This is a genomic window from Mobilicoccus sp., from assembly GCF_032060985.1.
Taxonomy (GTDB): Bacteria; Actinomycetota; Actinomycetes; order Actinomycetales; family Dermatophilaceae; genus Mobilicoccus.
The window spans coordinates 1-57,671 of the sequence record NZ_DAMBGD010000010.1; the positions used below are offsets into that span (position 1 = coordinate 1).

The window sequence follows — 57,671 nt, forward strand, 5'->3', positions numbered from 1 at the left end:
ACGATCAACAGAATTCACCGCCACAACGCCACAGAATCAGGACGGTGGATCAGGGTTCAGGTCGGACTGGCTGACGGGTATGCTGCTGGGCGAGCGGACGGACCTAACGGACCTATCGGGGGAAGCGGATGTTGGACACAGCCATCGAGCGCACCAGCATTGTGTGTGTCGCGCCTCGTCCGACGGTCTGTCGACTCGTGACGGGTCAACGGCGCACGAATCAACCGGACACCACATGGGCAGCGGTTTGCCGCCAGTTCTCCCAGCAACCAGAGCGAGGCCCGGCATGGTGAGCGCGAACACGGTTGACGAGTCATCGAAGGCCAAGGGGGAGGCGCCGACAGCAGCCCACGGCGGCCGCACCGGGCACGCCTTCGGTTGTCCGGACCGAAGCACCGATGTCGTGACTCACCCGCGCAGGTACCGCGCATCCGGCGCATCCGTCCGCGCCGTCGCGGCCCCCGAGCCACTGATGGCAAGCCTGCAAGCTCATCTGGCAGCCGGACTTCGGGGGCCACGATCTGTGACTTACGGCCTTCGCTGCGCCCGCATGGTAGCCGCTGCGTGACCCCCCGCCCTGGCCACACCCGTCGATCGGTCGTAGCCGTGTTCGTCGCCCTCCTCGGGCTCGTGTTCGTGGGAAGTTGCACGGGCGGAGGTGAGCCGGCACCGCCGTCCACGAGCTCGACCACTCACCCCTGGACGGGGGCTGGAGTACCTTCATCAAGACCCGTGGCGGGCGGCGTCGACGAATCCGTTTGCGATGCTCAGGTCTCTCTCGGTCAGGACCCTTCCCAAGTGCTGGCGCGCTACCCGAAGGGGACTGTGTGCTTCGTCCCAGGCAAGCACTTCCTCTCACAGCCGCTACGCCCCAGCAGCGGCCAGACTATTGCGGGCCTCAAGGGTGCCGTCCTGACCGGAGCGGTACCGGTGGACGGCTGGCGACCGGGGCAGCGACCAGGCACATGGGAGACGCCGATCACCGTAGCTAGCTTGCTCCCTCTCGATAACAATGCTCAGTGTGAAGACGACGTTACGAATACATGTCGCATACGTGAGCAAGTCTTTATCGCCGATCAGCAATTGCGACACGTTACTCAGGAGAAGGAGGTGCAGCCGGGCACGGTGTACATCGATCGACACCGCGGCCGCATCGTCGTTGCGGACAACCCCGTCGCACAGCCGGTCGAAATGTCGAGGGCACCTATGGCCGTGGATGCCACCGCACCCGACGTGACCGTGACTGACCTGGTCGTCGAGAGGTTCGCAAGTCCCGCGCAAATGGGCGCGATTCACCTGGGGCCCGGCGTCCGCGCTAAGCGGTTGGAGGTAAGAAACAACCATGGGGTTGGGGTGAAGTTCGAGCGAGCCGCGGGCGCTTCGCTAGTTGACAGTTTGGTGAGCAACAACGGCCAATTGGGCGTCTCGCAGTATGAATCTCCTCGCGCCACCATACAGGGAAACGAGATACGCGAGAATAACACGGACGGGTTCTGGATCGCCGATTGGGAGTCCGGAGGGATCAAGGTCACGTGGTCGGGAACCACGATTCGGCGGAATCTCATCACCGCGAACCGCGGCGTCGGCATCTGGTGCGACATCGACGTCGTAGACGCGAACATCGACGGCAACGCCGTGATCGACAACTGGACAGACGGCATCCGGTACGAGATCAGCGGCGCAGCGATTATCGCCGGAAACCTGCTTCAGGGGAATGGTCATCAGGCTGGGCGCGGGCTCGGCACGGGGATCTGGGACGGCGGGGGACTCACCATCAACACCTCCCGTGACATCCTCGTGAAGGGCAACACCCTCGTCGGCAACCTCAACGGCATCTCCGTGCAGGCCCGTCACCGGGGTGAGGGCAAGCTTGGGCGCTGGGTGATCTCCGATGTGAAAGTGGAGGGCAATGTGGTCGACATCTCGGCGGGCCAAGCAACGGGGTTCGTCGCCGAGCCTGGCCTCGAGGACGCCTCCGCGTCGGTGACGTTCTCCGGCAACACGTACATGGGGGGCGGGGGGGACGCCACCTGGGTATGGCTGGACGAAGCGCTCACGAGGGAGCAATGGAAGATCTCTCACGAAAGTGACTTGCGAACCGCGCCCCACGCGCGATCGGCGGGGCCAGATTTCGCTCGCGTGATGACGGATTCGCCGTGAAGGTCTCCGGAGTCGTGCACGGCCGGGCGGCCCGCATCGGGTTCGGCGTCATCGATCAGGCGATCTGCAGCCTAACCAACTTCTTCGTGCAGATTCTCGTGGCAAGATCCACGTCCATAGAGGCGTTCGGCGCCTTCGCGCTCGCGTTCACCGCGTATACTCTAGCGGTCACGATCTGCCGCAGTCTCTCAACCGAGCCCCTTACAGTTCGGTACCCCGTACGCGGTGTGGAAGAACAGCGGCATGCCGCTGGATCCGTCGCTGGCACCGCCGTCACCCTGGGGCTACTGATCTTGCTTGCCTGTGGGCTCGTGTCGTTCGTAGTTCCGGATCAGTATCGTCTTATGGTGTTGGCGATGGGGGCGGTCATGCCCGCGCTCCTGTTGCAGGATGCTTGGCGGTTCATCTTCTTGGCCCTGGGAGCCCCCGCGAGAGCGGTACTCAACGATGGCGTCTGGCTGGTCTCCTCGACGTTGGGCCTGCTTATCGCGTCCCGCGTGACGTCTGAGGCATACGTATTTCTCCTGGTGTGGGGTTCGGCGGCGGGTCTGGCGGCCCTGATCGGGATCGCGCAGGCCCGGGTGATCCCGGCCGCGCGGCGCACGCTCTCGTGGTTGCGCCAGCACGGCGACTTGATTTCCCGCTACCTAGGAGAGTCGATCGTGGTAAGTGGCGGCGCACAATTGCAGGTGATTCTGCTGAGCGCGGTCGCAGGGCTTGGAGCCCTCGGGCAGTTCCGACTCATCGGAGTGGCGATGGGCCCGATCAACATCCTCGTTGTGGGCCTGACGGCCGCCATGGTGCCTGAGGCGGTGAGGTCGCTCGACAAGGGCCAGCGCTTCCTCGACCGGACGGTTCTTGCCGCTTCGCTGGTGCTTGCAGCCGCCGCAGGCGTCTGGGGGCTAGCGGTCGGATCATTACCGCGAGAGTGGACGTCCTGGCTGGTGGGTGACGCCTGGGTGGCAGCTGCCTCCCTGTTGCTTCCAGCGACCGTGGCGTATGTCATCGGTGGCTTGCAGGGCGGTGCAACGATGGGACTCCGGGTTCTGCAGAGGGCGAACACGAGTTTGGTGATTCGCGCTGTCACGTCGTTGGCGTTCGGTCTCTCTGGGTTAGGCGGTTTCGTTGGTGGAGCCATGGGTGCGTCTTGGGCGAATGCGGGCGTGACCCTCCTGTCAGCGGTGCTCTGGTGGCTCGCGTATCGGTCTGCATCGATTCATGCCAGGGTGGGTTGAACTCATGCCTCAGCGTTCGACCTGTCCCCTGCTTGGAAGAACCCCATTTTGTCGATAGAGATCTACTGGCCCGGATATGTTCCGAGACTGATCGCACATCCCGTTCAGGCCATAACCATATCGAGGATGCGGGGAATGTTCAGGTCCGCATTGTAGTGGGCTTCGGCGTGCCGTCGTGAGTTCATCCCCCATGCAGCCAGGCTATGTTGGCCGCTGATGATCGTATCGAGCGCAGCCGTCAGCCCGATAGGGTCATCAGGTTCAAAGAGTAGCCCGTTCCAGCCAGGGATCACCATCTCCGGGATTGCCCCAACTCTGGAAGCGACGACGGGCAACGCCTGCGACATCGCCTCGATGATAACAAAGGCCGTAGTGTCGTACCGGGTCGGATGGACAAATAGATCGAACTGCGGAAAAGCCTGTGCCAGTAGCTCCTCACGAGGCATAAGGGGCAGGAATTCGATGTCTTGAAGTCCTGGGATATGGTACCTAGGTTCCGTGACGATTAGGAGCCGCAGTTTGCCCTTGAAGTGCTTCTGATGCTCCTCCACGAGCATCGGGCCCCCTTTGCCGGGAAAATCCCCGCCCACGAATCCCGCGACTGGCATATCCGCACGACGATGTCCGTCTCTCGCCGGCAGGCTCGGCATGTCAGTGCAGTTGCGGATTACGACAACCTTGGCCGCATCGATTCCGTAATCGTTGATGACTGATTCCGCGGCCCAGTCGCAGAACGAGATGATCAAGTCCGAGTCGCGGAAAATGCTCCTCTCAACCCGGAGGGCGGGTTCGAACAGGGGATTGCGCCTGAAGCGCACGTCCCCGAACGACAGTGACCACGTGGCATCGACCGACGCGATGCGACGCCCGCTGGTAAGTGATGCCAAGCCGTACCCAGCATTGTGAGTGTGAATATAGACGCCGTCCCATTCTCGCCCCGGATGCATCCTGTGCAGGAGATCGTCGCGCTGCATACCTCTATAGAGCATCTGCCGCAACGCCCATTGATCCAGGCCGTGGCGCTGCAGACCAGGAATCCTCGGGCGCAGAATCTCGTAGGGGCGCAACGGCCTACCTGTCCTGGGGAGCGGGAGGAACTCGTAGTCGATGCGGTTCTGCTTCTCGAGGGCCTTGCGCAGGAGGGCCGCGTGAGTGACGTGCCCCATGAAGTCCTCGTAGACGAATAGGTGGGTCACGATCTAGCTCCATTCATGGGAGAGTCCGGGGCTGAAAGGGCGGATTCGTTAGTCCGCCTCTTTCTCTCCGGGTGGCTCGGTGCGATGCACCGTGGCGATAGTGACGGCGGCGAGCAGGTGCATGGTGAGCGAAGATAGGTCGGACAGGCCGGTCTCAGTGATCGTGGCAAGGGTCGCATAAAGCAGCAGGAAGACGCTCACGGCCTTCGCACCGCTCGCGGGGCACCGCAGCACCGCCCACCAGGCCAAGGCGAGGGCACCAGCAACGATCGTGAGTCCGACGTATCCGCTCTCCCAGTACAGCGAGTACCAGGTACTGTCGATCGCCATCGGACCGAATGCTCCGTCGGAGCGTCGCATCAGGACGCTCTTGTCCCCAAGGCCGTGACCGAGCCATCGCTGCATCGAGGACAGCTCGGCGAGGCGGATGAACTGCCAGGCGCTCGTGCGACCAGTGAGGGTCGTGAGCTGTTCCGAACTCTGACCGCGACCTAGCCAGGTGAGCACCGCACCGGCGAACATGCCCGCGAGCACCATCCCGGACCCCACAATGCCCAAGCCGATGCGCGATGCGCGCTGGCGGGCGGTGAGTGTGAAGGCGAGCACGATGCATAACGTTGCCGCCAATGCCGGGGTACGGCTGTTGCTACCGATGAGCAGCCATGACCCCAGCGCAACGCAGAGCATGGCTGGCGGCCATGTGAGGTGCCGGTACAGCAGCAACAACAACGCGAGAGCAAGCACTATGGCCCCTACTTCACCCACCCTGGAGGGAGTCAGGGGAAGGATGAGTCCCTGCAGTCGCTGCCCCGCATCCGGGCTCGACGACTCGGGGTCGAGTCCGTGATAGGCACGTCCTGGTCGCACTAGGGCACCCAACGCAACGGTGGCACCAATGACGACATGCCCGACGAGGTGCCACTGCGCCAACTTGAGCGGTGATCGCACTAGATGGGGGATCAACAGGATAGGGGTGCCCACGCCGATCGCTATGCGCGCGGCGCGAGCCAGTGCCACGAACGGCGACCCGCTGGTGAACAGCGAGGCAAGCCCGCAGAACGCTGCGTAGAGGAGCAACGCTGCGATTGCCGACGGCACGATGAGGCTGGCCTTCCCGGGCAGCAGCAACAGCGCGGCGATTGCGCACAAGAGAACGAGGATGAACTTGCCGGCTACGCCGCTTCCGTCCTGGCCGGGCCACGGTTGGACTCCCAGGAGCATGAGGACCCAAACCAGGCACGGGAGCAGATCATGTCGGGAAAACCCTGGCATGGGCGTCATGGTCAGTACATGCGACGGCGTCTGGCCGAGGCGGTGGCCGCTTCGACCACGCACTGCTGAAGAGCCAAACGCTCCGGATGCGTTTGGCATATCTCAACGCCGCGCCCGACTGTCAGCCGGCCCATTCGTCGGGCCCGAGGTGGGGGAGAAGTCGGAGCGCGTGGGCGCGGGCCGCTGCGGCCCAGAGTGCAAGACCCGTTCCCCGGCGCTGCCGGCGTGCCCGCGCTGTTGTGCGCGTCGAGTACGCGGACCTGAGACCATTCTCATCAAGCCAACTGCGAGACCCACCAGCCCGCCGGCTATGAGGCCGAATACCAGTATTCGACTCCGCTCAGGGGAGACGACGACACTATTGCTGTGCGCGGGGTGGGTCACGGTCATCCCACCGGTGAAGGAATCGGCGAACGCCTGCACACCGATCGCCTCGGTCTGCACCTCTTGTGCCTGGCGAGACAGGTCTGTCAGCTGCTGCGTGAGCGCTTCGGCGCGCTTGCCAGTGGCGCCTGCAAGCTGCCGCTCCGTCGTAGCCATAGCTACCTTGACTGCTTCCGCCTGCTTGGCGAGGGCCTGCGAGCGGGTGGCGAGCGCAGCCCGGGCGCGCTCAGTGCGATAAGTCGCATACGCGTCGACAAGTGCGTCGGTACGGCGTCGGGCCTGATCGGCGTCGGCACCGCTGGCCTGGAAGGTCAGGACGTTCTCGCCGAGCGGCTCCACCAGGACCCCGTCGCTGAAATTCTCGCTATCCTCGGCCTGGAGGCGAGAATCGGAGGCCGCGATCTCCGCGACCGGCATTCCCGCAGCCAGCCTTGCCTGCACCTCAATGGGGGGTTCGATCCCCAACGGACCGAAAACTGTTCCGGTGTCCTGCAGTCCGAGGTCGCTCGGGACAGCGTAGCCGCCCACGATCACTTGCGCCGACGATGTCCAAGCCTTCGGGGCGAAGTGACTGTAGACGAGAGCGGCGAGCAAGCCGATCACGGCGCACCCCATGATCCACGGCAGACTGGCTGCGGCCCCTCTCTTGACGTCATCCATGGTCAAAGCTGGTGCAGCCATCTCCACTCCATAGCTCTTGGGTGCTTCTAGCATTCGGGGGCATGAACGCCCGTCCTCTGGCCACCTCACGAGTGGACACAGTGCCTAGGCGGGACCACCCTACCCGCATCCATCATCGAGCCCGTGGGGTCTACCGGGGTTTTCTCGCCATGGGCCTGTCGCTCAAGTGGTGTAAGTGGCCTGGTCCCCCGTGGGGGCTGGAGGATTGTCATGACCGAGACTGGAGTTCGCGGAGCCGGCACCGCAGGAGCCGCTTGAGGACGCGTCCTCGGGTGAGTCGTTCGGGCTGTCCCGGGCGCACAACGAGAGTCGCAGCTGGATGCCGGTGACATGACGGCCGCGAACGCGGCCGTCATCCTTCGAGCCGCAGCTGGCCAAGGAGCGGCAACCACGGATGACGAGCACGACCGCGACCCTATCCAGCAGCGGGGTACGTCATCTCACCCCACCAACCCCGTGACCAGCAGCAACACCGACCCCCGCCACCATGATCACCGAACGTGGCACGAGTCAGGAGGAGCGGTATCAAACCTGAGGCGCTTCATTTCGCCATGCCCCCCATTGTCCCGAACGCCCAACCGTGTAGGAACTGACGACATGCCCCACTAGCGCAACGCCCCACTACGTGTGGGAGCCAATCCGAACGATCACCTGCCGTTCGTAGCCGGCGCTCATGGCCTCGTAGGCCTCACTCGCACCGCCAGCCTCGTTGACGTACTTCCCGGGGATCGGGACCTTCGCGGTTGCCCCCATCTTCCACCACGCATACTCGACGTCAACGTGCCCGACGTCCAGTGCCTGGAAGCCCATGTCCGCCAGCTCGGGGACGAGCACCGAGGCTGTGGGACCGAGTGCCAGGAGCAGCAGGTCGCGACGATCCAGTGCGGCCGCCGCTCTCAATACTTCGCCGAAGGTGTCGAAGGCGTTCGTCGAGGGACACAGGATCCGGCGCGTGCTTCGGGCGGTGTCTAGGAGGTCATTCTCGACACCCACTCGGCTCTTCTGTCCCTCGATGAGCACCACGTCACGGTCGGTCCACAGTGATCGGAGTGCCTGCACAACCGGGCGGGCACTCCGCTTCTCTCGAACATCCATATAGAAGCGAGTGACGAGGGCATCCCCGTAGATGCGACCTGGATCGAGGTAGCGCAACCACTGCGATCGGTTGAGCGCCAGCTCCTTACGCCAATAGGCCGCAGCCGCAGGGTTGAACCTCTCCAATTTACCAAAGACGTCGGGTACGCACACCAAGACGTCCGACCTCTGGCCCCTGATCCCTCGTGAGAGGCGCTCAGAGAGTTCGCGTTCAACACGCTGGAAACCGATTGCCTGGCCCCGCATGATCATCAGCTCACCGTCGCCGAAGCGCGCGAGTGAGCAGCCCGTCCGGACCACATGCTCGACGGTCTGCAGGGAGTTGAGCACAGACGGTTGCGGAGAAACCCGGCGTCGCACTCCGTTCACGCTCCGGAAAACGACCTTCGAGATTGGTTCGCGGAACCGTGTCACCGCATCGCTCCCCCTCGTCCCCCCGGAAGTGCCATTGCCTCCGAGTACCAGCGGTCGCACGCGTCCGCGCACCGATCCATCGTGAAGATCGCCCGCGGCTCACGCCGCGGCGGGCACCGGTCGAGCGCACCGGCCAGCTTCTTCGGGATGTTGCCAAGGGGTGGCACGGCGATGCCATGATCCCGACTAATCCAGGCGGGTCCACCGATGTCGAGGCAGACCGTCGGGCAGCCGAGGGAGATTGCCTCTGCGACGGACCATCCGGCCGACTCGTGCCAGGCTGGCGCGAGGTAGGCATCGGCCACGGTGAGGGCTGCCAAGACGTCCTCATGCGGGAGGCGGCCGATGAAGTGGACGCGGTCATCCACGTGGAGCCGTATCGCCAGCTCACGAAGCCGCTCGACACGGGGCCCGTCACCAATGAGGGTGTAGCTCCAACCCGCGCCACCACGTTGGGCTAGCGCGCGGACGCCGAGCTCGATGCCCTTGTAGGCCACGAGTCGCCCAGCGAAGACCGCGTGTCGAAGCCCGTCATCACGCGTCAGGGGTTCGGGGGCGTTGCCGGCTGCAGACCCCTCGATGTCAACCACGGCGTTGCTGGCTACGTGCACGTTAGGCATATATCCAAAGCGGTCGGCTGTGTCCTTGTTCAGACCCACGACCACCGCTGCACCGCGAGCCACGCGGTCACCGAACGCTCTCCGGCACGTCTTCGTCACCACTAGGCGCAGGAGTTCCTCCGGGATGGCGCGCGCCGGCAGCCACCGCAATGCGGTGCGTAGCGGCATCCGGGTACTACCGCCGACGGGGCCCCACACGAGGGGGACGGCACCTAGGCGCGACAACCCCGTGGGCTGCCAGTCACTGGCGAAGGTCGTGTGGTGCGCGACGTCGAAGACCACGAATCGATGCAGGTAGCGTGCCCTCGCTTTGGCCTTCTGCTGCCAAAGCGGGTAATGCCAGTAAAAGTGCAGCCTCTCGGTGACCCGTGAGTCGAGCCGGGGGTCCACGCTGACGTAGACCGGATGAAGCCATCGCGCCAGCTCAGGGTCAGCCTCAAGCTCACGCATGATGTACTCACGCTCGAACGGCTGGGTGATCAGCCACACCTCGTTACGCCGTGCCGCAGCGCTGGCCATCGTCCATCCCGCTCCCGACTCCGACCCGTAACCGGGCCGGCACACGTAAGCGGCCATGACCACCTTCGGTCTCTGCCGGTCGATGCCGTTCCCCTCCCCTGTCATGCGCCACAGCACGCCTTCAACAGCTCGCCCCAGGTTTCATGTCTGCGGCTCCACCGCGCGCAAGCGCGTGGTCGACACGACCAATGTACCAGCGCCAGAACCGGGCCACGCCTGGCAGCCGCATGGTGTGGGTTCGAATCGCCAGCTTACGATTGTCGGGCCACAGCTCCAGCGCTTCGTCAAAGAGCCTTGACGCCGCTTCGTACTCCCCGCTCCTCAAGAATTCCTCCCCCCGCTCAACCAATGCCCGAGGGGACTCGCTCTTCAGTCTACGCGAGAGGTAGTCGCGCTCGTACGGCTCGAGTTTCACGTCAGCACTTTCGGCGAGGCCGAGTAGTACCTCGGCCTCGGACTCGTACACCATGTGCAGGTCTGTGGTCTTACTCTGTTGCCCTTGCCGGTACAAGGCATGCGGCTCCCATTGAGGCACCGCGACCCAGCCCGCGCAGACGGCTCGAAGCCACAGATCCCAGTCCTCCAGGTAGCAGTCAGGGCGGAATCCATTGAGCTCATCCATCATGTCGGCGGGAATAAGCGCGAAAATCGGGAAGAAGTTGGCCTGCATCATCACCCTGCGCTGTTTCCGCCCCAAGGGAAATTGGCGGCTCATGAGCTTCCGGCCGTGCGCGATACCGTTGTTCGTCATCAGATACGCGTTGCCGCCCACGAACCGGCGCCCACCCCCGGCCGCGTGGTAGGCAGAGAGCATCGTCTCGACGTGCGGCGGCAGCAGGATGTCATCTGCGTCGCATAGGGCGATGTACTCCCCTCGGGCCAGCCGCACCGCCGCATTGCGCGCGCACGCGGTTCCTCCGTTTGGTAAGGACATGAACCGGATGGCGTCGCCGAAGCCCTCGCAGATGGCACGCGTGCCATCGGTGGATCCGTCATCAATTACGATTGTCTCTATAGCGGGGTATGTCTGCGTGAGGGCCCCCGCGATAGCCCCACCAATGGTTTTCTCGGCGTTGTATGCCGGAATGATGACACTCACGAGCGAAGGCTCATGCACTGGCATTCCCCTCAACCTCCCGCCCATCATCGGCAGCGTTGCCTCGGCATGCGACGATGGCCTCCCGGTAGATACCTTCCAATAGTTCCATCACGGAATCCTCGCTGAAGAGTGCCAGGTAGCGTTCGCGCCCGGCAGCGCCAAGCCTAATTGACTCGCTCGGTTCAGAGGCGCGACGCGCCGCATCGCGAAATGACTCCCCCGAGCCGAACTCGTACGACACTCCCGCTACGTCGTCACCGATAATCTCAGGCAGAACCCCCATCCGGGGGGCGACCACCGGCACACCGGCGGCCATTGCCTCGACCGCGGACATGCCGAACGTCTCATAGAATTGTGACGGCATCACGACGAGCCGAGCGTCGCGCAGGTACCGGCGGGCCTCGCTGCGGGGCAATGCCCCAGTGAAGTGCACGTCAAGGCGCAACTCAAAAGCGAGACTTTCCAGCTCAGAGCGTAGGACGCCGTCCCCGATCACAAGGAGCGGACCCAACTCGGGTGACCAGTTCCGCAACATCCACTCGGGGCCCTTCTCCGGGGACAAGCGTCCCATGTACAGAGAGTAACTCCCTGGGCCATGTCGGACGGCGGCAGGATCATCCACGAAATGCGGCTTGACCACTACGGACTGAGCGGGTAACCCCCCGCGGACGGCGAGGTCGCGGGAGAAATCACTCATCGCGATGAACCGGTCTACGGACGTCGACCAGGTTCCCAGCGCGCCGTGGAGACCAATCGAGGCTGCCAGCGGCGCAGTAGCCGCGAGTGAGCCTCGGTAGCAGCGGTGCATCACGGCCGCGACCGGCGTTCGGCCCAAACAGTCCTCGCAATGGCGGCCATCGCGCAGCAGTGTTCCTGCTGCGCAAAAGAGGCGGAAGTTGTGCAGCGTGGCTACCACCGCAACCCCTGACCGATGAGCATGCACCAGGGGGGCGACGCTGAGCAGCGGGAACGTGTTGTGTGCATGCACGACATCGGGCTGGAACGATCGCAGAGTGCGACGCATTCCGTCTGCGTCGCGCCGGGACCAGACGACCCGCGCGGGCACTAGCGCCTTGTCGACGAGCGTCATGTCTGCGATGTCGTCGCTGTGCCGCTGCACAAGCAGCACGTCGTGACCGCGGCGACGCAGGGCCGCGAGGTCCTGCTCCACAACTACGTCCTCGCCGCTCGGCTGATTCGTCCGGTACCGGTTGTGCAACAACAAAATTCGCATCAACTCCACCTCGTTTAGCACTCATGGAATGAAGTGGGCCGCGCGCCTGCGACCAGCCCAGCGCCTCGCCGCCACGACGAACTCACTCGGGGTGATTGGAGTTCGAGGACTGGCGAGGCAGCCTTCGACGGAACGGCTTGCAGGAGTAGACGCTACCGATGCCTCAACCTCGAATGCTCGGGAAAGACCGAGCATCGCCGATTGGTGCTTGGACTGGCAGACCATGCCCTCGCATGGCAGCGCCGGACCCGCACCAACTACGAAATGGACCCCCGATATGCGCATCGTGACGCTCGCCCGCCCATTCTGTGTGGGGGCATTGGTCGTGACCAGCTCGATCGCCCTGAACTCGACCTATCCCGCCTCGAACCCTGCCGCCGCTTCCGAAATGGCCCCTTGCACGACGACCGCGCGGCCCGGCGACGACCTCGCTGCCACCCTCGAGGCCCTCCCGAACGGTAGCACGCTCTGCCTCGAGGACGGCATTTACCGCGTGCCCTCGCCGCTACGGCCGAAGGAGAACACAACGATCCGCGGTTCACGCCAAGCACGCTTGTCGGGTGCCATCCCCGTGGACCGGTGGCGCCCCGCAGCAGATGGGCTCTGGTATGCGGACGGCTTCCTCCCGGGCGACTACACCGACTATGCGCCCTGTGAGGACGAAACCGCCAATCTGTGCAACAAGCGTGAACGCCTCTTCGTCGGTGAGAGGAAGCTCCAGCCAGTGCGGCAACTCTCGGACGTGAAGCGCGGTGCGTACTATGCCGACTACGCGAGAAACCGCATCTGGGTCTCCGGCTACTCTAGCCGGAACGTGTATGAGATCGCTCGTGCCGAGGCGGCCATTCAGTCCAACGCCCCCCGCGTCACCCTCGAAGGATTCACCGTCGAACGGTTCGCCACAACTCCCCAGCGTGCCGCCGTCATGGCCGAGGGCAACGCATGGGTCGTTCGGGGCCTGAGGGTGCAACATAACCATGCCAAGGGCATCGGCGTCAATCGAGGCGCCGGGGTGCTTCTGGAAAGGAATGTAGTCGAGCGGAACGGACAGCTCGGCATCGGCGCATGGCTCGCCTCCGAACTGCAGGTCAAGGGAAACCAGGTCACTGGAAATAACACCGATGGCTTCTGGCGGCACGACTGGGAATCGGGCGGGATCAAACTTTTCGAGAGCTCCGGCTCGATCTCCCGAAACACCGTATCCAGCAATAACGGTATCGGCGTATGGGGCGACTACGAGGCGAATGGCGTCACTATCGCCAACAACCTCATCGATGGAAATGCAAGCGACGGAATTCGCTTTGAGATATCGCGTGGCGCCACGATTCGTGGGAATCGCATCACCAACAACGGGCACGGCATCGGTCGAGGGTTGAATAACGGCAGCCCCTGGGTCACTGCAGGATTAGTGCTGAGCACCTCCGAAAGGGTGGAGGTGACGGGAAATCACCTCGCAGGCAACAAGCACACTGTCTCGATTCAGAACCGCGACCGCGGGCAAGGCAAGAACGGCCCGTTCGTGGCGCGAGACATCCTGCTGCAAAGAAACACCTTCCAGCTCCGCACGCTCGAACACTCGATGATCGCTGTGGTGGGTGCGTGGCCCAGCCTTTCTGAGAGTACTGTCACTTTCCGAGACAATACCTACCTGTGGGCTTCGAACAACGAATACCCCTTCGAGGTTCCCGGCGGATGGATGACCAGAGCCATGTGGGCGGCAGCGGGCATGAGCTGATGTCATGAGGATTCAAGGTCGCCTGCGGTCGGCCATTCGCAGGCAGGCTCCTTGCAGCCTGCGGGCGCGAGTGGCGACGATCTGTGGTGACGTGAGCCCGGCGCGGATGTTGGGCGTTCGACGAGCACGTGTGGTATCGCCTCGACCTACGCGTCCGGGGTCCGAAGATGCTCACCGGCATGGTCGACCCGACCCGTGAACAGGACGTCGGGTCCGGGCACGGCTGCTGGACCTGGTTCCGGTCCGGTCGGGGGCCGTGTACGGCGACTGGCTCGCCGCCCACGGCGAATCCATCCGCGACTGAACAGCGCCTTCGGCGCCCACGAACAGCATGTCGAGGTCCAGATCTCCTGGCAGATCGCCCACGACGTCCGAGCCCTGCTCCCGCACCCAACTCAACCAAGGGCCGAGCAGTGACCCAGCGCCTGCTGACGATCCTCCGACCTCCCCGATCCCCGATGGCAAGCCACTGGGACGCACGTTGGGACAATGGACAGAGCGACTGCTCGCGTACTTCACCACCGACGGTGCCTCCGACGGGGGCACCGAAGCCGTCAACGGCCTCATCCAACTCCACCGCCGCATCGACCGAGGCTTCCGCAATCGCGACAATTACCGCCTACGCCGCCTGCTCATCGCCGGCGGCCTCACCCCATGACACATGCTCAAGTCGGAAGGGCCGCATGAGACAGCCTCGCCATACCTGTCTCAACAGGCGTGCCACCTCCCGCCATCACCTGGCCCACACATGCTCGAGCCCAACACGCGCTCAAGACGCGAAACGCGCCTCGACTTGTGAGCGCACACTCAACTGACGGAAGCCCCGGACCCGGCGTCACCGGATCGGGGCGCTGACTCCTCGCTGACCTGGGTCGGTGGATTACGTGCCACCTGCATCAGGAAGGTCGGGATCGCTACGGCGTAGCGCCTCCCGAGTCTGCGAGGCTCCTGACTCAAACGATATGCCCACTCGAGCCCAGCCTGCTGAAGCACCTTAGGGGCACGCTTGACGTCGCCAACGTGGAAGTTGAAAGCCGCACCGACGCCGATCAACACGGGTGCTTGGAGACGCGGACGGAACTCGGCCATCCAGCGCTCCTGCTTTGGCGCCCCCAGGCCCACCCAAACGATGTCGGGCTTCACTGAGTCAATGCGCGAAACGAGTTGGCTCTTCTCGACCTCAGAGAGCTCGCGAAACGGAGGGGACTCGGCGCCTGCGACCGGCAACCCCGGAAAACGTAGGCTCATCTGCTGAGCGAGACGCTGAGCAACTCCTTCCGCGCCGCCGAGGAAGTAGTTCCGCCAGCCTAGGCGGGACGAAGCCAACAGAACCTTCGGCAGAAGATCAGGCCCGCTGACACGTTCTATGTCTACGAACCCCGCCTTCCTGCCGGCCCACACCAAGGGCATACCGTCCGGCACGGTGAGGCCTGACCGATTATAAAAATCCCGGAGGTCTGCATCCTGACTGGCGTGCAGCAAAGCGTTGACATCGCTGACACAGACATATTGGCGCTCTTGGTGGTCTATCCAGTCGCAGATTCTCCATAGGGCGTCATCCGGATCAGTCACGGATACGTGTACGCCGAGGATATCGACGCGGCGATCATGCAAGCGCGGCGACCGCCCATCGGATCGTCCGGCCTTATCGAGGATGCGCCCTTCGGGCACCACCCTTCCGTCCGCTTCGATGCTCACGGTTCCTCCGCTGCTCGTCAACTGACACCGCACGGACGCCCACTGCGATCAGGGCGTAGGTAGTGCGGCCCCATAGTAGCGACTCGTCGCACCGGTGTGGGGCACGAGTCGACCAGCGTTCGGCGCCGCGCGTAGGTCGACTCGTCGACTCTTTGGGGGATTTACGCGTGGGTCAGCAGCGTGGGTGGAGCTGACGGTGGCGGAGCGCGCTCACTCAGGTCGGTCGTACGCCCCGCTGCTGTACTCCACTGCCAAGGCCACCAGGCCGTACACGCCGACAACCCATCAGCCACACCGCCGGGGCTCCTCCCGGGCCGATCCATCCAGCCTTGCCCTGATGACTCTGCCGCCCCCCCGGGGCGCGAACACGCCGCGTGCAACCTGGAGCGACCGGCCCCTTTCGTCCCTTCTGGAAGTGATGGGGCTGGCCGGAAGTCCCCGGGTGGGCTCGTCGAGAGCCCTCACCCTGGCGGTGTCACTGTGGCGGGCGTGGGGTGCTGGTCGCGTCGTGGCGGAGTGTGTCGTTCTTGGCGTGGGTGGTCATGGAGTCGGTAAGAGTCGCCGTCGAGGTTGAGGACGTCGGAGCGGTGGAGGAGGCGCTCGGGCATGGCGGCGACGACGGCGGTGTCGTCGAGGACCTCGCGTCCGGAGGTGACGCCACGGTCGGTGGTCGGTGGTCGGGACAATGCTGCTGTTGAGGTAGCGCTGAGAGACGACCGGGAACAGTGCCGAGGCTGCTTCGCCAGGCAGGGGGAGGTAGTCGAGTTCGTTGATGACCAGCAGGGTGGGTCCGGCGGAGAAGGCATGGTGGTGGCCCATTCGCCCTCGATCGCGGCGTGGTGGCAGCGGCCGGCGAGGGCGGCGGCGGTGGTGACGTAGGTGCGGTAGCCGGCTTCGGCGGCAGCGCGGCCGAGCCCGACCCTCAGATGCGTCTCTCCGACTCCGGGTAGCCGATGAGCAGCACGTTGGTGGCGGACTGCAGGGAGCGGCCCCGCGCGGCCGAGCTCGCCGAGAAGTTGCCCGGTGTCGCCGATCTGCTCGGCGAGGTCGGCGAGGGCATCGCCGTCGAGGGCATGGAGACCCCGCTCGACGTCGTCCCCGGCGGCTCGCACGTCGTGCTCCTCGACCCCGTCGTCGGTGTGGTCGAGGACGTGACGGACGAAGTTGGAACCGATGAAACCGGCGCCGCCGGTCACGAGGAGTCTCGTCATGTCGGCCACCCTAGGGACGCCCCGGCGCGAGGACATCCCCGAGCGGGTCGCCCGAAGATCCGTGAGGATCACGTCATGCGCGGCATCATCCTCGCCGGGGGGACCGGCTCACGACTGCACCCCATCACCCACGGGATCAGCAAGCAGCTCGTCCCTCTCTACGACAAGCCGATGATCTACTACCCGCTCACCACCCTCATCCTCGCGGGCATCCGCGAGGTGCTGGTCATCACGACCCCGCACGAGGCATGCGGGTTCGAGCGGCTGCTGGGCGACGGGTCGCGCTTCGGCATCTCCCTGGCCTACGAGCGCCAACCGTCCCCCGACGGCCTCGCGCAGGCGTTCACGATCGGTGCGGACTTCATCGGCGGCGAGGAGGTCTGCCTCGTCCTCGGTGACAACGTCTTCTACGGCCCGGGTCTCGGCACCCAGCTCGCGCGCCTGCGTGGACTGACGGGTGGGGTGATCTTCGCCTCCTGGGTCGCCGATCCGGGTGCCTACGGGGTCGTCGAGTTCGCCGCCGACGGCACTGTCGTCGGCATCGAGGAGAAGCCCGCCGACCCGAGGTCGCACTACGCGGTCCCCGGCCTGTACTTCTACGACAACGACGTCGTCGAGATCGCTCGGGGCCTCATCCCCTCCGGTCGCGGTGAGTACGAGATCACCGATGTCAACCGTGCCTACCTGGCGCGAGGCGCGCTCCGGGTCGAGGTCCTGCCGCGTGGCACGGCCTGGCTCGACACCGGCACGTTCGACGCGCTCAACGACGCGGGCAACTTCGTGCGCACCCTGCAGGCCCGTCAGGGGCTGCAGGTCGGGTGTCCCGAGGAGGCCTCCTGGCGGATGGGATTCCTCGACGACGACGGACTGCTCGCCCGCGCCGACGCCCTCACGCGGTCCGGCTACGGCGACTACCTCCGCGGACTCGTCCACGACGGTCGTTGAGGCGACCCCGCGTCACCGAATCGACCACCTCGCACGCGCGCGTCGAACGCTGCGGCCCTGCCCTCAGCCGTCCGCCAGCACGCCGAGTGAGGCGGCGAGGGTGAGGAGTTCGGACTCCGCCTCGCCACACGTCCCCGCGCCGCGTACGGCCTCGAGCCGCCGGGCGAGCGCGGCGACGTCGATGACCTCGTCGGGAGCCCGGAGCGCGAGGGACGCGAGTCGCTCGAACTGGCCCGGGTCGCGCATGACGAATCCCACGTCGACGCGGAACGCCGCCTTGGCGAACCCGAGCCCGGCGAGCGCGGGTCGACACTCCGCCAACCGGGGGAGCAGCGCGCGCACCGGCACCTTGCCCTCGGAGATCCGCACGAACTGCGACACCGGACGCGACAACGCCCAGTCCGCCACCGGCGAGGCGAGGTAGGGAGGGCGCAGTTCCACCCCCTCCTCCATCCACGCGTGATCGCCCTGCACGGTGAGCAGGTACGCCCCGAGGAGGTGCTCGACGTCGAGGCGGCGCCGGATCTCCGAGGGATCGAGCGCGTCGTCGTCCGTCGTCGGCGGCGGGGCCGGGTCGAGGATCGCCTCGCGCCAGGGTGACCGGAGGATCTCCGCGACGGGCCGCAGGATGTCGAGGCGTCGGGCGCCCGCGCCGCCGGAGAACGCGACGAGGCCACGCCAGTAGGACCTCGCCCACACCGCCCCACGCTCGGCGCCGAACTCGGGCGCCCCGAAACGCCCCCACGGCAGCCGTGTCGGATCCCCGAACGCGCCCGCCCGGGCCGCGAGCAGACGATAGGAGTCGTACCCCGCGAACAACTCGTCCGCCCCCTCGCCCGAGAGCACCCCGCGGATGCCCTCGCGCCGCGCGCGTCGCGCGAGCACCGTCATCCCCACCGGGCCGAGCCGCACGAGTGGCATCCGGCGCGTGGACACGTACTGGACGAGCCCGTCGACGACCTCGGCGGGGGTGAGTTCGTGCTGCACGACGGACATGTCCAGGGCGGCCGCGACCTCACGCTGCCGCTCCCCGACGAGGTCGTCCCCCTCCAGGCACAGGGCGAGGGCGAGGTCGGCGCCCTCCTCGCGGGCGAAGCCGCCGAGGATCGTCGAGTCGATCCCTCCCGACAGCAGCGGGGCCACTGTGCCCGTCGACCTCAGCCGGACGCGGACCGATCGCCGCACCGCGTCCTCCAGAGCGTCCATGGCGGCAACGTCGACGAGGGAGGGTCCGTCGACCGCGGCGTCCTCCATCGCGGCCCGAGGCGTGGCGTCGGTGGCGACACGGCCGTGGGCGACGCGGGCGACGGCCTCCTGGTCGGCCTCCCCGTTCACGTCCCGAGGAAGGGGGACGGAGCCCCCCGCGGCCACCTGGACCCGGGCGCCGATCGGCTCGCACCAGCGAGCCGGGACGGCGGACACGCCGGACGCCACGTCGACCGTGACGACGTGTCCCGGCCGTACCTGGTGGACGCCGGCGTAGGGGGAGAGGTCACCGGTCGGAGCCCAGTCGGTGAGGATCGCGGTGAGGCCGTCGGCGTCGATCGTGGCGTCGGTCCCCCGCAGCGCGAGGACGGCCCGGAGGTCGGAGCCCGCCGCGACTCCGCCCGGCGTCTCCGCCCAGTACAGCGGCGCGATGCCGAACCGGTCGCGGGCGAGCAGCGTGGGGGAGTCCGGTGTGCTCCGGGTGATGAGGGCGAACTGCCCGTCGACGTGCCGGAGGAACTCCGGCCCGCGCTCGCGGACGCCGGCGAGGAGGACCTCGACCTCGGAGGCACCGGGTCGTCGAAGCACGCCCTGCAGCTCGGTGAGGTTGAACAGTTCCCCGTTGAAGGCCGCCGCGCCGCCCTCGCCGTCGACGAACGGTTGCCACGGCGACCCCTCGTCCCAGTGCGCGAGCCGTGAGGCGAGCAGGAGCAGCGAGTCGTCGGACCACCGCGCCGCACCGTCGGGTCCGCGGTCGGCGATGGCCCGCAGTGCCGCGTCGGCATCGACCCCCTCGTGCGGAGTGCCGACGAGTGCCGCCACCCCGCACACGTCAGGCCCGCTCGTACAGCGCGTGGATCGTGCCGAGGTTGCGGAAGTCGGTGGCCTCCGCCGCGTCGAACGCCTCCTCGTCGCCGCTCGCGTCGATGAGGGTCTCGAGGATCGCGACGATCGACAACGAGTCCAGCACCCCGGCTCTCGCGAGATCGTCCGCGCCCCGCACCGTCTCGGCGTCGTGGGCGTAGAACACGTTGTCGAGAAGCTCCTGCTCGACCTCTCCCCAGGTGCGCTTGCTCATGTCATCTCTCTCGTGTCGTCGGTCGTGGTGCGTGAGGCGCAGCGGTCACAGGCCGGTGTCCCGGCCCGCCTCCCCCTCGTGACCGGGGCGCAGGCTGCGGGTGCGCTGGTACCGGAGCGTGGCGAGCAGGCCCGTCGCGACCTGCCGGAGGGCGTTCTCGCTCCACCCGGGGACCTCCGCCAGGAAGGGGGTGACGTCGAGCGCGTCGATGCCGTCGGCGTCGGCCGCGAGGGTCAGGCGGCGCAGGAGGTCGGCGGGGAGGGCGTAGTAGTAGTCCTCCTGCGTCTGGGCGAGGGCGTAGGTGTCGGTCGTCGGCGGCCGCGCGATGATCTCCTCGGGGACGCCGAGCTCTCGTGCGAAGGCGTAGACCTCGGTCTTGGGGAGGTCACCGATCGCGCAGATGTCGGCCGCGTCGTCGCCGTACTTGACGACGAACCCCGTGTCGAGCTCGTCGCCGTTGCTCGCCCCGACGACGGCGAGGTTGGCCTTCTCGGCCTCCGCGTACGCGAACGTCATCCGGGTGCGCTGCTTGCGGTTCTGGTAGGCGATGACCGCACGTAGGTCCTCGACCGACGTCGACAACGTCCTCGTCGGCGCACCGTGGCGGGGGCCGATCGAGAGACGGTAGACGAGCGTGCCGAGTCGCTTGGCCATCGACGGCACCGCGTTGACCGCATACGCGTCGCGGTCGGGGTCGTACTCGGGGGCGTACCTGCGGATGATCTCCGTCATCTCCGAGATCGGTTGGGAGGCCTCGATGGCCGCGCCGATCGGGCGCTCGACGAGCCGCACCCCGGCGCTCGCCACCGCGGCGTCGACGAACCCGCGGGTCTCCTCCCCGGTGCTCGCGGCGTCCGGCAGGTAGAGCGCCGTGACGTTCTCCGGTCCGAGCGCCCGGGCGCACAGGTGCACGACGACGGTGGAGTCGATGCCCCCCGACAGCTGCACGAGCGCGCCCCTCTTGCCGAGGGCGTGCACCTGGTCCGCGATCCACTCCGCACGTGCCTCGACCTCACCGGTCACGGTCATTTTCCGCTTTCCCCCACTTCGAGTCGATCGACGATTCTGATGTCGCACAGGGCCGCCACCGAACCGATCTCGGCGTGCAGCACCCGACGCACCGCCCCCCTGGCGACGGCCCCCTCGCCCGGGACGATCTGGATGACGGGAACGACGTCGCCGCCGACGCGTGCCGGGCGTGCGTCCACACGTACCACGATCGGCGCGAACGCCCCCTCGATGAGGCCACGGACGACCTGGGCGTCGATCTTCGTGCCGGCGACGTTGAGAACGTGGTCCGCTCGGCCCTCGTGCCGCAGGGTGCCGTCCGGCAGCTCGCTGCCACGGTCACGGGTCGCGACGAACCCCGTCCCGGGACCCTCGCGCAGGACTCCGTACGGGGCCGGGACGGAGGCCGCCATCGCGTACGGGGTGCGCGCGTGGAACTCGCCGTCGCGGACCTGCAGGTCGACGCCCGGCAACGGAGTCCCGACCGTGCCCTCGACGAACTCGCCGATCGGCCCCGTCCACGTGGTGAGCCGCGGGCCGAGCTCGGCCTGGCCGTACATGTTCGTGAGTTCCACGTGGGGGAAGCGCTCGGCGATCGCCCGGGCCGCCGCACCCGACAAGCGCCCTCCGGCGACGAGGACGCGCCCGAGGGCCCGCCGCGGCAGGTTCGCCGAGAGCAGCACGGGCACGTGCTGGGGCAGGAGGTACACGGCGAGGCGCTCGACGTCACGCGGGAGGTCGGGCAGCCCCCACTCGGCGTCGAGGAACGTCACCGGCACCTCGGTGATCGCGTGGCTGTGGACGATCGACAGGCCGTAGGCGAATCCCGGGGGCGGAAGCGCGACCCACGTCGCGTCGTCCTCGTCGAGGCGGAGGCGCTCGGCGATCGCTCGGGCGTGCGCGTCGACGACGCTGCGCCGGTAGACGACGCACGTCGGGCGTCCCGTCGACCCCGAGGTGTGGAAACCGAGCAGCGGCTCGTCGCAGCGCGTCTCACCCTCGCGGGGCGCGAGGGAGGCGACCGGTCGAGGTGGGCCGGTGAGGTCGGTGACGAGGAGCGGCGGCCCCGAGCGCCGCGCCAGATGGGCGACGACGACGTCGAGACCGTCGTAGACCGTCGGCGGCCGGACCAGCGTCGACCAGCCCTCCGCCACGGCCGCCCGGTAGGCCGTGAGGGCCGTCGAACGATCAGTGACGGACACGGCGCCTCCACCCGGAGGCCGGTCGCGCGGAACGGGTGGACTGCGGTCCGGGCGACGCGAGTGATCCCGGCGATGACGCGGGGGCCGGGTGAGCGGCCACGTCGGTCTCGGCCGTGCCGAGACGGTCCATGAGCAGGGCGAGGGTGAGGTCCCGTCCGGCCCGTGAGAACAGGCTGTGGTCGCAGTCGGGGTCGTGGGACACGCTGACGTCGACGCCGCGCCGCCGGGCGGCGGCCGCCGCGTGGCGCCCGCCCTTGCCGCAGAAGATGCGGTACTCCTCGGGGCCGAACAACAGCGTGACCCGGAGCGGCGCTCGCAGGGGGCGGAGCAGCATCGACACGAGATCCAGGGGCACGTCCGGACGCAGGGCCGACCGCACGCGGGGGTGGCGGATCGCGAGCTCCTTGCTGAGCCGCTGCGCCGCGTCCCGGACATGCTGTCTGGTGCCGGGCCGGTGGCTCTCGGCGGCGTCGAGCACGGCCTCGGCGAGGACCCGCGGTGAGGGACGCCGTCTCGAGCGTGGCCCGGCGGACGACGACGGCCAGCCGGCCGACGACGGCGCCTCGGCCGCCGGCGCCTCGGCCCCCGTCGGGGCGTCACCGCCGTGGTAGTGGCGGTAGAAGGCCTCGTCGTAGACCTCCTCGCGGGGGTTCCAATGGACCGGGTTGACGGCGATCACCTCGTCGAACACCCCGAGGACCGCGGCCCGCAGGAGTGACCAGCCACCAGCGCACACCCCGACCCCGACGACCGGGAGACCCTGCCGGATCAGGAAGGCGGCCGGAACGGTCACGTCCGTGACGGAGGCGTCGGTGTAGGGGCGGGGCTCGTCGGTCTGGGCGGGGCCGGTGTCGTCCCCGATGAGCGACCTGTCGGCGCGCACCGAGACCACGCCGTGCGGGGCGAGGCGGCGCGCCGCGTCCACCCACAGCCGTCCTGGACCGGCCTTGATCTCCGAACCCATGGACGTGAACGTCGCGCCGAGTCGGGGCGTGACGCCGGGGCACGTCGTGACGACGACCGGCAGGGTGCCGAAGGTCTCGCGGCGCTCCGAGACGTGGGTGCCGTCCTCCAGGACGATCTCCGCGGTGTGCGCACCACGCCACGGGACGGAGGGCGTGGGGACACCCCGAGCGAGGCCGTCGACGAGGCGTCGGATCGACGCCATCGGGACGTGCGCGAAGTACGGTGCGCCGAGCGCGATGCGCAGAGCCGATCGTCGGTCGTCCTCGAGGAGGACACCGGGACCGCGCCGTGGCGCACGGAGTCGGGCGAGGCTCGCGGCCTGGGCGGAGGTGTACCACACGCCCTCGAGCTCGGTGCCGTCCGCGACCTCGGGGACCTCGACCGACTCGCGGCGGATGATCCCGTGGGTCCGCAGGTAGGTGCGACCCGAGATCGGCTCCCAGGCGATCCGGGCGCCGGGCCCGGTGTCCTCGAGGTCGTCGAGCAGGCACGCGCCGGTTCGCAGTCCCACGACGTGGACCGGCGCCTGTGGTCCGACGTGGGCGCGAGCGGCGGCCACGACGGCGGCGAGATCGCCCGACCACGCCTCGGCGAGGTCGTCCTCGGGGCGGAGGTCGGCCGAGTCCCCTTCTCCCGAGGGTGAGTACGAGAACGAGACGAATCCGGCGCCGGCGGCCGCCAGGGCGAGCGCGCTCGTCGTGCGGATGGCGACGACGGCCTCCCGGCCGACCGGCGGGCAGACGACGAGGGCGCCGACGGTCGGCCCCTCGGGGAGGTCGACACGGACGGCGAGCGCACGTCCGTCGGAGGTGATCCATCCCAGACGTCGGCGGGCGCGCCAGCCTCGAGCGGAGGCATCGGCGTCGCGGCCGCGTGCGACGGCGTCGAGGTCGCGTGCGACGACGGGGCGGGGCGAGGGGGAGGACGACCTCGCGTCCACCCGCGTCACGGCACGCCCGAGGCGTTGCCACGCCTCGTGGTTCCCCAGCTTGCGCGCCGACGTCGTCGGCGAGAAGTGCACACTCATCCCCGGTCCCTCCCTCGACGGAGCCTGCGGGGGCACGTCCGCCATCGTCGTGATCAGCTCCCCTGTGGCCCCCCGGCCCGGTGATCACGCGGGTTCCGGGATCATAGCAACGGAACTGGACGACCGTCCGGTTCGAGGCCGGATCGTTGTCGACAAGACGCCGAGCCGATGGCGACACCCGGCCTCCGGGAGGTCGAACGGCCTTGTCGCGGCATGGGTCTCGCGGTGTCGTCGGGCCGAACCGCCCCGGTGGTCGCGGTCGCCTCGCCCGGGAAGGAATCCGGGCGGCGACGGGTTGTCGGAGGTGGGTCCTACGCTGGAGGACACCGGTCGAGAGGTGCCCCATGCACGTTCTCGTCGGTTCGTCGCGCCCGTTTCGTGTCCGCCGACCCGTCCCACCTCCCGTCTCGCCCTCCCTCTGGTGGGCGAGACGCCCGTTCCGCCCAGGAGAACCGCCTCATGAGCCTTGCCCGTCTCGTCGACGTGGTGCGCACCGATCCCGCCGTCAGCCGCGCCGTGGACCTCGCGGCGACGAAGGGGCCGGACTCGGCGCTGGTGGACGTGACGGTCGCCCCAGGGCTGCGCCCGTTGCTCGTCGCCGCGCTCGCCCAGGGGCAGCGTGAGGCGTCGGGCGCGGGGGAGGCGGGCCGCGCGGGCGGCACGCTCCTCGCGGTCACGGCGACGGGCCGGGAGGCCGAGGACCTCGTCGACGCCCTCGGGTGCTTCCTGCCGCCGGAGCGCGTCGCCGACTTCCCCAGCTGGGAGACGCTGCCGCACGAACGACTCAGCCCGCGCAGTGACACCGTCGGGCGTCGCCTCGCCGTGTTGCGCCGGCTCGCACACCCCGACGACGCGGAGCACGGCCCGCTCGACGTCGTCGTCGCCCCCGTCCGGGCTCTCGTTCAGCCGCTCGCAGCGGGGCTCGGCGACCTTGCTCCGGTGTCGGCCCGGGCGGGGCAGGAGTACCCCCTCGAGGACCTCGTCGCCGACCTCGTCGGGGCCGCCTACACCCGGACCGATCTCGTCGAACGGCGCGGCGAGTTCGCCGTGCGGGGTGGGGTGCTCGACGTGTTCCCGCCCACCGAGCAGCACCCGCTGCGGCTCGAGTTCTTCGGCGACGAGATCGAGGAGATCCGCAGTTTCGCCGTCGCCGACCAGCGCAGCCTCGACGTCGTCGACGCCGGCCTGTGGGCACCGCCGTGCCGCGAACTGCTGCTCACCGAGACCGTGCGGGCCCGCGCGGCCGAGCTCGCCGAGAAGTTGCCCGGTGTCGCCGATCTGCTCGGCAAGGTCGCCGAGGGCATCGCCGTCGAGGGCATGGAGTCCTTCACCCCGGCACTCGTCGACGGCATGGAGACCCTGCTCGACGTCGTCCCCGGCGGCTCGCACGTCGTGCTCCTCGACCCCGAACGCATCCGCTCGCGCGCGCACGACCTCGTCGCCACGAGCGAGGAGTTCCTCGAGGCGAGCTGGGCGAACGCCGCGGCCGGCAACCACGTGCCCGTCGACCTGCGCACCATCCTCGACCAGGCCAGTTACCTCACCCTCGCGCAGACCCGCGCCCACGCCCTCACCCACGATCTGCCCTGGTGGACCCTGTCGAGCTTCGCCGCGGCTCCCGAGGTCGCCGAGGGGGCCCTCGCCGACGCCGCGGCCGCCCAGCCCGCCGGGGGAGCCGACGTCGACGACGCCGTGCTCACCCTGCGGGTGGAGAGCGGCGACGTGGACGGGTACCGCGGAAACTCCGAGAAGGCCCTGGCGGACCTGCGCGAATGGGTGGTCGAGAAGCGGCGGATCGTGGTCGTCACCGAGGGCAAGGGGTTCGGCCGCCGCCTCGCCGAGCACCTTCTCGAGGCCGAGGTACCGCACCGGCTCCGTGTGAACGGCGAGGTCGACGACGAGGCCGGAGTCGTGCAGATCGTCGCCGGCCGCCTCGCCCGCGGCGCCGTCGCGCCCGGTGCCGACCTCGTGCTCCTCACCGAGGCGGACCTCGTCGGCAACACCGCCGCGGGGGCCGGCGGCTCCACCCGCGACATGCGTCGCATGCCCTCCAAGCGCCGCAATCAGGTCGACCCGCTCTCCCTGCGCCCCGGCGACCACGTCGTCCACGAACAGCACGGCGTCGGCCGGTTCGTCGAGATGATGCAGCGCACCGTCCAGGACGCCACCCGCGAATACGTCGTCATCGAGTACGCGAGCTCCAAGCGCGGCCAGCCGGGCGACCGCCTGTACGTCCCCACCGACCAGCTCGACCAGATCACCCGGTACGTCGGCGGCGAGGCCCCCACCCTCAACAAGCTCGGCGGCTCCGACTGGAGCAAGACCAAGTCCCGCGCCCGCAAGCACGTACGCCAGATCGCGGGCGAACTCATCCGCCTGTACAGCGCACGTATGGCCTCCACCGGTCACGCGTTCTCGCCGGACACCCCCTGGCAGCGCGAACTCGAGGACGCCTTCGCCTACGTCGAGACCCCCGACCAGCTCAGCAGCATCGACGAGGTCAAGGAGGACATGGAGAAGACCGTCCCCATGGACCGCCTCATCTGCGGCGACGTCGGCTACGGCAAGACCGAGATCGCCGTGCGCGCCGCGTTCAAGGCCATCCAGGACGGCAAGCAGGTCGCCGTGCTCGTCCCCACGACGCTGCTCGTCCAGCAGCACTTCCAGACCTTCTCCGAGCGCTACGCCCAGTTCCCCGTGCGGGTCAAGGCGCTCTCGCGCTTCCAGGGCGCCAAGGAGACCGAGGCCGTCGTCGACGGGCTGCGCGACGGCAGCGTCGACCTCGTCATCGGCACCCATGCCCTGCTCACCTCCAAGGTGCGGTTCAAGGACCTCGGGCTCGTCATCATCGACGAGGAGCAGCGGTTCGGCGTCGAGCACAAGGAGCAGCTCAAGGCGCTGCGCACCAACGTCGACGTCCTCGCCATGTCGGCCACGCCCATCCCGCGCACCCTCGAGATGGCGGTCACCGGCATCCGCGAGATGAGCACCCTCGCCACCCCGCCCGAGGAACGTCACCCCGTGCTCACGTTCGTCGGCGCCTACGACGAGAAGCAGATCGCCGCCGCCATCCGCCGCGAACTCCTCCGCGAAGGTCAGCTGTTCTTCGTCCACAACAAGGTGAGCGACATCGAGAAGGTCGCCGGGCGCCTGCGTGATCTCGTCCCAGAGGCCCGCGTCGCCGTCGCCCACGGCCAGATGGGGGAGCACCGCCTCGAGCAGGTCGTCGTCGACTTCTGGGAGAAGCGGTTCGACGTGCTCGTGTGCACGACGATCATCGAGACCGGCCTCGACATCTCGAACGCCAACACGCTCATCCTCGACCGCGCCGACACCTTCGGTCTCTCCCAGCTCCACCAGCTGCGCGGGCGCGTCGGCCGTGGCCGCGAACGGGCCTACGCCTACTTCCTCTACCCCGGCGACAAGCCCCTCACCGACACCGCGCACGATCGCCTCGCCACCATCGCGAGTCACACCGACCTCGGTGCCGGGATGCAGGTGGCGATGAAGGACCTCGAGATCCGGGGCGCGGGCAACCTGCTCGGCGGTGAGCAGTCCGGGCACATCGAGGGCGTCGGGTTCGACCTCTACGTCCGGCTCGTCGGGGAGGCCGTCGCCGACTTCCGCGACGGCGGCGGTGAGCAGCGGCCCACCGAGATCAAGATCGAGCTCCCCGTCGACGCCCACCTCCCGCACGACTACGTGCCCGGCGAACGGCTGCGCCTCGAGGCGTACAAGAAGCTGGCCGCCGTCGAGGACGCCGAGGCGCTCGCCGCCATCGAGGCCGAACTCCGTGACCGGTACGGGGATTTCCCCCGGGCCGTCACCAACCTCATCGAGGTGGCGCGGCTGCGGACCGTCGCGCGCCGGGCCGGCGTCGGGGACATCGGCGTCCAGGGCAACCACGTCCGCTTCGCCCCGCTCGAACTCAGCGAGAGCCAGACCCTGCGCCTGCAGCGGCTCTACAAGGGTTCGCTCGTCAAACCGGCCACCCGCACCGTGCTCGTCCCGCGCCCCAAGACCCGTCCCGTCGGTGGACAGCCGCTCCGTGACCAAGAGGTCCTCGCCTGGGCCGCACAGGTCCTCGAGAACGTCGTCCTCGACGCACCGGGGGCTCCGGTGCACCGCCACTCCGCCTGACGGGTGACAATGGGCCCGTCCGTCCGATCGTCGCTTCCAGGGCCACGTCTCCCACGCTCCGCCCGAAAGGACCTCTCGTGAAGCTCCACCGCAGCCGCCGTCTCGCGGCAGGCACCGCCCTCCTGGTCGCCCTGCCCCTCACCGGATGCACGACGCCGGGCGCCGAGCCCGGAGTCGCGGCCCGCGTCGGCGACCGTACCGTCGCGGAGCGGGACGTCGACGCGGCCACGACCGAGCTCGCCCAGCTCGGCCTGGGGCAGCAGTTCGACACCGCGCGGGTCACGGAGTACCTCGCGCTCGGCCCGCTGCTGCTCGAGGAGCTCCAGAAGCGCGACGTCGCCGTCGGGCCGGCCGACGCGCAGCGACTCGTCAAGACCCAGGGCAACGAGCTCTCGCCCGCGACGACCGAGGTCCTCATGACCCAGTACGCCGCAGGCAGGGTCCAAGAGGCACAGCAGGTCATGCAGCAGTTCGGACCCACCAGCGCCCAGGGCAAGCAGTACCGGCCCATCGCCGAGGCCAATCAGGCGTTCACCACCCGCATGCAGGACTACGCCCGCGGGGGCGAGGTCGATTTCAACCCCAAGTACATGAAGCAGCCGGCCAACTGGGTGCTGCAGGACGGGATGGCGGGTCAGCCGCAGCAGGCTCCGCCGCAGTGACCTCGTCCGAGCGACGCGCCACCGAGGCGGCGTCGTCCCCCTCGCCGACGGGGGTCGCCGGGGCGGCAGGTCCCGGGCACGGTGCGCCCGAGGTCCCGGCATCGGCGCGGCGCGGGGAGGCCGTCCTCGACCTCGTCGAGGTGATGGATCGGCTTCGCTCGCCCGGCGGCTGCCCGTGGGACGCCGAGCAGACGCACGCCTCCCTGGCGCCCTACGCCGTCGAGGAGGCCTACGAACTGGCCGACGCGATCGAGGGTGGGATCCGGTCCGACGTCATCGACGAACTCGGCGACGTGTTGCTCCAGGTCGTCTTCCATGCGCGCGTCGGGCAGGACGGGCCCAGCCCGTTCGACATCGACGACGTCGCCCGCGGCATCGTCACCAAGCTCCGTCGGCGGCACCCGCACGTCTTCGACGGCGTCGACGTCAGTGGTGCCGCCGAGGTCGAGACCAACTGGGATGCGATCAAGGCCGCCGAGAAGCCGGACCGCACCGGCCCGCTCGACGGCATCCCGGCGGGCATGCCTCCCCTCGAACGGGCCGTCAAGGTCGCCGCCCGTCTCGACCGCGCGGGTCTGCTCCCGGCGGCTCCGGGGGGCGAGGTGGCCGTGACGGCCGGGGGCGAGGTCCGCGATCATGACGCGGGCCGTGTCGACGGAGGGGGTGACGGGCGCCGTGGCGGTGCTCTCCGCGGCGGTCTCGGGAACGGCGTCGAGGACCGCGACGAGGGCCCCGGGACCGAGGCCGGCGTCGGTGAGGAGATGCTCGCGCTCGTGCTGCGGGCGCGCCGGGAGGGACGTGACGCCGCCGCCGAACTCCGCACGGCGTTGGGTCGTCTGGAGGCGGCGATCCCGGCGACCCGGGACCCTGGTCCCGACCTTCGTGGGTGACCTCGACGAATCCCGGGACCTCCCAGGTCCGCTTCTGCGGGTTGCCGAGGCCACGCACTAGGCTGTGGACGTACCGCGTCCCCGCACTCCGTACCTACAGCAAGGAGAGATTCGTGGCTAGCATCGAGCACATCGAGGCCCGAGAGATCCTGGACTCGCGCGGCAACCCCACCGTCGAGGTCGAGGTCCTCCTCGAAGACGGCACCGTCTCCCGCGCGGCCGTCCCCAGCGGCGCCTCCACCGGCGCGTTCGAGGCCGTGGAACGCCGGGACGGCGACAACGGTCGCTACCTGGGCAAGGGTGTCGAGCAGGCCGTCGACGCGGTGATCGACGAGATCACCCCCCGCCTGGTCGGCTATGACGCGAGCGACCAGCGCACCATCGACCAGGAGATGCTGGCCCTCGACGGCACCGACAACAAGGCCAAGCTCGGCGCCAACGCGATCCTCGGCGTGTCCCTCGCCGTCGCCCGCGCGGCCGCGGACTCCGCAGGCCTGCCGCTGTTCCGCTACGTCGGCGGCCCCAACGCGCACGTCCTGCCCGTGCCGATGATGAACATCCTCAACGGTGGCTCCCACGCCGACACCAACGTCGACATCCAGGAGTTCATGATCGCGCCGATCGGCGCCCCCACCTTCCGTGAGGCGCTGCGCATGGGCGCCGAGGTCTACCACCAGCTCAAGAAGGTCCTCAAGGACAAGGGCCTCGCCACCGGGCTCGGTGACGAGGGCGGCTTCGCCCCCAACCTCGGCAGCAACCGCGAGGCCCTCGACGTCATCATGGACGCCATCCGCGCCGCCGGCTACGAGCCCGGCACGGACGTCGCCCTCGCCCTCGACGTCGCCGCGAGCGAGTTCTACGAGAACGGCCAGTACAACTGGGAAGGCGGCACCAAGACCGCCGAGGACATGGTCGCCTTCTACGCCGGCCTCGTCGAGGACTACCCGCTCGTGTCCATCGAGGACCCGCTGAACGAGGACGACTGGGACGGCTGGAAGTCCATGACCGAGCGCCTCGGCGACAAGGTCCAGCTCGTCGGCGACGACCTGTTCGTCACCAACCCCGAGCGTCTCGCCCGCGGCATCGAGTCCGACACGGCCAACGCGCTGCTCGTCAAGGTCAACCAGATCGGCACGCTCACCGAGACCCTCGACGCCGTCACCCTCGCGCAGACGAACGGCTACCGCTGCATGATGAGCCACCGCAGCGGTGAGACCGAGGACACCACGATCGCCGACCTCGCCGTCGCCACCAACTGCGGCCAGATCAAGACCGGTGCCCCGGCCCGCTCCGAGCGCGTCGCCAAGTACAACCAGCTGCTGCGCATCGAGGAGCTCCTCGACGACGCCGCCGAGTACGCCGGCGCCTCCGCCTTCCCGCGGTTCCGCGCCTGATCGTGGCGCCCACCGGACCCCGCCGACGCGCACCCCAGGGACCCTCGGGCACACCCCCGAGGTCCCCGGGGACGCGGGGCGCGACCACCGGACGCGGTGCGTCCGGCGATCGGTCGCGCCCGGCGGGGTCCGCCCCACGCCCCGCTGCGCGCCGGGGTCGCACGGGGTCGAGCCGTGTCACCCTGCCGGGGGCGTTCGCCCGCCGGTCCACGCGCCGTCTCGCGATGCTCGGCGGCGTGTTCGTCCTGCTGGCCGTCATGCTCGTGCCGACGCTGCGCGCCTACCTCGTCCAGCAGCAGCAGTACCGCGACCTGCAGGCCTCGGTCGCCCGGTCGGAGACCACGGTCGCCGAGCTGCGGCAACGCAAGGAGGACTGGAAGGACCCCGCGTTCGTCGAGCAGCAGAGCCGGACACGGCTGCGCTACGTGCGCCCCGGGGAGACGAGTTACGTCGTCGTCGGCGCCGACGCGCTGCGCGACCGTCCGCGCCACGACGCCCTGTCGGTCATCGATCCCGGTCACGGCAGCGCTCCCCGCGCCTGGTACGCCACCGTGTGGGACTCCATCGCCACGGGTGACACGATGGGCGAGGACCCCCGAAACGGGCCGGTGAGCCGCCTCGACGGCACCACCGAGACCGGCACCGATCCCACGAGCGGCCTCCCGACGACCTGGGGCACCGTTCCGGCACCGTGAGGCCGTCGTGCCACCCCGTCGTCGTCCGTCCATCACCCTCCTGCCGAGCGAGCGAGATCCATGAGTCCGACCCCCGACACCCCCGGCGCCTCCGAGCAGGAGGCGCCGTCGTCATCCTCCCCCGCCTCCGGGGTCTCCACCGCGTCGACGTCGGGGGTGCCGAGCGGGTCCGGCGACCCCGTGTCGGACGCGCACGGTGCCGCCGGCGCGCGGGAGACGTCGAGTGCGGAGTCCTCGCATGCCCCTCGGGTGGCGGCCGCCGACCTCGCCGCGGTCGCCCGCCAGCTCGGGCGGGAGCCGCGTGGTGTCGTCGCGGTCGCCCACCGCTGTGACTGCGGAGACCCCGACGTCCTCGCCACCGCCCCCCGCTTGCCCGACGGCACGCCGTTTCCCACGACGTTCTATGCGACGTGCCCACGGCTCACCGGCGCCGTCAGCACCCTCGAGTCCTCGGGGCTGATGAAGGACATGAGCGAGCGTCTCGCGCGGGACCTCGACCTCGCCGAGCACTACCGCGCCGCGCACGAGGACTACCTTCGCCGTCGTGCCGAGCTGGGAGACGTCCCCGAGATCGACGGCATCTCCGCCGGCGGGATGCCCGAGCGGGTCAAGTGCCTCCACGTGCTCGCGGGCCACGCCCTCGCCGCCGGTCCTGGTGTCAATCCGCTCGGCGACGAGACCCTCGCCGCGCTACCCGAGTGGTGGGCGAACGGACCGTGCACCCAGCCGCCGCCCGCAGTGACCGGCGAGGTGACGGGCGAGGTGGAAGCGGTCGACTCGCCCGGCGCAGACGGCGAGCGGTCGTGATGCGCGTCGGGGTCGTCGATTGCGGCACCAACTCGCTGCGATTGCTCGTCGCCGACGTCGAGGGCGCCCGGCTGCGGGAGGTCACGCGCCTCAACGAGATCGTCCGTCTCGGTGAGGGGGTTGACGCGGCCGGCCGTCTTGCGCCCGCCGCGATGGACCGTGCCTTCGCCGTGCTCCGCCGCTACGCCGCGATCTGCCGCGAGGCCGGTGTCGAGCGAACCCGATTCGCCGCCACCTCCGCCTCCCGCGACGCCGCGAACGCCGACGAGTTCGTCGCCGGCGTCACGGCGGCCTTCCCCGGCCTCGACCCCGAGGTCGTCACGGGGGAGGAGGAGGCGGACCTCTCGTTCGTCGGGGCGACCTCCGCCCTGCGCGAGCACGGTGAGGATCTCGGCCGCACGCTCGTCGTCGACCTCGGCGGCGGGTCCACGGAGTTCATCCTCGGGAGGGCCACAGCCCAGGCGGCCGAGGCCGAGGCGTCGGTGAGCGTCAAGCTCGGGTCGGTGCGGCTCACCGAGCGCCTGCTCCACCCCGGCGGTGGGTTCGCCTCGCTCGGCGCCGCCGACGACAACGGCGCCGCCGGCCGTGACGACGCTCCTCGCGTTCACGACGACGGTGTGCCCACGGCCCGGGCCGTCGGCGCCGCCACCCGTGAGATCACGGCGCGGCTGGAGGAGGTCGAGGCCGTCGTGCCGTTCGCGGACGTCGACACCGTCGTGGGTGTCGCGGGTACGGTGACGACCCTCACCGCCCACGCCCTGCACCTGGAGTCCTACGACCGCAGCCGCATCCATGGCGCCCATGTCGACCCGGCGTCGATGCTCGAGGCCTGCGACGACATGCTCGCCAGTTCGCGGGAACGCCGTGCCGCGATGCCGTTCCTCCACCCCGGGCGGGTGGACGTCATCGCCGCGGGAGCGCTGATCTGGGCGGAGATCCTGCGTCGTGTGCAGGCACGCTCCCCGGGGTTGTCCCTGCGCACGAGCGAGAGCGACATCCTCGACGGCATGGCGCTGCGGCTGCGATGAGACACCCGATCACCGGCCAGGAGTTCAGCTCCCCGGTCCCGCCCGGCACCGGCTGGCCGGAGGATCCGGCCGCACCCGACACCCCTGTCGCCCACGACGCCCTCGACGTCGAGCGCCTCGCCGGGGCCGCGCTGTCGTCCGAGATCGACGCCAGGAGCTCGGTGTGCCGGGCCTGCCCGCGCCTCGTCACGTGGCGGGAGACCGTGGCCCTGGAGAAACGGGCGGCGTTCGCCGAGCAGCCCTACTGGGGGCGGCCGATCGCCTCATTGGGGGACGACGCGCCGAGGCTGCTCGTCGTCGGTCTCGCGCCGGCGGCGCACGGGGCGAACCGCACCGGGAGGATGTTCACCGGCGACCGCAGCGGCGACTGGATCCACGCGGCGTTGTACCGTGCCGGGTTCTCCACCCAACCGGAGAGCGTCCACGCCGGAGACGGACTGGTGCTGCACGGCGCGCGGATCATGGCGCCGGTGCGATGTGCGCCGCCCGCCAACAGGCCGACTCCCGAGGAGCGCCACACGTGCGCGCCGTGGTTCGATCGCGAGCTGCAGCTCATCGCCCCGTCGCTGCAGGGGATCCTCGTCCTCGGTGGGTTCGGGTGGCAGGCCATGCTCGCCGCCGCTCGCCGCGTGGGGTGGCACGTGCCGCGGCCCACCCCGAGGTTCACCCACGGGGCCGAGACCGAACTGGGCACGCCGCATGGGCCGGTGCGCCTCGTCGGCTGCTATCACGTGAGCCAGCAGAACACCTTCACCGGCCGACTCACCGAGGCCATGCTCGACGCCGCCCTCGCCCGCGCGGCCGGGCTCGGCGAGCAGCGCTGACGGTCCGGCCGCTGCCCGCTTCCTCGTGTTCCCGGGCTCGGCGTCCGCCCTCGGCGGGATGCGCCGAGAAGATCGTCGGGAGACGCCGCCCGGGGACGACGCTCTGGACCTACTGGCATTCACCTGCATTGATGCGCCGCCGGAGGTCGGCGAGGCGATCCCCGGCGACCTCGTCCGGGGTGCCGGCGCGGGCGGCCTCGTAGACGGCGACGCGCAACTGGTCGAGGGCGGCCGCGGGGCCGAGGTCCTCGACCTCCGCGCCCAGCCACTCGCCGGCGAGCGAGCGGGCCGGCACGGCGGCAGAACGCGCCTGGCCCACCGGCAGCGTGTGCCACCGGTGGGCCAGGCGGTCGAGTTCGGTGCGCGCCGAGATCCCGACGGGGTCGTGCATGGTCAGTCGCGACTCTGGAGGTTCGCGAACAGACGCAGGAGCTCGATGTAGAGCCACACGACCGTGACGAGGAGGCCGAAGGCGAGCATCCACGAGTACTTCTCGGGGGCACCGGCCTGGATGGCCTTCTCGATCGAGTCGAAGTCCATCGCGAGGGAGTACGACGCGAGGCCGACCGCGAACACCGAGACGAGGATGCTCATGCCCGAGCCGAGGCCGAAGACGCCCCAGCCCTGGTTCATCCCGAACAGGGCGGCGACGAAGTTGACGAGCATGAACAGCATGTAGCCGACGATCGCCATGCCGACGATCCGGCGGCTGCGCTCGGTGACGCGGATGAGCTTCGTCTTCCACCCGAGGAACATCGTGGCGAACACGCAGAGGGTGGCGATCACGGCCGTGGTGACGACGCCGTCGAAGCGGACCATGAACGTCGCCGAGATGCCACCGACCATGAGGCCTTCGAACACGGTGAACAGAAGGATGAGCGGGGGGCTCACCGTCTTCTTGAACGAGATGACCATGCCGAGGACCAGCGTGACGATGGCGCCCGTGATCGAGGCGAGGCCCGCGATGCCGAGGTTGATCGTGAGTCCGGCCGTCCACGTGATGCCTGCGACGACGAGCATGAGGCCGAACAGCAGCCCGGACTTCATCATCACGTCGTCGAGGGTGAGGCGGCGGCTCTGCGTCGGGCTCGCCGACGGGGAGTTGTAGAGGTCGTCCAGCTGACCCGCGCTCATGTTCGTGCGGCCTGCGCTCTGGTGGTCCTGCGGGTAGCCCTGGGAGGTCTGCGGGGATCCGTAGTACTGGGTCGACCGGTTGTCGCCGAAGCCGGCGTAGCCGCGACGCGACTGCTCGTCGATCCGGTTGAAGACCGGGTTGCTCATGTCTGGGATGCCCTTTCGAAGCAGAGACGTGTCACGTGGATCAACGATCGGGAAGACGCCCCTGTTCCCGTTCATCCGTCTTTCTGCCCGCGGGGCCGCCAAGGGGGCCCGAGGTCGTCACGCTCGGTGTTCGGGCCGGGTCGAGGGGCCGCCGCGACGCGCGGCGTCCAGGGCGTCAGCAGTCGATGACCTGATATTCGACGCCTTCCACGTCCAGCAGATCGAGGAGGTCCGCTGTCGCGATGAAGATCGTCGCCCGGTTGTCGCCAGGGTGGAACGTGAGCACCCGCTCGCTCAGCATGTCGCGGTCGAAGGAGAGGAGGGCGCCTCGATGGGCGGGGGAGAGCAACCCCAAGGGGGAGACGACGCCAGGCTCGAGGTCGAGCGCGTCGCGCAGCCGGTCGGCGGAGCCGAAGGAGAGGCGACCCTCGCCCAGCACCTGCGCCAGCGCCGACAGGTCGAGCGCCTTCCGGTCGTCCATGACCACGAGATATGACCGGGTCCGCTTGCGGTTGACGAGGAACAGACTCTTGGTGCGGACGCCTTCGTGGCCTTCGATGAAGGCGTCCGCCTCCAGGGTCGTCTGAGCCGGCGGGTGTTCGACAAGCCCGTACGTCACGCCACGCCGGTCCAGAATCGACACGATCGCTGCCCGATCCATCCTCGTGACTCCCTCTCCCCCGGTTGGGGATGCCGCGACCCTCCCGCGAGGCGGTGTCGGTACCCCCGACGGGACTCGAACCCGCACTCCGGCCATTTTAAGTGGCCTGCCTCTGCCGGTTGGGCTACGGGGGCGCCACCAGCGTAGACGCCGACGCCTCAGGGCGTGGCCGTCCCCAGGCTGCCGCTGACCTCCCCGTCGACGTGGTCGTCGACGGCGTCCAGGTCGTCATCGAGGTCGTCGTGCTCAGGGGGGCCGTCGGGTCGGCGGCGACGCAGGAGGACGGCGAGGCCCCGCCGACGTCGGGCGCCGGTGTCTCCGACGCCCCCGATGCCCTGGACGCCATCGACGCCCTTGACCTCGGTGCCCGGGCGCCGGGCGGCCTGCGCAGCGGTCTGCTCGACGGTGCCGACGCGCTCGCCTCGCAGCCGGTCCGGGCCGCGCTGTGCCTCCCCGGCCCAGAGCCCGAGCGCTGCACACACCGCCGGGAGCAGTGCCGCCGCCGCCCGGGCGTACCCGGCGGGCGAGGGGTGGAAGCGGTCGACGCTGAACATGTGCTCGGGCGCCGAGATGAAATCGGGTCGCAGCAGGTCACCGAGGGAGACGGTGCGTCCGCCGGCCTCGACGACGGCGACGGTCTGCGCCGTGGCGAGTTCGCGACTCCAGTGCTTGGTGAGGGTGCGCAGGGGTTGGGCGAGGGGCTCGATCGTGCCGAGGTCGGGGCACGTGCCGACGACGACCTCCGCCCCGGTCGCCCGCAACGCCGTCACGGCATGGCGCAGATGACTCACCGACACCGACGTGGGGATGCGGTGGGTGACGTCGTTGCCGCCGACGCTGATGAGGGCCACGTCCGGCCTCGGTACCGCCTCGATCGCGCGCCTCACCTGGCCGTCGAGCCACGGCGACTCCGCCCCCACCTCGGCCACGTTCGTCAGCTGCACCGGACGCCCCGCGAGCGCTGAGATGCCCGTCGCCAGGACCCCGCCCATCGTCTGGAATCGGGTGTCCGCGCCGAGACCGGCGGCGAGGCTGTCGCCGAGGACGACGAGTTCGATCGGCGCCCCGAGTCCGGCGCCGTAGAGGCTCGTGTCGTCGGGGGAGGCGTCGAACGGCTTGCCGATGGTGCGGCGAGCGAGTCGCGCCTCGACCTTGAGGAGCCCGTAGCTCACGAGCCCGGCCGTGCCCAGACCCGCCAGCCCGGCGCCCCCGCCGATCGCGGCGCTGGTGAGCATCAAGCGAGCGCGGCTCATGCGTCCCCTCCGTCTCTGCACGTCTGCACGTCGGCACGTCGACCCCGCCGTCCACGGTAGGGGGCGGATGTGGCCGTCGTGCATCTGCATGTGATGAACGGCCCCGAACGAGGCCGCAGTTCCAGTGCGAGGCGTCGAACCGCCGACCGGCCGGTGAACGTCCGGTGACCGGGTGCGCCAGGCCGTCGTCTGCCGCCCGTCCCACTCACCGGCCGGCCCCTGCACCGGCCGGCCCATTCACCGCCCGTCGTGTCCGCTCGTTCCCTCGTGCCCCGGGGTGTCGTCGCCCAGCTGTCGACCCCGTCCGCCGCGGTCGCGTCGGGTCTCAGGTCGGGGGGACGTCGGTCGATGAGGAAGCGGGAGTCTCGCCGGCTCCAGCGGCCAGGACGGCCGCTCGCAACTCACGGATGAGTGGACCCGATGACCCTGATGCCCGATCTGCCGACCGCCGGCCGGGGCCGGCCCCTGCCGGCCCTCGGCGTGCCCGGGGGGCCTGGTCCCGCCCCCGCGCGGGAGAGGGGCGAACAGGTCAGGCCCACCGAGCCGGCCGCGGTCGAGGAGTCGGCGGCCGGACGTGCCGAGACCCGGCGCCTCATGGCCGACCGTTACGCCCTGGAGACGCAGACGCGTACCGCGGAGGGGCTCCGCGCGGCGCTCGCGGAGACCTCCCGTCGGGTGCAACCCCAGGTGGCCGACGTGCGCGAGCTCTCCGCACGCCCGCGCCCCTCGGACGAGGCCTCAGCCCGTGCGCTCGAGGACGCCAGGCTGGCCGCCGCCGATGAGGTCGCCCAACGCACCCGGGTCGCGGCGGCACGCCTGGCCACGCTGCGGATCACGAATCAGGAGAAGGCCGCCCGCCTCGCCGAGGAGGTGCGCGACGACGCGCGCCGCCTCGCCGACCTGAACGGGGAACTGACCGCGGACGAGCCCCCCACGGTCGAGCGGCGCGCCGAGATCCGGCAACGCCAACGCGAGATCGCCGACGGTCTCGCCGAGAAGATCGGCGCGATCATCCGCGAGAACGCCGACGGCACCGTCGATGCGGCCCTCGACGGCCAGAGCCTCGTGGACGGTAGCCGGGTCGGGCAACCCGTGGATGTCGCCCGCCCCGTCTCCACCGGGGACCGCTCGCGCGCCGACTCGAACGCGGACGCCACGCGTGTCGCGCCACCCCCGGGCCGTGAGCCACCTCGACCGTCACGAGAACCCGAGGCGCGCGAAGTCCCACGCCCCGAAACTCGACCTCCACACGAGGTCGAGGGGACCACCCCGGCTGGTGGAGCGCCACCGCGCATCGAGGGCGCGACCGTGGTTCGCTCCGTCGAACCCGGCGCTCGCTTGGTCGGGGGCGGCGTGCCCGAGGCCGCACCGCCGCGCGCTCGGGCCGGTGTCGACGCCGGTGCCGACACCATGACCCCGCACCCGGGGCCTCCCGGTGAGGCCGGACCACTCGAGCCGTCGGGGGCCACCGGCCCACCGGAACGGACTCGTGGGGCCGGCGGCCCGCCTGAGCCGGACGTCGATTCCCCGACGGCGCGGGAGGTGACAGGCTCACCCACCACGCCGGGGGGCGACGTCGACGTCACGACGCCGACGAGGCGCCCGGGCCCCGCCCCTGCACGGCCGGTGCCGGACGCGGTGAAGGACGTCGACGACCCGGCGGTTCCCGCCCCGGCGCCGACCGACCCCACCGCTCCGGTGGCGCCTGCCGCCGCCGCCACCGCCCGGACCCATCTGTCCGTGCGGTGGGCGGACGGATCGCCGGTGTCCGTCGGCGGGCGATTGGGCGGCTACGTGACCGCGGACCGGACACTGTTGCGCCCGGCCGTCGAGGCGCTCGACGAGGTGGCCCGTTCGATCGTCGGAGCCGTGACCGACGCACAGGCCCGGGGGACGACCCCGGCCGGAGACGTCGGTCGTCCCCTCCTCGTCGGGGACTCCGCCTGGACGATTCGCCTGGCCGAGGGCCTGACCGGCGCGGACATCGCCTGGGACACCCCCGTCGTCGGAGAGTCGGCGGGCAGCCCGCGGACTCCCGCCGGGGCCGAGGTCGAGGGATCCGGACCCGGCGGCGCGCCCGTCGACGGCACGGCGGTGACCGACGGGGCGGCCAGGCCGGGGTCCGGCGGCGCCCCCGTGTCGACGCTGGATGCGCTGGAGGCGCAGACCGCGGCGACCGCCGCCGTCCTGGCGCGGCGCGCCGGTCTCGCCGGAGCGTTCGACGCGGCCGTCACGACCGCCTCGGCGCGGCTCGGGCGACACGTCTCGGAGGCCCTCGGTGCGATCGGCGAGGTGTCGACCTCGGCCCTCGTGTCGGCGTTGCACCAGGCGAACGCGGCGATGGCGTCGGCGGGAACGGCGGCGCACCAGGCGGTCGCCTCCGGCGTCCCGGTGCTCGTGGGGTCGAGCGATCCGACCGTCGCGACGGCATCGGGTGCCATCCCGCTGACGGGAACGGGCGCAGGACGCATCTCCGAGACGCTCACCGTCGACGTGCGCGCGGTCGCCGCATCAGCCCGCGCGGCGAGCGGGCTCGGTGAGCCGGGACCCGGTACGGCCGCGGTCGGGTTCGGGGCCGCGGGCGCGCCGGTCGAGGAAACCGACGGCGTGACCGTCGGGTCCGCGGGCGTGGTCGGGCCACGGGGCGGGAGCCGCGGCGAGGTGGGGACGGCGACGGTCGCCACCGTGTCGGGAGTCGAGATCGTCACCGCGGGAAGGGTGCTCGCCGGGGTTCGGCCGGGAATCGACGTCGCCGTGGCGGGCACGGGCTCGGCGACGCTCGCGATCACCCCCGACCCGGGCCCGGCGCTCGGGCGCGTCCAGGCGCTGGTCGACGCCGGCGACAAGGTCGCCGCGGCGGTCGGCGGGGATCTCGGCACGGCGCCGAGCGCCCCTGCGGCCAAGGGCGGCTTCGCGTCGGCATGGTCGGCGATGACGGCGGCCGCCACCTCGTTCGCGTCGTCCTTCGACGGGCAGCGCACGCGCGACGCGTCGGCGGGAGAGTCGGTCGCCGGGGTCCTCGGCGCCGTCGCGGTGCCGCTCGCCTCGGCCGTGGGGGAGGCGTTCGTCGATGCCGACGGTCGACCCCTCATCCCGGGGACGTCGGTGCAGCGCGGTCGCGTCGCCCTCGACCGCGAGGCGTTCGCCCGCGAGTACGTCAAGGACGCCGTCGGCGTCGAGACCGTGATCGCCTCGGTCGCGCGATCGGTGTCGGCGACGTCGGACGCGGCCTCGGACCCCCGCGTGGGGGTGCTCGCGGTCCGTCTTCAGGCCGAGCTGGCGCCGCAGGGCGAGTACACGATCGACAAGTCCGGCGGGGAGCATCGCCTCGACGCCCGCCGCGTCGAACTCGACAGGCGCGCAGGCGCGTTGCAGTCGCTGCTCGAGCATCTCGAAGACCAGTCGACCTGGCTCAGCGGGCACACCTCCTGACCCCCGGCCACCTCACCCGCCCGCCCGATGACGTCATCGTGGGCTTGGTGGGTGAGGGGCAGCGGGCGTGCGTGAGGAGGTGCGCGCAGGCTCCTTACCGAGGCGCAGCGACCGGAGCAGCAGCACGACCGCGACGGCCTGCGAGGCCGCGACGAGACCGATGAGGAGCGGGACGGAGCGGTCGAGGAGGAACCCCGCCGCCGTGCCACCCACGAGCGCGAAGACCCCTTGCACGGCGGCGAAGACGCCGTACGCGGTGGCGAGGGAGGACGAGGGCACGAGGTCGGCGACCAGGGCCTTGATCGTCGAGTCCTGGACGCCCGTCGCAGCGCCCCACACCGCGACCCCCGTGAGGGCGAGCGCCGGGGCGGCCCCGAAGACGAGCGGGGGGACCACGGCCACGGCGACGGGCACGGCGAGCAACGTCTCCGGTCCGTAGACGTCGAAGCACCGCCCGGCGAGGAGGGCGGCGACGGCCTCGACGGCCATCGCCCCCGCGTAGACCAGCGGGATCGTGGCCGTGGGCAGTCCGAGATCGCGGGTGAGGTGCACGGAGATCACGGCGAAGGTCACGAGTCCCGCCGTCGTCGTCCCCGCCGCGAGGGCGTAGGTGAGAAACGCGGGTGGGAGGTCGGTGCCGAGTCGCGTGCGCCACCGGGCCCGCGAGCGTGCCATCGGCCCGGTCGACGAGACCGGCGGGACCGGCGCCGTCGACCCGGTCGGTGAGGCGGCCTCGGACGGCGACCCCGAGGACGCGGCGTCGACGTTCGCGGCCGCGACGGGTGCCGCGGGGGACCCGCTCGGTCGTGGTGACGGGTCGGCCGGCGCACCGTCGCCACCGGCGGGGGCCCGCAGTGCGCGGCGCAGGAGGAGGAGGACGGCCATCGCGGCTGCGCCGGGCACGGCGAGCCAGGCGAATCCGAGCCAGGTCGACGACGTCAGGGCGACGACCCCGGCGACGAGCAGCGGTCCGGAGAAGGCCCCGATCTGGTCCAGCGCCTTGTGGACGCCGAATCCGGTCCCGCGCCCGAGAGAGCGGGCGGCGGTCGCGAGCAGCGCGGATTTCGACGGCGAGCGGACCGCCTTGCCGGCGCGCTCGAGGAGGATCATTGCCGCGCCGAACACCAGGCCGGCCGCCCCCAACCGCGGCGACACCGCGAGCAGCGGGACGCACACGGCGGTGAGTCCGTACCCGGCGATCGTGAACGCCCAGTGGGCGCCGCGCCGATCGGCCGTCGGACCGGCGACGAGCCGCAGGACGAGGGCCATCGCCTCGCCGGCTCCGGTGACGAGTCCGACGACGGTCGCGGTGGCGCCCAGCGCGAGGAGCGCCGGGCCGTACAGGGATCGGGCGCCTTCGTACACCATGTCGGCGAACAGGCTGACGACCCCGAACGTGAGGACGACGTGCCAGGCCGTGTGCCTGGTCACGGCGGGTGGGGTGGTCACGGTGGGACCCTAACCCCGCCCGCGGAGGGACCTCGCTGCCGTGACGCGCCGCCGCCGTGGCAGGGACCCCGCCGGACGCGATTCCGGTGATCGTGCGTGCCGCGTGCTGCAGACCGGCCGACCCCCGCCATGACCGGGACACCACCGTGACGTGAACCCCCCGTGGCAGGAACACCCCTCACCGCTGGAGACCGTCTGGGTACGGCGGTGGAGGCGCGCGGAGGTCAGTCGGCCTCGCCCCTGCGTGCTGCCGCATCGGGCAGGCGGGCAGGCGCCTGCGTGGTCGGGCGGGTCGGGCGTGTGCGGAAGGCCGGCGGGACCGCGTCAGCCGGCGTCGAGGAAGGCGGCGAGTCGACCGGTCGGCGTGATCTGGACGCGCCCGTCCTCGCCGGGGGCGGTGAGGGCGTCGATACGTCCGTCCTGCCAGACGTACAGCTCCGGGCTGAGCGCACCCGCCCCCTCATCGTAGGCGGTGCCGGCGAAGCGCAGCATCACCGGGAGGACGGAGCGCACGGCCTCGGGGTCGCTGGGCACGTGGTAGACGATCTGCTGGCGGGTGGGGACGGCGAAGACGATCCCGTGGGACGGATCGACCCGGCCCTCGAGCCGTTCGACGACACGGGGCAGGTCGAGGGCGAGAGTCGCGACGTGCGAAGAGGTCGAGAAGACGACCGTCGCGACGGCGGCGTCCTGCCCGAATGTCTGCGACTCCAGCTCGACTCCCTCGACGAGAGCGAGCGTCGCGCGCTGGGCGGCCTCGACGGCCTCGGCCGACGGGATCACGCCGGCGAGAACCGATTCCGGCACGGGCAGGATCGATTCGGTCGTCTCGAGGACGAGGTGTCGCACGAGCCCGGGGGCGATGGTCTCGCAGGCCGCCGGCTGCTCGGGCATACCACGCACGTAGGACTCCTCCGCGAGGCGGACTCGCAGCGCGGCGCGGAGCTGCTCGCGGTCCATGTCCTCCGGGGCGACGGGCTCCACGGCCGTGACCAGCTCGCGGATGTGTTCCTCGACGATCCCGGGCCATTCGTTGCGCTCGCGCGCGGCACCGCAGATCGTCGCCACGTTCCACAGACCGATGCTGCCGCCGTCGACGGTGTGGACGTCACCCCCGTCGACGTGCGCCTCGATCCCGAGATCGTCGAGCGCGGCCAGGGTGAGTCGGCGCACCTCGTCGGCCTCCGCGACGGTCATGAACGTGAGAGCCGGGTCCATCGACTCCTGGCGGGGGCGGCGCGAGAACAATCCCATGAGGGCATCCTGCCAACCGACTCCCGACGTCACTCGGGCAGGCCGCCCCGGGGTCGCGCCGTCGCCACCGTCGGTCGGCCCCCAGGGGGCCGGCGTCACCGTCAGGCGCGCGGGGGCTCGACGTCGGTCTGGGCCGGGACGTTGACCAGACCCACCGGACAGCTGTAGCCGTTGGGTCCGTGGTTGCAGTACCCGCCCGGATTCGCGTCGAGATACTGCTGGTGGTAGGCCTCGGCGTAGTAGAACGGGCCGGCCTCGTCGGCGGGGCGGATCTCGGTGGAGATCGTGCCGTGGCCCGCGGCGGTGAGGACGTCCTGGAACGCGTCGCGGGCCGCGAGAGCGACCTCGAACTGCTCCGGCGTGGTGGTGTAAATCGCCGACCGGTACTGCGTGCCGACGTCGTTGCCCTGACGGTTGGGCGTCGTGGGGTCGTGGTTCTCGAACAGGGTCGCCACGAGCCGGTCGGCCCCGATGCGCTCGGGGTCGTAGGCGACGAGCACGGCCTCGGTGTGGCCGGTGCGCCCGGTGCAGGTCTCCTCGTACGTCGGGTTGGGCGTGTAGCCACCCATGTACCCGGCCGCCGTGGACACGACGCCCTCCAGCCGCCAGAAGATGCGCTCGATCCCCCAGAAGCAGCCGCCGGCGACGTACAACACCTCGACGCCGTCGCCGAACGGCGGCTTCAGCGGGGCATCCAGCACCCGATGGCGCGCAGGCACCCCCGCCATGGGGGTGGCGCGGCCGGGGAGCGCCTCCTGCGGGCTCACCATCGTGGGCGTCTGACGGAAGAACATCAGGCCTCGTACGGCTTGGCGTTCGTGATCTTGACGGTGATGGTCTTGCCGTTGGGGGCCGTGTAGGACGCCTCGTCGCCGACCTTCTTGCCGTTGATCGCCTCGCCGAGCGGGGACTTGTCGGAGTACACGTCGATGTCGTCGTCGTCGCCCCGGATCTCGCGGTTGCCGAGCAGGAACGTCAGGTCGTCGCCGAACATGTCGACGGTGACGACCATGCCGGGCTCGACGACACCGTCGTCGGGCGGGGTCTCGCCCACGGTGGCCGTCCGCAGCAGCTGCGTGAGCTGGCGGATGCGGGCCTCCATCTTGCCCTGCTCCTCCTTGGCGGCGTGGTAGCCGCCGTTCTCGCGGAGGTCGCCCTCGTCGCGGGCCGCCTCGATGCGCTTGCTGATCTCGCTGCGCCCCTCGGTGGAGAGGTGCTGGAGTTCGGCCTCGAGGCGGTCGTACGCCTCCTGCGTGAGGTAGCTGGCCTGCGCGGTGGTGTCGGACACGTCACTGCTCCTTGGTCGTGGGGGATCCCCCGTGGCGCACACGGATTCGTGATCCGCGGCGAATGCCGCGAACGGGGGGAGTCCCCGGGTAGATCGAACGGCCCGCCGCGGGGCGGGCCGTGGATAAGTCCTCCATCATACGGGCAGGGCGGTGACCGCGACGATTCGATGGGTCACACGAGGGCGGGATGACCAGGCTGTCGGGAGGGGTGGTCCCGGTGCGCCGACGTCCGGTGGTGGGGGGCCCTCACCTCCGTGCGGGGATGGTCAGGCCGCACGTCCCTGGTCGGCGTGGCGCCCGCGCGGGCCCGACGTCACTGCGTCCGGCACTGCGTGACCTCGCCGGCCACCGCGCGTGCCGAGGTGCGGACCTCGACGTGGCGCACGAGGCGAGGCTCGCCGCCGGGTTCGACGACGTCCTCGACGCGCCCGACGATCGCGTGGCTCAGCTCGCGGGCCTCGACGGCGCAGACCACGGTGCGGTCGACGGGGCGAGAGAGCTGGTAGATGACGACGATGTGGCGATCGTCGCGGACGTCGTAGCCGAGATTTCCCCACAGCGGTTTGCCGACGCTCGCCGCGAGCCCGAACCAGATCGCCAGCCCGATCCCCACGAGGATGCCGACCGGTCCCACCACCCACATCGCGCGCTGGGAGCGGGGAAGGGCACGGTAGCGAGCGAGGACGGACACGCCGCCAGGGTACGTGGTCAGCCGGGCCCGGGTGCCGGGTCCCGGAGAGGACCGGGCGCACCCGCGGCGCCGTCCTGGAACCGGGATCGCAGCCGAGGATGTCGCCAGGTGGCTGTCAGGGCAGCCTCGTCGCCGCATCCTCGCCTTCATCCTCGTCGGCGCGAGGCGGGTGCGGGATCGGGCGGTCGGTGGGCGGTGCCACAATGGCGGGCGTACTCCACGGCGCGCAGAGCGTCCCCTGCCATTCCTCCGAGGAACCCCGTGACCGAATCCTTCCGGCTGCTGGCCGTCCACGCCCACCCCGACGACGAGTCGAGCAAAGGTGCCGCGACGATGGCGCACTACCGCTCCCAGGGCGTGCGTGTGCACGTGGTCTCGTGCACCGGGGGAGAGCGCGGCGACGTCCTCAACCCCAAGCTCGCCCACGACCCCGACGTGCTGCGTGACCTTCCCGGCTTCCGTCGCCACGAGATGGAGAAGGCGGCCGGGATCCTCGACATCGAGCACACGTGGCTCGGGTTCGTCGACTCGGGGCTGCCCCAGGGCGACCCCCCCCCGCCGCTGCCCGCGGGGTGCTTCGCGCTGGAGCCGATCGACGTGACGACGGAGGCGCTCGTCCGCGTGATCCGGGAGTTCCGTCCGCACGTCGTGACGACGTACGACGAGAAGGGCGGCTACCCGCACCCGGACCACATCATGACCCACGTGGTCTCGGTCGCCGCGTTCCGCGCGGCGGGGGACGCGGACGCCTACCCGCATGCCGGCGCACCCTGGCAGCCTCTGAAGCTCTACTACAACCAGACGATCGCGGTCGACCGCATCCGTGCCTTTCACACCACGCTGACCGAGCGAGGCCTCGAGTCCCCGTTCGCCGAGTGGATCGAACGGTTCGCCGACCGCCCGTCCCGCACGGTGACGACCCGGGTGCAGGTCGCGGATCACTTCGAGACCCGCAACGAGGCGCTGCGGGCGCACGCCACGCAGATCGACCCCGACTCCTGGTGGTTCGGCGTCCCGGTCGAGACCGAGCGTGAGGTCTGGCCCACGGAGGACTTCGAACTCGCCGCCTCCTACGTCCCCTACGAGGCGGTGGAGGACGACCTCTTTGCCGGATTGGGAACGGTCGAGCAGGCCGACGCGTTGGAACGCGAGGCGGTCGCCGGCTCGGCGTCGCTGGTCCTCGACGACATCACCGTCGACGAGGAGATCCTCGCAACCCTGAAGGGGGAGTGATGGGCGGAGCCAACCAGACGATCTCTGCCGGTCTCGGTGGATTCTTCGCGCTGTTCCTCCTTGCGCTCGTCCTGTGGCTGCTCATGCGCAACATGAGCGGTCGCCTGCGCAACGTGCGCTTCGAGGAGGAGGTCGAGGACGAGCGTCGCGTCGCGGAAGCGGGCGAGGACGTCTCGGTGCGTCCCTCACGGCGCCAGATCTTCCTGCCGGTCGACCCCGACTACCGACCCACGTTCGCCGAGGAGGGGCCACGCTCGGCCTACGGCCCCGCCACGTGGCGGGACGCGGAGACGGGCGAACTCGTCCACGAGGACGCTCCCGGTGCGGACGCCCCCGACTCGCCTGCGCCGCACGAGGATCCGCGGCCCTGATCCATCGGGCGACCACGCTCGCGAGTCGTCGCCCCGTTCGGGTCGAGCACGGTCGCGACCCAGACCGCACGCATCCAGGAGCGTTACCGTTGTGGCGGTGTCCCCCTGCCTGACTGGAGCCGCGTTGTGGACGTGAGTGACCTGCTCTACGGGGCGTACGAGCGCAAACTCGTCGCCCAGCTCCCCCCGGAGCGCCTTCCGCGGCACGTCGCGGTGATGCTCGACGGCAACCGTCGCTGGGCGAGGGAGAAGGGCGCGGCGATGGCCGACGGTCATCGCGCCGGGGCCGACAACATCATCCCGTTCCTCGAGTGGAGCGAGGAGGTCGGCATCGAGATCGTCACCCTGTGGATGCTCTCGACCGACAACCTCAAGCGCGCTCCCGAGGAGCTCGCGCCGTTGCTGCAGATCATCGCCGACGTCGTCCGCGAGGTCGCGGAGATACGTCGTTGGCGGGTCAACCCCGTGGGGGCCCTGGACCTGCTCCCCGAGTCCACGCGCGCCGAGCTGCGGGCCGCCGCCGAGGCCACGGCCGACGTCGAGGGCATGGTCGTCAACGTCGCGGTCTCCTACGGCGGGCGTCAGGAGATCGCCGACGCCGTCCGCGCCCTGCTCCAGGAGGCCGCGGCGCAGGGCCGCACGCTCCAGGACGTCATCGACACCATCGACACCGAGACCATCGCCGACCACCTCTACACCCGCGGGCAGCCCGATCCCGACCTCGTCATCCGCACGTCCGGGGAGCAGCGCATCGGCGGGTTCCTCCTCTGGCAGAGCACTCACAGTGAGTTCTACTTCTGCGAGGCCTACTGGCCCGACTTCCGCCGCGTCGACTTCCTTCGTGCGCTGCGCGCCTTCGCCGACCGCGAGCGCCGGTTCGGCTCCTGAGATCGCCGACGGAGCCGACCCCCCGGACCGGTACCCGCCACGTCGGAGGGCGCATGGTCGCGGGTCGCGGGTCGCAGGCCTGCGCCGGCCGGGGGAATGGCCCTTCGTCCGGGGGCGTTGCCGGATGACGGGGCATGTCGCCCTGGGATCACCGCCGGTCCGCGCCCGCTCCCAGCAGACGCTCAGACGAGCCTGACAAGCTCGAAGGGGTGTGCCGCGGCGTGTCGGGCCGCCCGGCTCTTGGCATTTTCCGGGACAATCGTCCTGGAGGACGGGCGCGCCCAGACTCGTCGCCGGTCACGCAGGGTGACTGCCGGCCGGCGAGCACACGAAACCACGTCGACGGGCAAGGGGAACCGATGACGACCGCGCACGACGGGCACGACGCAGGAGTGCTGGCGAGCTCCTCGTCGACCGCGCCGACCTCGTCGACCCACCCACCCGCCTCGACCCGCTCCACCCGAGCCCTCGTCGCCGAGGCCGTCCGGCGCGCGCGCGTCGACCTCGCCGAGGCCTGGGCCGCGCCGCTCGTGCGTCAGGGCTTCGTCGCGATGGTCCTCATCGCGCTGGGGGCGTTCTCCCCGGCGTTCGTCGCCGAGGACGCCCCGCTCTACCAGCAGCCGTTCTTCGCTCACCTGCTCAGCGAGCCGGCGCGGTTCGCGGCCACGGCCATCCTCCTCGTCGGGTTGCTCCGGCTCTTCGACGTGTGGCTCCGGCTGCGCCCCACGCCCGGTCGTCCGACGGCGCCCGTCGCCGCCTGGGCCTGGTGGAGCCTGCCGATCGCCTGCGTCCCTCCGTTGTTCAGCCGCGACGCCTACAGCTACGCGGCGCAGGGCCTCGTCGTCAGTCGGGGCATGGATCCCTACCGCACCGGCCCGATCGCCGTGCCCGGCCCGTTCGCCGACCAGGTCGACCCCATCTGGCTCTACACGCCGGCCCCCTACGGTCCGCTCGCGTTGCAGGTCCAGCGCCTGGTCGTCGACCTCACCGGTGGTGATGCGCTCCTGTCCGCGATCGCGATGCGCGTTCCCGCGCTCCTCGCGGTCGGCGTGATCGCCTACGCCCTGCCCCGGCTCGCCGAGCGCATGGGTGTCTCGCGCGACCAGGCCGTGTGGCTCGGCGTCCTCAACCCGCTCGTGCTCATGCACCTCGTCGGCGGCATGCACAACGACGCCGTGATGATCGCCCTCGTCGTCGTCGGTCTGCTGCTCGCCTCGGACGGCCGCTGGGTCGCCGGTTCGATCGCCGTGGCGGCCGGCGCCGGGTTCAAGCAGACCGCCGTGCTCGCGCTCGTCGGCGTCGCCGGGCTGGCCTACCGCCACGCCAGAGGTCTGCGAGGCGAGGCGCCGCTCCTCTCCCGCGTCGATCAGTGGTCCTACGTGCGTCAGGCCGCCAAGGTCGGGCTCGTCGCCTTCGCGGCGTTCACCGGGCTGACCGTGCTCACCGGCATGGGCTGGGGCTGGATCGCCAACCTCGGCGTCCCGGGGTCGATCCTGTCGCTGCTCGCCCCGTTCTCGATGCTCGGTGCGGGGATCGCGGCACTGCTCGCCCAGGTCGGCGTGCCCGCGGGCTACGCCGACGGTGCCATCCAGATCTCCCAGACCGTCGGGCTCGTCGGCGTCCTCGTCGGCCTCGCCTGGATCACGTGGGTGCTCGCGCCCCGCCGCCCCGTCGCGGCCGCCGCCTGGGCGCTGCTCGTGTTCACCTTCGGCGGCCCCACCGTGTACCCCTGGTACGTGCTCTGGGGGCTCATCCTCCTCGGCGCGACGTCCACGCACCGACGCGTCGTGCAGGTGATGTGCGTCGTCGTCGGGTGGCTCATCGCGTACTCGATGCTCGACCTCTCGGTCGTCAACGGCGCCGGGATGCTCGGCATCGCCGCGGTCGCGTGGGGGGCCGTCAACCTCCTGCGTCGCCGCGGTGAGCTGGGCACGCCGATGCCGCCGGTCATCGCCGGTGACGCCGACTCCGGGGCGCCCGACGAGCACGAGTCGGACCAGGCGGACGATGGCGCCGACGCCGCACGGGCGCGCGTCGGGGTCGTCTCGCGGTTCCTCGTCCGGATCTGAGATCCCTCCCGTCGCCCATCCCCGCACCCTCACGCCCTGTGCGGCCGCCTCGACGCGACCGTGCGGAGTCGCCGCGACACCGCTGCGGTGACGCACGCCGTGACGCCTCGGTGAACTCCCGACGGACACGCCCCCGCCGCGGTGAACTCTGATCGACCGGCGCGGCGTGGCGGAGGCGCTCACGGCGCCCCGGTCGTACCGTCGGTGGAAGCAGGCGGCAGCCGGCCGCCCCGACCCCGGGAGTGGCACTCGTGAGCGATACACGCCGGACGTACGTGCTCGACACCTCCGTGCTCCTCTCCGACCCGGGGGCGCTGCATCGTTACGGCGGACACGACATCGTCCTGCCGGTCATCGTCATCACGGAACTCGAGGCCAAGCGGCACCACCCCGAACTCGGCCACTTCGCGCGGCAGGTCCTGCGCTCGCTCGACGACGTGCGCGTCCGCCACGGCCGCCTCGACGTCCCCGTCCCCATCGGCAACGACGGTGGCACCGTCCACGTCGAGCTCAACCACGTCGACCACGGGGCGCTGCCGCCGGTGTTCCGCCTGGGCGACAACGACACCCGCATCCTGTCGGTGGCCAAGAACCTCGCCGACGAGGGCCGCGACGTCACCGTCGTGAGCAAGGACCTCCCGATGCGCATCAAGGCGAGCGCGATGGGGTTGCACGCCGAGGAGTCCCGCCCCGAGGTGGGGCCGTTCGACCAGGGGTGGACCGGGCTCGCCGAGCTCGACGTGAGCACGGAGCAGATGGACGAGCTCTTCGACAGCGGCCGCACCACGCACGAGGGGGCGGCCGCCCTGCCGTGTCACACGGGTCTCGTGCTCCACTCGCCGCGTGGATCGGGGCTCGGACGGGTCGGCGTCGACGGGGGGATCCGTCTCGTGCGCGGGGATCGCGAGGCGTTCGGCGTCCGCGGCCGCAGCGCCGAACAGCGCATCGCCCTCGACCTGCTCCTCGATCCCGACATCGGCATCGTCAGCCTGGGTGGGCGTGCGGGCACCGGCAAGAGCGCCCTCGCGATGTGCGCCGGGCTCGAGACCGTCCTCGAACGACGCCAGCACCGCAAGGTCGTCATCTTCCGTCCCCTGTACGCCGTCGGCGGTCAGGACCTCGGCTATCTTCCCGGCACGGAGGCCGAGAAGATGGGGCCCTGGGGGCAGGCGGTGTTCGACACCCTGGGCGCGCTGGTGGCGAACGAGGTCGTCGAGGAGATCGTCGACCGCGGCATCCTCGAGGTCCTGCCGCTCACCCACATTCGTGGTCGCTCGTTGCACGACGCGTTCGTCATCGTCGACGAGGCGCAGTCGCTCGAGCGCAATGTGCTCCTCACCGTGCTCTCGCGTATCGGTCAGAACTCCCGCGTCGTCCTCACCCATGACGTCGCCCAGCGCGACAACCTCCGCGTCGGGCGATACGACGGGGTCGCCGCCGTCATCGAGGTGCTCAAGGGCAACCCGCTGTTCGCCCATGTGACGCTCACGCGCAGCGAGCGCAGCCCCATCGCCGCCCTCGTCACCGAACTCCTCGAGGGCTCCGGGGTCTGACGCAGGGCCACGGGATGCCTCTCCCGAAGGGCGGACATCGGGGACTCGGTCGTGGCCGGCCCCGCACGGCACCCCTCGAGACCCGCCGACGGACGGTCGCGAGGTATCGGTGATGTCGATGAGTGTCAAGACGACTCGCCACGCCGCGCGCGGATCGTGGTGATCGATTTGGCCGAGGGTCAGCGTTATGCCATCGTTAGGTCACGAAATCGTCAAGAAGCGGTGTCCTGCTGGCATCGGAACGGACTGAATCGTGCCCCCTCTTTCTCGCCGCGCCGCGACCCCTGTCGCCGCGCTCATCGCCGCTGCGACCATGACCGCTGGCGTCGCCATCCCCTCGTCCGCGACCTCGCCGCAGGACCACGTGTCGAGCGCCGCCTCGGGTGTCGCCCTCGTGAGGGCCGGTGAGCCGCACCTCGTGTCGTTCACCTCGAGCGCCTCCGCACCCGTGCTCGCCGGTGTGTCCCTCTCGGCGTTCGCCGCCGCCCCGGAGGTCGTCGCCGACGCCAAGGCCAAGCACGCCGCCGAGGTCAAGGCCGCCAAGGCGGCGAAGGCCAAGGCCGAGAAGGCGAAGGCGGACAAGGCCAAGGCCGCGAAGGTCAAGGCCGCGAAGGCCGCCAAGGCCAAGCGGGCGGCGAAGGCGAAGGCCGAGAAGAGCGCCGACGCCCGCAGCACGAACGCCCGCGCCTCGCGCGGTCACGCGCGCACGTCGGGCTCCCCGCGCGAGATCGGCCGCTCCCTCGCCTCGGCGCGCGGCTGGGGTGGTCGGCAGTTCGCCTGCCTCGACAAGCTGTGGAACAAGGAGTCGAACTGGGTGCCGACGGCGGACAACCCCACCTCGAGTGCCTATGGCATCCCCCAGGCCCTGCCGGGCCGCAAGATGGCCTCCGCCGGCGCCGACTGGCGCACCAACCCCGCGACGCAGATCCGCTGGGGTCTCGACTACATCGCCGACGTCTACGGCAGCCCTTGTGCCGCGTGGTCCCACTCCCAGCGCGTGAACTGGTACTGAGCAGATCAGTGCCGCGAGCCTGTTCGGGCGTGAGCTCGGACCGATGACGGCTCAGGACGACGAGGACACCCACGACGACGCGGCCCGGCGGGATCATCCCGCCGGGCCGCGTCGTCGTGTCTGGGATGGGCCGCGTGGCCCTCACCACGTCGCCCGCCCGTGGACGGTCCCGGCGTGAGTCCGCACGCCACCGCCTCGTGAGCCGTCGCCCCGGATGGACGTCGCTCCCTCACAGCTTGCGCAATCGCACGTGGTGGACGGCGTGGTCGGGGCCCTTGGTGAGGACGAGGGTGGCGCGGCCGAGGGTGGTCTCGACGTTCGCGCGGAGGTTGGGCTCGTTGATCGTGCGCCAGATGGTCATGGCGGTCTCGCGGGCCTGCTCGTCCGAGAGGGACGCGTAGCGGTGGAAGTAGGAGTCGGGGTCGGTGAACGCCGTCTGCCGGAGGCGGAGGAACCGTTCGACGTACCAGGTGCGGATGAGGGGAAGCGGGGCGTCGACGTAGACGGAGAAGTCGAAGAAGTCACTGAGGGCGAGGCTGAGCCGGCCGTCGGCGCGCACCCGCGGAGGTTGGAGGACGTTGAGCCCCTCGACGATGAGCACGTCGGGGCGGTGCACGACCGTCTCCTCGCCCGGCAGGATGTCGTAGGTGAGGTGGCTGTAGACGGGGGCGCGGACCTCGTCGGCGCCGCCCTTGACGTCGGCGACGAAGCGGAGCAGGGCGCGTTGGTCGTAGGACTCCGGAAACCCCTTGCGGTGGAGGATCCCGCGGCGTTCGAGTTCGGCGTTGGAGTAGAGGAACCCGTCGGTCGTCACGAGTTCGACGCGGGGGGTGTGCGGCCACCGGGCGAGGAGTTCGCGCAGGATACGTGCCGTCGTCGACTTGCCCACCGCGACCGAGCCGGCGATGCCGATGACGAACGGCGTGCGGTCGGGGCGCTCCCCGAGGAAGCCCGAGGTGAGGCGGTGCAGGTGTGAGGCGCCCTCGACGTAGTAACTGAGGAGCCGCGACATCGGCAGGTAGACCTCTTCGATCTCGGCGAGGTCGAGACGCTCACCGACGCCGCGGAGGCGGGTGAGGTCGTCGTCGTCGAGGCTGAGGGGGTGGGCCTTGCGCAGCCGCGCCCAGTCCTCGCGATCGAGGTGGACGTACGGCGTGGTGTGTACGCGCGACGATGAGGACACCGCGCCATTGTTCCCCACGGCCGTGCGGGGTTCGGGGCGAGGGCGGGGCGGGTCGGGACGAGTGTCACCCGAATCGATGAATTCCCACGTCGAAGGGGTGGTCGGCCAGGTCGAGTAGCCTGGATCTCATGTGCGGAATCGTGGGATACGTGGGTCCGGAGTGCAGCGAGCGTGCTCTCGACGTCATCGTGGAGGGGCTCGCTCGCCTGGAGTACCGGGGGTATGACTCGGCGGGGGTCGCGCTCGTCGCGGACGGTGAGATCGCCTGGCGCAAGAAGGCCGGAAAGCTCGCCAACCTGAGAGCCGAGATCGCCGAACACCCGGAGCCGTTCTCGACCACCGGCATCGGTCACACGCGGTGGGCCACCCACGGCGGCCCGACCGACGAGAACGCCCACCCCCATCTCGGCGGCGCGGACGACAAGGTCGCCCTCATCCACAACGGCATCGTCGAGAACTTCCACGTCCTCAAGCAGGAGCTGCTCGCCGAGGGCGTCACGTTCCGCTCGGAGACCGACACCGAGGTCGCCGCGCAGCTCCTCGCGCGCGCCTACGCCGAGGTCGGAGACCTCACCGAGGCGATGCGCATCGTCGTCAACCGGCTCGAGGGCGCGTTCACCCTCCTCGCGGTCCACGCCGACCTGCCGGGCACGGTCGTCGCCGCGCGGCGCAACTCCCCCCTCGTCATCGGCCTGGGCGAGGGCGAGAACTTCCTCGGCTCCGACGTCGCCGCGTTCATCGGCCACACCAAGCAGGCGATGGAGGTCGACCAGGACCAGATCGTCACGATCACCAAGGACGCCGTCGAGGTCATCGGCTTCGACGGCACCCCCGCACAGGGCAAGCGTTTCGAGGTCACGTGGGACGCCGCGCAGGCCGAGAAGGGCGGCCACAGCTCCTTCATGGTCAAGGAGATCCTCGAGCAGCCCGCGGCGATCAGCGACACGTTGCTCGGCCGCACCGACTCCACCGGCGCCCTCGTCCTCGACGAGATGCGCATCGACGCCGAGCGCCTCGCGGCGGTCGACAAGATCGTCATCGTCGCCTGCGGCACGGCGTTCTACTCCGGCCTCACCGCCAAGTACGGCATCGAGCACTGGACCCGCATCCCGTGCGCCGTCGAACTCGCCCACGAGTTCCGGTACTGCGACCCGGTCGTCGACGAGAAGACCCTCGTGGTCTCGATCAGCCAGTCCGGCGAGACGATGGACACGCTCATGGCCGTCAAGCACGCCCGCGAGCTCGGCGCCCTCACGATCTCGATCTGCAACACCCACGGCGCGACGATCCCCCGCGAGTCCGACGCGGCGCTCTACACCCACGCCGGTCCCGAGATCGCCGTCGCCTCCACCAAGGCGTTCACCGCGCAGATCACCGCCTGCTACGTCCTCGGCCTCTACCTCGCGCAGCTGAGGGGCGGCCCGCACGCGCAGGAGGCCCAGGAGGTCATGCGCGAACTGCACGAGGTCCCGGCCAAGGTCGAGACCCTCCTGCAGCAGATGGACCGCGTGCGCGAGATCGCCCGGTTCATGGCCGACACCCGCTCGGTGCTGTTCCTCGGGCGCCACGTCGGGTACCCGATCGCGCTCGAGGGCGCGCTCAAGCTCAAGGAGATCGCCTACATCCACGCCGAGGGGTTCGCCGCCGGCGAGCTCAAGCACGGCCCGATCGCGCTCATCGAACCCGGCCAGCCGGTGTTCATCGTCGTGCCGTCGCCGTCCACGCCCTACCACCTGCACGACAAGGTCGTCTCCAACATCCAGGAGATCCGCGCCCGCGGCGCGCGCACCCTCGTCATCACGGAGGAGGGCGACGAGGCGGTGCTCCCGTTCGCGGACGAGGTCATCAGCGTGCCCGCCACGAGCACGTTGCTCGCGCCGCTGCTCACGATCGTCCCGTTGCAGGTCTTCGCGGCCGAGCTCGCCGCCGCCAAGGGCCTCGACGTCGACCAGCCCCGCAACCTCGCCAAGTCCGTCACGGTGGAGTGACCGAGATCGCGACCGCCCGTGCGACCCGGCGGGTGGTGGGGTGTGGGGGCGCGGCGGTGTTCCCGACGTCGTCGTCGACCCAGGGGCCGGGGGCGCGGTCGGGTGTGTCCACCGGGGCGCGGGTGTGGTCGCCGGTGCGTTCGCAGCGGCAGGTGCGGACGAGGACCGAGGTGCGGTCGTGATCGTCGGCCTGGGGATCGACGTCGTCGACGTCGCGAGGTTCGCCCGCACGTTGGAACGGACGCCGTCGTTGCGGGAGCGCCTGTTCACCGAGGCGGAGCGGGACCTCTCCGTCGAGTCGCTCGCCGGGCGGTTCGCGGTCAAGGAGGCCCTCGCCAAGGCCCTCGGCGCTCCGGGGGACCTCAGGTGGACCGACGCCGAGGTGCAGCGCGGGGAGCATGGGGCCCCTCGCCTGCTCGTGCGCGGTAGTGTCGCAGCGTGCGCGGCCCGTCGCGGCGCGGCCGAGTTCCTCGTGTCGATCTCCCATGACGGGGGCATCGCGACGGCGGTCGTCCTCGCGCAGGGCGGGCCGGGCGCGACGACCTCGCACGAGGCGCCCTGAGCCGGGAGCCGCACGACGACCCGATGACATCGAGGCACCCAGACGTCCTCCGGGGGACGTCCCGACCCGAACGGGCGGCGCGTGCGCCGCATCGACCGACGAGGAGCATCCGTGATCGCAGCGTGGAGCGTCGAGGACGTCAGGGCCGCCGAGGAGGCGGCGATGGCGAACCTGCCCGACGGCGAGTTGATGCAGCGGGCCGCGAAGGGCCTGGCCAAGGTCCTCGCGGTGCGCGTCGAGGACATCCCGGGGGCGCGGGTCGTCGGGTTCGTCGGCTCCGGTGGCAACGGCGGCGACACCCTGTTCGCGCTCGCACGCCTCGCCCGCACGGACGCCCGCCGGGAGTTGCTCGCCGGGGTGGCGGCGGTGCTCGTCTCCGATCGAGGTGCTCACGAGGCCGGCCTCGACGCCGCCCGGGCGGCGGGAGTGGACGTCGTCGACTGCGCGGGGCGCGACGGGGAGGACCCGAGTGAGGCCCTGGACGTCGCCTGCGACCTCGTCGCCCAGGCCGACGTGCTCGTCGACGGCATCACGGGCATCGGCGGGACGCTCGGGTGGAGCGGCTCGACCGCGGACCGGTGCCGCACGCTGATCGACTGCACCGACGACGACGCCTACGTCGTCGCGGTCGACCTGCCGAGCGGCGCCGACCCCGCCGGCCTCGTCCTGGACTCCGAGGGCGTGTGGGCGGACGAGACCGTGACGTTCGGGTGTGCCAAGCCGGTCCACCTCCTCGGCACCGCCGCACGGTGTGGGCTGCTCACCCTCGTCGACATCGGTCTGGAGATGGTGACGACCCCCGTCGCCGTGCGCCTCGACCACGACGACGTCGCCGACCTGTGGCCGTTGCCCGGGCCGGACGACGACAAGTACTCCCGCGGCGTGCTCGGCGTCGTCGCCGGTGGCGAGAACTACACGGGCGCGGCCCTTCTCGCCGTCACCGCGGCGGTGTGTGCCGGGGCCGGGATGGTGCGCTACCTCGGCCCGCCGACCCCGTCCTCGCTCGTGCGGGCCGCCGTGCCCGAGGCCGTGCACGGCGTGGGCCGCGTCCAGGCGTGGACGGTGGGCCCCGGTCTC

At 70.3% G+C, this 57,671-nt stretch carries 48 protein-coding genes, 1 tRNA gene and 2 pseudogenes (1 of these 51 running past the window's edge); 24 read left to right on the forward strand and 27 right to left on the reverse strand.

All coding sequences use genetic code 11. The features are described from left to right. The first annotated feature begins 798 nt into the window (after positions 1–798). Both RT054_RS09235 and RT054_RS09240 read left to right on the forward strand, forming a co-directional pair. On the forward strand, positions 799–2,160 hold the full coding sequence (locus RT054_RS09235) for a right-handed parallel beta-helix repeat-containing protein (RefSeq protein ID WP_313023244.1): 1,362 nt from the start codon (positions 799–801) through the stop codon (positions 2,158–2,160). Next, a complete protein-coding gene (locus RT054_RS09240) occupies positions 2,157–3,395 on the forward strand; it encodes a hypothetical protein (RefSeq protein WP_313023245.1) in 1,239 nt (412 codons plus the stop codon). The genes RT054_RS09235 and RT054_RS09240 overlap by 4 nt, the downstream gene beginning before the upstream one ends. Positions 3,396–3,499: 104 nt before the next feature. Here the strand turns inward: RT054_RS09240 and RT054_RS09245 are convergent, their stop codons facing one another. The 7 genes from RT054_RS09245 to RT054_RS09275 form a co-directional block, all read right to left on the reverse strand. Continuing rightward, positions 3,500–4,591: a glycosyltransferase family 4 protein gene (locus RT054_RS09245; RefSeq protein WP_313023247.1), complete on the reverse strand. Its 1,092-nt coding sequence runs from the start codon at positions 4,589–4,591 to the stop codon at positions 3,500–3,502. Positions 4,592–4,639: 48 nt separating this feature from the next. Beyond that, positions 4,640–5,863, reverse strand: coding sequence for an O-antigen ligase family protein (locus tag RT054_RS09250; RefSeq protein WP_313023249.1), 1,224 nt, complete (start codon positions 5,861–5,863; stop codon positions 4,640–4,642). A 102-nt stretch (positions 5,864–5,965) separates the two neighbouring features. After that, positions 5,966–6,928, reverse strand: coding sequence for a Wzz/FepE/Etk N-terminal domain-containing protein (locus RT054_RS09255; protein WP_313023250.1), 963 nt, complete (start codon positions 6,926–6,928; stop codon positions 5,966–5,968). A gap of 621 nt (positions 6,929–7,549) precedes the next feature. Beyond that, positions 7,550–8,353 carry a GT-D fold domain-containing glycosyltransferase gene (locus RT054_RS09260; RefSeq protein WP_313023251.1) on the reverse strand — a complete coding sequence of 268 codons (804 nt, stop codon included), beginning with the start codon at positions 8,351–8,353 and terminating at the stop codon, positions 7,550–7,552. 80 nt (positions 8,354–8,433) lie between these two features. Continuing rightward, positions 8,434–9,576 (reverse strand): glycosyltransferase, encoded by a 1,143-nt coding sequence (locus tag RT054_RS09265; protein WP_313023253.1) that lies wholly within the window; start codon positions 9,574–9,576, stop codon positions 8,434–8,436. Between the two features lie 121 nt (positions 9,577–9,697). Further along, complete coding sequence (locus tag RT054_RS09270; RefSeq protein WP_313023254.1) at positions 9,698–10,675, reverse strand: glycosyltransferase; 978 nt, start codon at positions 10,673–10,675, stop codon at positions 9,698–9,700. A 10-nt stretch (positions 10,676–10,685) separates the two neighbouring features. Continuing rightward, positions 10,686–11,909 (reverse strand): glycosyltransferase family 4 protein, encoded by a 1,224-nt coding sequence (locus RT054_RS09275; RefSeq protein ID WP_313023255.1) that lies wholly within the window; start codon positions 11,907–11,909, stop codon positions 10,686–10,688. Positions 11,910–12,186: 277 nt separating this feature from the next. Between RT054_RS09275 and RT054_RS09280 the strand changes: the two genes are divergently transcribed. Together RT054_RS09280 and RT054_RS09285 are read left to right on the forward strand one after the other, a co-directional pair. Then, positions 12,187–13,644: a right-handed parallel beta-helix repeat-containing protein gene (locus RT054_RS09280; protein WP_313023257.1), complete on the forward strand. Its 1,458-nt coding sequence runs from the start codon at positions 12,187–12,189 to the stop codon at positions 13,642–13,644. A gap of 331 nt (positions 13,645–13,975) precedes the next feature. Continuing rightward, positions 13,976–14,302 carry a transposase gene (locus tag RT054_RS09285; protein WP_396837253.1) on the forward strand — a complete coding sequence of 109 codons (327 nt, stop codon included), beginning with the start codon at positions 13,976–13,978 and terminating at the stop codon, positions 14,300–14,302. 149 nt (positions 14,303–14,451) lie between these two features. On the opposite strand, the gene RT054_RS09290 is transcribed toward RT054_RS09285, so the two are convergent. The 4 genes and pseudogenes from RT054_RS09290 to RT054_RS09305 form a co-directional block, all read right to left on the reverse strand. Continuing rightward, the gene (locus tag RT054_RS09290) at positions 14,452–15,342 is read right to left on the reverse strand and encodes a WecB/TagA/CpsF family glycosyltransferase (RefSeq protein WP_313023258.1); all 891 of its coding nucleotides are present in this window, start codon (positions 15,340–15,342) and stop codon (positions 14,452–14,454) included. A 461-nt stretch (positions 15,343–15,803) separates the two neighbouring features. Next, a complete protein-coding gene (locus RT054_RS09295; protein ID WP_313023350.1) occupies positions 15,804–15,950 on the reverse strand; it encodes a hypothetical protein in 147 nt (48 codons plus the stop codon). After that, the gene (locus tag RT054_RS09300) at positions 15,883–16,161 is read right to left on the reverse strand and encodes an ATP-binding protein (RefSeq protein ID WP_313023351.1); all 279 of its coding nucleotides are present in this window, start codon (positions 16,159–16,161) and stop codon (positions 15,883–15,885) included. Before RT054_RS09300 ends, RT054_RS09295 begins: the two co-directional genes overlap by 68 nt. 305 nt (positions 16,162–16,466) lie before the next feature. Then, a pseudogene (locus tag RT054_RS09305) lies at positions 16,467–16,553 on the reverse strand (NAD-dependent epimerase/dehydratase family protein); the annotation flags it as partial. A 75-nt stretch (positions 16,554–16,628) separates the two neighbouring features. Between RT054_RS09305 and rfbA the strand changes: the two are divergent. Beyond that, positions 16,629–17,498 carry a glucose-1-phosphate thymidylyltransferase RfbA gene (gene rfbA, locus RT054_RS09310; protein ID WP_313023259.1) on the forward strand — a complete coding sequence of 290 codons (870 nt, stop codon included), beginning with the start codon at positions 16,629–16,631 and terminating at the stop codon, positions 17,496–17,498. Between the two features lie 63 nt (positions 17,499–17,561). Here the strand turns inward: rfbA and RT054_RS09315 are convergent, their stop codons facing one another. Genes RT054_RS09315 through RT054_RS09335 form a run of 5 tightly spaced genes read right to left on the reverse strand, consistent with a single transcriptional unit; the run spans position 17,562 to position 23,985 of the window. Then, positions 17,562–19,526: an asparagine synthase-related protein gene (locus tag RT054_RS09315; protein ID WP_313023261.1), complete on the reverse strand. Its 1,965-nt coding sequence runs from the start codon at positions 19,524–19,526 to the stop codon at positions 17,562–17,564. Between the two features lie 10 nt (positions 19,527–19,536). Continuing rightward, complete coding sequence (locus RT054_RS09320) at positions 19,537–19,782, reverse strand: hypothetical protein (RefSeq protein WP_312722018.1); 246 nt, start codon at positions 19,780–19,782, stop codon at positions 19,537–19,539. A 45-nt stretch (positions 19,783–19,827) separates the two neighbouring features. Further along, positions 19,828–20,811 (reverse strand): NAD(+) synthase, encoded by a 984-nt coding sequence (gene nadE, locus RT054_RS09325; protein WP_312722015.1) that lies wholly within the window; start codon positions 20,809–20,811, stop codon positions 19,828–19,830. Next, positions 20,808–21,992, reverse strand: a complete 1,185-nt coding sequence (locus tag RT054_RS09330) for an AMP-binding protein (RefSeq protein WP_313023262.1) — start codon at positions 21,990–21,992, stop codon at positions 20,808–20,810. The genes nadE and RT054_RS09330 overlap by 4 nt, the downstream gene beginning before the upstream one ends. Next, positions 21,979–23,985, reverse strand: a complete 2,007-nt coding sequence (locus tag RT054_RS09335) for a hypothetical protein (RefSeq protein WP_313023263.1) — start codon at positions 23,983–23,985, stop codon at positions 21,979–21,981. The genes RT054_RS09330 and RT054_RS09335 overlap by 14 nt, the downstream gene beginning before the upstream one ends. Positions 23,986–24,444: 459 nt before the next feature. On the opposite strand from RT054_RS09335, the gene mfd reads away from it, so the two are divergent. The 8 genes from mfd to RT054_RS09375 all read left to right on the forward strand — a co-directional run bounded on the left by mfd (position 24,445) and on the right by RT054_RS09375 (position 34,425). Next, on the forward strand, positions 24,445–28,125 hold the full coding sequence (gene mfd / locus RT054_RS09340) for a transcription-repair coupling factor (RefSeq protein WP_313023265.1): 3,681 nt from the start codon (positions 24,445–24,447) through the stop codon (positions 28,123–28,125). Positions 28,126–28,202: 77 nt separating this feature from the next. Continuing rightward, positions 28,203–28,787, forward strand: coding sequence for a hypothetical protein (locus RT054_RS09345; protein WP_313023267.1), 585 nt, complete (start codon positions 28,203–28,205; stop codon positions 28,785–28,787). Then, positions 28,784–29,677: a MazG family protein gene (locus RT054_RS09350; RefSeq protein ID WP_313023268.1), complete on the forward strand. Its 894-nt coding sequence runs from the start codon at positions 28,784–28,786 to the stop codon at positions 29,675–29,677. The genes RT054_RS09345 and RT054_RS09350 overlap by 4 nt, the downstream gene beginning before the upstream one ends. Before the next feature lie 113 nt (positions 29,678–29,790). After that, the gene (gene eno / locus RT054_RS09355; protein WP_312719254.1) at positions 29,791–31,071 is read left to right on the forward strand and encodes a phosphopyruvate hydratase; all 1,281 of its coding nucleotides are present in this window, start codon (positions 29,791–29,793) and stop codon (positions 31,069–31,071) included. A gap of 236 nt (positions 31,072–31,307) precedes the next feature. Further along, entirely contained in the window at positions 31,308–31,766 is a 459-nt protein-coding gene (locus RT054_RS09360; protein WP_313023270.1) for a septum formation initiator family protein, read from the forward strand. A 249-nt stretch (positions 31,767–32,015) separates the two neighbouring features. After that, positions 32,016–32,573: a DUF501 domain-containing protein gene (locus RT054_RS09365; protein ID WP_313023352.1), complete on the forward strand. Its 558-nt coding sequence runs from the start codon at positions 32,016–32,018 to the stop codon at positions 32,571–32,573. Continuing rightward, complete coding sequence (locus RT054_RS09370) at positions 32,573–33,601, forward strand: Ppx/GppA phosphatase family protein (RefSeq protein ID WP_313023353.1); 1,029 nt, start codon at positions 32,573–32,575, stop codon at positions 33,599–33,601. The genes RT054_RS09365 and RT054_RS09370 overlap by 1 nt, the downstream gene beginning before the upstream one ends. Further along, positions 33,598–34,425 (forward strand): uracil-DNA glycosylase, encoded by an 828-nt coding sequence (locus RT054_RS09375; protein WP_313023271.1) that lies wholly within the window; start codon positions 33,598–33,600, stop codon positions 34,423–34,425. The genes RT054_RS09370 and RT054_RS09375 overlap by 4 nt, the downstream gene beginning before the upstream one ends. A gap of 109 nt (positions 34,426–34,534) precedes the next feature. Here the strand turns inward: RT054_RS09375 and RT054_RS09380 are convergent, their stop codons facing one another. The 5 genes from RT054_RS09380 to RT054_RS09400 all read right to left on the reverse strand — a co-directional run bounded on the left by RT054_RS09380 (position 34,535) and on the right by RT054_RS09400 (position 37,620). Continuing rightward, the gene (locus RT054_RS09380; RefSeq protein ID WP_313023272.1) at positions 34,535–34,816 is read right to left on the reverse strand and encodes a hypothetical protein; all 282 of its coding nucleotides are present in this window, start codon (positions 34,814–34,816) and stop codon (positions 34,535–34,537) included. Positions 34,817–34,818: 2 nt separating this feature from the next. After that, complete coding sequence (locus RT054_RS09385; RefSeq protein WP_312719261.1) at positions 34,819–35,706, reverse strand: Bax inhibitor-1/YccA family protein; 888 nt, start codon at positions 35,704–35,706, stop codon at positions 34,819–34,821. Positions 35,707–35,881: 175 nt separating this feature from the next. Then, positions 35,882–36,367: a YbaK/EbsC family protein gene (locus RT054_RS09390; protein WP_313023273.1), complete on the reverse strand. Its 486-nt coding sequence runs from the start codon at positions 36,365–36,367 to the stop codon at positions 35,882–35,884. A gap of 60 nt (positions 36,368–36,427) precedes the next feature. Continuing rightward, positions 36,428–36,501 (reverse strand) — tRNA-Leu (locus RT054_RS09395). 24 nt (positions 36,502–36,525) lie between these two features. Further along, positions 36,526–37,620: an SGNH/GDSL hydrolase family protein gene (locus RT054_RS09400; protein ID WP_312719265.1), complete on the reverse strand. Its 1,095-nt coding sequence runs from the start codon at positions 37,618–37,620 to the stop codon at positions 36,526–36,528. Between the two features lie 594 nt (positions 37,621–38,214). On the opposite strand from RT054_RS09400, the pseudogene RT054_RS16510 reads away from it, so the two are divergent. Next, a pseudogene (locus RT054_RS16510) lies at positions 38,215–38,649 on the forward strand (hypothetical protein); the annotation flags it as partial. An 840-nt stretch (positions 38,650–39,489) separates the two neighbouring features. Next, on the forward strand, positions 39,490–41,052 hold the full coding sequence (locus RT054_RS09410; RefSeq protein ID WP_313023277.1) for a hypothetical protein: 1,563 nt from the start codon (positions 39,490–39,492) through the stop codon (positions 41,050–41,052). A 33-nt stretch (positions 41,053–41,085) separates the two neighbouring features. Here the strand turns inward: RT054_RS09410 and RT054_RS09415 are convergent, their stop codons facing one another. The 5 genes from RT054_RS09415 to RT054_RS09435 form a co-directional block, all read right to left on the reverse strand. Continuing rightward, a complete protein-coding gene (locus RT054_RS09415) occupies positions 41,086–42,501 on the reverse strand; it encodes an MFS transporter (RefSeq protein WP_313023278.1) in 1,416 nt (471 codons plus the stop codon). Between the two features lie 324 nt (positions 42,502–42,825). Next, complete coding sequence (locus tag RT054_RS09420; RefSeq protein WP_313023280.1) at positions 42,826–43,755, reverse strand: hypothetical protein; 930 nt, start codon at positions 43,753–43,755, stop codon at positions 42,826–42,828. Positions 43,756–43,856: 101 nt separating this feature from the next. Then, complete coding sequence (msrA, locus tag RT054_RS09425) at positions 43,857–44,549, reverse strand: peptide-methionine (S)-S-oxide reductase MsrA (protein WP_313023282.1); 693 nt, start codon at positions 44,547–44,549, stop codon at positions 43,857–43,859. After that, on the reverse strand, positions 44,549–45,043 hold the full coding sequence (gene greA, locus RT054_RS09430; RefSeq protein WP_312719273.1) for a transcription elongation factor GreA: 495 nt from the start codon (positions 45,041–45,043) through the stop codon (positions 44,549–44,551). The genes msrA and greA overlap by 1 nt, the downstream gene beginning before the upstream one ends. Positions 45,044–45,357: 314 nt before the next feature. After that, on the reverse strand, positions 45,358–45,735 hold the full coding sequence (locus RT054_RS09435) for a DUF4307 domain-containing protein (protein ID WP_312719275.1): 378 nt from the start codon (positions 45,733–45,735) through the stop codon (positions 45,358–45,360). Positions 45,736–45,996: 261 nt separating this feature from the next. Between RT054_RS09435 and mca the strand changes: the two genes are divergently transcribed. The 6 genes from mca to RT054_RS09465 all read left to right on the forward strand — a co-directional run bounded on the left by mca (position 45,997) and on the right by RT054_RS09465 (position 52,861). After that, positions 45,997–46,968, forward strand: coding sequence for a mycothiol conjugate amidase Mca (gene mca / locus RT054_RS09440; RefSeq protein WP_313023283.1), 972 nt, complete (start codon positions 45,997–45,999; stop codon positions 46,966–46,968). After that, positions 46,968–47,339 (forward strand): hypothetical protein, encoded by a 372-nt coding sequence (locus RT054_RS09445; protein WP_312719278.1) that lies wholly within the window; start codon positions 46,968–46,970, stop codon positions 47,337–47,339. Before mca ends, RT054_RS09445 begins: the two co-directional genes overlap by 1 nt. Positions 47,340–47,465: 126 nt before the next feature. Further along, on the forward strand, positions 47,466–48,227 hold the full coding sequence (locus RT054_RS09450) for an isoprenyl transferase (protein ID WP_313023284.1): 762 nt from the start codon (positions 47,466–47,468) through the stop codon (positions 48,225–48,227). Positions 48,228–48,586: 359 nt separating this feature from the next. Continuing rightward, positions 48,587–50,296, forward strand: a complete 1,710-nt coding sequence (gene mptB / locus RT054_RS09455) for a polyprenol phosphomannose-dependent alpha 1,6 mannosyltransferase MptB (protein WP_313023285.1) — start codon at positions 48,587–48,589, stop codon at positions 50,294–50,296. A gap of 251 nt (positions 50,297–50,547) precedes the next feature. Then, complete coding sequence (locus tag RT054_RS09460; RefSeq protein ID WP_313023286.1) at positions 50,548–51,849, forward strand: PhoH family protein; 1,302 nt, start codon at positions 50,548–50,550, stop codon at positions 51,847–51,849. 313 nt (positions 51,850–52,162) lie between these two features. Next, positions 52,163–52,861, forward strand: a complete 699-nt coding sequence (locus RT054_RS09465; RefSeq protein ID WP_313023287.1) for a hypothetical protein — start codon at positions 52,163–52,165, stop codon at positions 52,859–52,861. Positions 52,862–53,090: 229 nt separating this feature from the next. Here the strand turns inward: RT054_RS09465 and coaA are convergent, their stop codons facing one another. Next, positions 53,091–54,044 (reverse strand): type I pantothenate kinase, encoded by a 954-nt coding sequence (gene coaA / locus RT054_RS09470; RefSeq protein WP_313023288.1) that lies wholly within the window; start codon positions 54,042–54,044, stop codon positions 53,091–53,093. Between the two features lie 128 nt (positions 54,045–54,172). On the opposite strand from coaA, the gene glmS reads away from it, so the two are divergent. The 3 genes from glmS to RT054_RS09485 form a co-directional block, all read left to right on the forward strand. Further along, entirely contained in the window at positions 54,173–56,032 is a 1,860-nt protein-coding gene (gene glmS / locus RT054_RS09475) for a glutamine--fructose-6-phosphate transaminase (isomerizing) (protein WP_313023289.1), read from the forward strand. A 178-nt stretch (positions 56,033–56,210) separates the two neighbouring features. Further along, positions 56,211–56,594 (forward strand): holo-ACP synthase, encoded by a 384-nt coding sequence (locus RT054_RS09480; protein ID WP_313023291.1) that lies wholly within the window; start codon positions 56,211–56,213, stop codon positions 56,592–56,594. A 111-nt stretch (positions 56,595–56,705) separates the two neighbouring features. Continuing rightward, positions 56,706–57,671 carry the 5' portion of an NAD(P)H-hydrate dehydratase gene (locus tag RT054_RS09485; protein ID WP_313023292.1) on the forward strand. 582 nt of this gene lie beyond the right edge of the window, so only the first 966 of its 1,548 coding nucleotides appear in the window; it begins with the start codon at positions 56,706–56,708; its stop codon lies off the right edge, out of view.

Excerpts from the sequence above, each read along its gene's own strand:
- mptB (WP_313023285.1), top strand. The coding sequence starts at position 48,587 with ATGACGACCGCGCACGACGGGCACGACGCAGGAGTGCTGGCGAGCTCC.
- RT054_RS09295 (WP_313023350.1), bottom strand. The coding sequence starts at position 15,950 with ATGCCCGAGCGCCTCCTCCACCGCTCCGACGTCCTCAACCTCGACGGC.
- rfbA (WP_313023259.1), top strand. The coding sequence starts at position 16,629 with ATGCGCGGCATCATCCTCGCCGGGGGGACCGGCTCACGACTGCACCCC.
- RT054_RS09385 (WP_312719261.1), bottom strand. The coding sequence starts at position 35,706 with ATGAGCAACCCGGTCTTCAACCGGATCGACGAGCAGTCGCGTCGCGGC.
- msrA (WP_313023282.1), bottom strand. The coding sequence starts at position 44,549 with ATGTTCTTCCGTCAGACGCCCACGATGGTGAGCCCGCAGGAGGCGCTC.
- glmS (WP_313023289.1), top strand. The coding sequence starts at position 54,173 with ATGTGCGGAATCGTGGGATACGTGGGTCCGGAGTGCAGCGAGCGTGCT.
- RT054_RS09275 (WP_313023255.1), bottom strand. The coding sequence starts at position 11,909 with ATGCGAATTTTGTTGTTGCACAACCGGTACCGGACGAATCAGCCGAGC.
- RT054_RS09280 (WP_313023257.1), top strand. The coding sequence starts at position 12,187 with ATGCGCATCGTGACGCTCGCCCGCCCATTCTGTGTGGGGGCATTGGTC.
- RT054_RS09285 (WP_396837253.1), top strand. The coding sequence starts at position 13,976 with ATGTCGAGGTCCAGATCTCCTGGCAGATCGCCCACGACGTCCGAGCCC.
- RT054_RS09250 (WP_313023249.1), bottom strand. The coding sequence starts at position 5,863 with ATGCCAGGGTTTTCCCGACATGATCTGCTCCCGTGCCTGGTTTGGGTC.
- RT054_RS09335 (WP_313023263.1), bottom strand. The coding sequence starts at position 23,985 with ATGAGTGTGCACTTCTCGCCGACGACGTCGGCGCGCAAGCTGGGGAAC.
- mfd (WP_313023265.1), top strand. The coding sequence starts at position 24,445 with ATGAGCCTTGCCCGTCTCGTCGACGTGGTGCGCACCGATCCCGCCGTC.
- RT054_RS09320 (WP_312722018.1), bottom strand. The coding sequence starts at position 19,782 with ATGAGCAAGCGCACCTGGGGAGAGGTCGAGCAGGAGCTTCTCGACAAC.
- nadE (WP_312722015.1), bottom strand. The coding sequence starts at position 20,811 with ATGACCGTGACCGGTGAGGTCGAGGCACGTGCGGAGTGGATCGCGGAC.
- RT054_RS09375 (WP_313023271.1), top strand. The coding sequence starts at position 33,598 with ATGAGACACCCGATCACCGGCCAGGAGTTCAGCTCCCCGGTCCCGCCC.
- RT054_RS09255 (WP_313023250.1), bottom strand. The coding sequence starts at position 6,928 with ATGGCTGCACCAGCTTTGACCATGGATGACGTCAAGAGAGGGGCCGCA.
- RT054_RS09400 (WP_312719265.1), bottom strand. The coding sequence starts at position 37,620 with ATGAGCCGCGCTCGCTTGATGCTCACCAGCGCCGCGATCGGCGGGGGC.
- RT054_RS09380 (WP_313023272.1), bottom strand. The coding sequence starts at position 34,816 with ATGCACGACCCCGTCGGGATCTCGGCGCGCACCGAACTCGACCGCCTG.
- RT054_RS09390 (WP_313023273.1), bottom strand. The coding sequence starts at position 36,367 with ATGGATCGGGCAGCGATCGTGTCGATTCTGGACCGGCGTGGCGTGACG.
- RT054_RS09465 (WP_313023287.1), top strand. The coding sequence starts at position 52,163 with ATGACCGCTGGCGTCGCCATCCCCTCGTCCGCGACCTCGCCGCAGGAC.
- RT054_RS09370 (WP_313023353.1), top strand. The coding sequence starts at position 32,573 with ATGCGCGTCGGGGTCGTCGATTGCGGCACCAACTCGCTGCGATTGCTC.
- RT054_RS09445 (WP_312719278.1), top strand. The coding sequence starts at position 46,968 with ATGGGCGGAGCCAACCAGACGATCTCTGCCGGTCTCGGTGGATTCTTC.
- RT054_RS09265 (WP_313023253.1), bottom strand. The coding sequence starts at position 9,576 with ATGGCCAGCGCTGCGGCACGGCGTAACGAGGTGTGGCTGATCACCCAG.
- RT054_RS09300 (WP_313023351.1), bottom strand. The coding sequence starts at position 16,161 with ATGGGCCACCACCATGCCTTCTCCGCCGGACCCACCCTGCTGGTCATC.
- RT054_RS09420 (WP_313023280.1), bottom strand. The coding sequence starts at position 43,755 with ATGGGATTGTTCTCGCGCCGCCCCCGCCAGGAGTCGATGGACCCGGCT.